Annotated in this window: 49 protein-coding genes and 5 pseudogenes (2 of these 54 cut by a window edge); 27 read left to right on the top strand and 27 right to left on the bottom strand. The window is 72.4% G+C overall.

Annotated features, from left to right (window positions below; genetic code table 11):
- The 5 genes and pseudogenes from ET495_RS07880 to ET495_RS07900 form a co-directional block, all read right to left on the bottom strand.
- A protein-coding gene (locus ET495_RS07880) for a uroporphyrinogen decarboxylase/cobalamine-independent methonine synthase family protein (RefSeq protein WP_129204023.1) crosses the window boundary here: on the bottom strand, window positions 1-569 show its 5' portion. Its footprint begins 463 nt before the window's first position; only the first 569 of its 1,032 coding nucleotides appear in the window; its start codon is at window positions 567-569; its stop codon lies beyond the left edge, outside the window.
- A complete protein-coding gene (gene mnmA / locus ET495_RS07885; RefSeq protein WP_129204025.1) occupies window positions 566-1,765 on the bottom strand; it encodes a tRNA 2-thiouridine(34) synthase MnmA in 1,200 nt (399 codons plus the stop codon). Before mnmA ends, ET495_RS07880 begins: the two co-directional genes overlap by 4 nt.
- Window positions 1,762-2,921: pseudogene (locus tag ET495_RS07890) on the bottom strand (cysteine desulfurase family protein). The gene mnmA and the pseudogene ET495_RS07890 overlap by 4 nt, the downstream one beginning before the upstream one ends.
- A 92-nt stretch (window positions 2,922-3,013) precedes the next feature.
- Window positions 3,014-4,006 (bottom strand): electron transfer flavoprotein subunit alpha/FixB family protein, encoded by a 993-nt coding sequence (locus ET495_RS07895; RefSeq protein WP_129204027.1) that lies wholly within the window; start codon window positions 4,004-4,006, stop codon window positions 3,014-3,016.
- A 14-nt stretch (window positions 4,007-4,020) separates the two neighbouring features.
- Window positions 4,021-4,818 (bottom strand): electron transfer flavoprotein subunit beta/FixA family protein, encoded by a 798-nt coding sequence (locus tag ET495_RS07900; protein WP_129204029.1) that lies wholly within the window; start codon window positions 4,816-4,818, stop codon window positions 4,021-4,023.
- Window positions 4,819-4,987: 169 nt separating this feature from the next.
- Between ET495_RS07900 and ET495_RS19390 the strand changes: the two genes are divergently transcribed.
- The 8 genes from ET495_RS19390 to glgB all read left to right on the top strand — a co-directional run bounded on the left by ET495_RS19390 (window position 4,988) and on the right by glgB (window position 18,630).
- A complete protein-coding gene (locus ET495_RS19390) occupies window positions 4,988-5,506 on the top strand; it encodes a hypothetical protein (protein ID WP_342770163.1) in 519 nt (172 codons plus the stop codon).
- On the top strand, window positions 5,485-7,218 hold the full coding sequence (gene glgX, locus ET495_RS07905) for a glycogen debranching protein GlgX (RefSeq protein WP_342770159.1): 1,734 nt from the start codon (window positions 5,485-5,487) through the stop codon (window positions 7,216-7,218). The genes ET495_RS19390 and glgX overlap by 22 nt, the downstream gene beginning before the upstream one ends.
- A 10-nt stretch (window positions 7,219-7,228) precedes the next feature.
- A complete protein-coding gene (locus tag ET495_RS07910) occupies window positions 7,229-8,938 on the top strand; it encodes an FAD-binding dehydrogenase (protein WP_129204031.1) in 1,710 nt (569 codons plus the stop codon).
- Between the two features lie 375 nt (window positions 8,939-9,313).
- Window positions 9,314-11,395, top strand: a complete 2,082-nt coding sequence (locus tag ET495_RS07915) for an alpha-1,4-glucan--maltose-1-phosphate maltosyltransferase (RefSeq protein WP_129205940.1) — start codon at window positions 9,314-9,316, stop codon at window positions 11,393-11,395.
- On the top strand, window positions 11,392-13,350 hold the full coding sequence (treS, locus tag ET495_RS07920; RefSeq protein ID WP_245993369.1) for a maltose alpha-D-glucosyltransferase: 1,959 nt from the start codon (window positions 11,392-11,394) through the stop codon (window positions 13,348-13,350). The genes ET495_RS07915 and treS overlap by 4 nt, the downstream gene beginning before the upstream one ends.
- Window positions 13,347-14,717, top strand: a complete 1,371-nt coding sequence (locus ET495_RS07925; RefSeq protein WP_129204035.1) for a phosphotransferase — start codon at window positions 13,347-13,349, stop codon at window positions 14,715-14,717. The genes treS and ET495_RS07925 overlap by 4 nt, the downstream gene beginning before the upstream one ends.
- Window positions 14,718-14,923: 206 nt before the next feature.
- On the top strand, window positions 14,924-16,297 hold the full coding sequence (locus ET495_RS07930) for an NCS2 family permease (RefSeq protein ID WP_162616405.1): 1,374 nt from the start codon (window positions 14,924-14,926) through the stop codon (window positions 16,295-16,297).
- Window positions 16,298-16,398: 101 nt separating this feature from the next.
- Window positions 16,399-18,630, top strand: a complete 2,232-nt coding sequence (gene glgB / locus ET495_RS07935) for a 1,4-alpha-glucan branching protein GlgB (protein ID WP_129204039.1) — start codon at window positions 16,399-16,401, stop codon at window positions 18,628-18,630.
- 109 nt (window positions 18,631-18,739) lie between these two features.
- On the opposite strand, the pseudogene ET495_RS07940 reads toward glgB, so the two are convergent.
- The 3 genes and pseudogenes from ET495_RS07940 to ET495_RS18090 all read right to left on the bottom strand — a co-directional run bounded on the left by ET495_RS07940 (window position 18,740) and on the right by ET495_RS18090 (window position 22,247).
- Window positions 18,740-19,686 (bottom strand): annotated as a pseudogene (locus ET495_RS07940) (co-chaperone YbbN).
- A 12-nt stretch (window positions 19,687-19,698) separates the two neighbouring features.
- Entirely contained in the window at window positions 19,699-20,736 is a 1,038-nt protein-coding gene (locus ET495_RS07945; RefSeq protein ID WP_129204041.1) for a DUF8094 domain-containing protein, read from the bottom strand.
- Window positions 20,733-22,247: a hypothetical protein gene (locus ET495_RS18090; protein WP_129204043.1), complete on the bottom strand. Its 1,515-nt coding sequence runs from the start codon at window positions 22,245-22,247 to the stop codon at window positions 20,733-20,735. The genes ET495_RS07945 and ET495_RS18090 overlap by 4 nt, the downstream gene beginning before the upstream one ends.
- 290 nt (window positions 22,248-22,537) lie before the next feature.
- On the opposite strand from ET495_RS18090, the gene ET495_RS07955 reads away from it, so the two are divergent.
- The gene (locus tag ET495_RS07955) at window positions 22,538-23,962 is read left to right on the top strand and encodes a coiled-coil domain-containing protein (RefSeq protein WP_129204045.1); all 1,425 of its coding nucleotides are present in this window, start codon (window positions 22,538-22,540) and stop codon (window positions 23,960-23,962) included.
- Window positions 23,963-23,993: 31 nt separating this feature from the next.
- Here ET495_RS07955 and ET495_RS07960 read toward each other — a convergent pair whose 3' ends face one another.
- Window positions 23,994-24,794: an alpha/beta fold hydrolase gene (locus tag ET495_RS07960; protein ID WP_129204047.1), complete on the bottom strand. Its 801-nt coding sequence runs from the start codon at window positions 24,792-24,794 to the stop codon at window positions 23,994-23,996.
- 60 nt (window positions 24,795-24,854) lie between these two features.
- The gene (locus ET495_RS07965) at window positions 24,855-25,583 is read right to left on the bottom strand and encodes an alpha/beta hydrolase (protein WP_211340936.1); all 729 of its coding nucleotides are present in this window, start codon (window positions 25,581-25,583) and stop codon (window positions 24,855-24,857) included.
- A 418-nt stretch (window positions 25,584-26,001) separates the two neighbouring features.
- Between ET495_RS07965 and ET495_RS19145 the strand changes: the two genes are divergently transcribed.
- From ET495_RS19145 to ET495_RS07990, 4 genes are all read left to right on the top strand, one after another.
- The gene (locus ET495_RS19145; protein WP_129204050.1) at window positions 26,002-26,961 is read left to right on the top strand and encodes an FKBP-type peptidyl-prolyl cis-trans isomerase; all 960 of its coding nucleotides are present in this window, start codon (window positions 26,002-26,004) and stop codon (window positions 26,959-26,961) included.
- 403 nt (window positions 26,962-27,364) lie between these two features.
- Window positions 27,365-27,688 (top strand): histone-like nucleoid-structuring protein Lsr2, encoded by a 324-nt coding sequence (locus ET495_RS07980; RefSeq protein ID WP_129204052.1) that lies wholly within the window; start codon window positions 27,365-27,367, stop codon window positions 27,686-27,688.
- 94 nt (window positions 27,689-27,782) lie between these two features.
- Window positions 27,783-28,901 (top strand): metal ABC transporter solute-binding protein, Zn/Mn family, encoded by a 1,119-nt coding sequence (locus tag ET495_RS07985; RefSeq protein WP_129204054.1) that lies wholly within the window; start codon window positions 27,783-27,785, stop codon window positions 28,899-28,901.
- A 486-nt stretch (window positions 28,902-29,387) separates the two neighbouring features.
- Window positions 29,388-30,458: a hypothetical protein gene (locus ET495_RS07990; protein WP_129204056.1), complete on the top strand. Its 1,071-nt coding sequence runs from the start codon at window positions 29,388-29,390 to the stop codon at window positions 30,456-30,458.
- 31 nt (window positions 30,459-30,489) lie between these two features.
- Here the strand turns inward: ET495_RS07990 and ET495_RS07995 are convergent, their stop codons facing one another.
- From ET495_RS07995 to ET495_RS08015, 5 genes are read right to left on the bottom strand one after another with little or no spacing between them, the layout of a single operon-like run.
- Complete coding sequence (locus tag ET495_RS07995; protein WP_245993370.1) at window positions 30,490-31,179, bottom strand: 4Fe-4S single cluster domain-containing protein; 690 nt, start codon at window positions 31,177-31,179, stop codon at window positions 30,490-30,492.
- Complete coding sequence (locus ET495_RS18590; RefSeq protein WP_129204060.1) at window positions 31,157-32,149, bottom strand: ComEA family DNA-binding protein; 993 nt, start codon at window positions 32,147-32,149, stop codon at window positions 31,157-31,159. Before ET495_RS18590 ends, ET495_RS07995 begins: the two co-directional genes overlap by 23 nt.
- A gap of 27 nt (window positions 32,150-32,176) precedes the next feature.
- On the bottom strand, window positions 32,177-32,404 hold the full coding sequence (locus ET495_RS08005; RefSeq protein WP_129204062.1) for a DUF2997 domain-containing protein: 228 nt from the start codon (window positions 32,402-32,404) through the stop codon (window positions 32,177-32,179).
- Window positions 32,401-32,841 carry a hypothetical protein gene (locus ET495_RS08010; protein WP_245993371.1) on the bottom strand — a complete coding sequence of 147 codons (441 nt, stop codon included), beginning with the start codon at window positions 32,839-32,841 and terminating at the stop codon, window positions 32,401-32,403. The genes ET495_RS08005 and ET495_RS08010 overlap by 4 nt, the downstream gene beginning before the upstream one ends.
- A gap of 11 nt (window positions 32,842-32,852) precedes the next feature.
- Complete coding sequence (locus ET495_RS08015) at window positions 32,853-34,082, bottom strand: AAA family ATPase (protein ID WP_245993372.1); 1,230 nt, start codon at window positions 34,080-34,082, stop codon at window positions 32,853-32,855.
- 258 nt (window positions 34,083-34,340) lie between these two features.
- Between ET495_RS08015 and ET495_RS18100 the strand changes: the two genes are divergently transcribed.
- The 12 genes from ET495_RS18100 (at window position 34,341) to ET495_RS08075 (ending at window position 44,596) form a co-directional block, all read left to right on the top strand.
- Window positions 34,341-34,985 (top strand): hypothetical protein, encoded by a 645-nt coding sequence (locus tag ET495_RS18100; RefSeq protein WP_211340994.1) that lies wholly within the window; start codon window positions 34,341-34,343, stop codon window positions 34,983-34,985.
- Window positions 34,986-35,015: 30 nt separating this feature from the next.
- On the top strand, window positions 35,016-35,684 hold the full coding sequence (locus tag ET495_RS08025) for an SAF domain-containing protein (RefSeq protein ID WP_129204068.1): 669 nt from the start codon (window positions 35,016-35,018) through the stop codon (window positions 35,682-35,684).
- Between the two features lie 64 nt (window positions 35,685-35,748).
- Window positions 35,749-36,459, top strand: a complete 711-nt coding sequence (locus ET495_RS08030) for a CpaE/TadZ family protein (protein ID WP_245993373.1) — start codon at window positions 35,749-35,751, stop codon at window positions 36,457-36,459.
- The gene (locus ET495_RS08035; protein WP_129204072.1) at window positions 36,456-38,135 is read left to right on the top strand and encodes a TadA family conjugal transfer-associated ATPase; all 1,680 of its coding nucleotides are present in this window, start codon (window positions 36,456-36,458) and stop codon (window positions 38,133-38,135) included. The genes ET495_RS08030 and ET495_RS08035 overlap by 4 nt, the downstream gene beginning before the upstream one ends.
- A complete protein-coding gene (locus ET495_RS08040) occupies window positions 38,135-39,004 on the top strand; it encodes a type II secretion system F family protein (protein ID WP_129204074.1) in 870 nt (289 codons plus the stop codon). Before ET495_RS08035 ends, ET495_RS08040 begins: the two co-directional genes overlap by 1 nt.
- Window positions 39,001-39,903 (top strand): type II secretion system F family protein, encoded by a 903-nt coding sequence (locus ET495_RS08045; RefSeq protein WP_129204076.1) that lies wholly within the window; start codon window positions 39,001-39,003, stop codon window positions 39,901-39,903. The genes ET495_RS08040 and ET495_RS08045 overlap by 4 nt, the downstream gene beginning before the upstream one ends.
- Window positions 39,904-39,937: 34 nt before the next feature.
- The gene (locus ET495_RS08050) at window positions 39,938-40,129 is read left to right on the top strand and encodes a hypothetical protein (RefSeq protein ID WP_129204079.1); all 192 of its coding nucleotides are present in this window, start codon (window positions 39,938-39,940) and stop codon (window positions 40,127-40,129) included.
- A 64-nt stretch (window positions 40,130-40,193) separates the two neighbouring features.
- On the top strand, window positions 40,194-40,529 hold the full coding sequence (locus ET495_RS08055) for a TadE family protein (protein ID WP_211340937.1): 336 nt from the start codon (window positions 40,194-40,196) through the stop codon (window positions 40,527-40,529).
- Window positions 40,526-41,008, top strand: coding sequence for a TadE family protein (locus tag ET495_RS08060; protein ID WP_129204083.1), 483 nt, complete (start codon window positions 40,526-40,528; stop codon window positions 41,006-41,008). The genes ET495_RS08055 and ET495_RS08060 overlap by 4 nt, the downstream gene beginning before the upstream one ends.
- A complete protein-coding gene (locus tag ET495_RS08065) occupies window positions 41,005-41,481 on the top strand; it encodes a pilus assembly protein TadG-related protein (protein WP_170220577.1) in 477 nt (158 codons plus the stop codon). The genes ET495_RS08060 and ET495_RS08065 overlap by 4 nt, the downstream gene beginning before the upstream one ends.
- A complete protein-coding gene (locus tag ET495_RS08070; RefSeq protein ID WP_129204085.1) occupies window positions 41,478-42,647 on the top strand; it encodes a LysM peptidoglycan-binding domain-containing protein in 1,170 nt (389 codons plus the stop codon). Before ET495_RS08065 ends, ET495_RS08070 begins: the two co-directional genes overlap by 4 nt.
- 158 nt (window positions 42,648-42,805) lie before the next feature.
- Window positions 42,806-44,596: a bacterial transcriptional activator domain-containing protein gene (locus tag ET495_RS08075; RefSeq protein ID WP_129204087.1), complete on the top strand. Its 1,791-nt coding sequence runs from the start codon at window positions 42,806-42,808 to the stop codon at window positions 44,594-44,596.
- Window positions 44,597-44,783: 187 nt separating this feature from the next.
- On the opposite strand, the gene ET495_RS08080 is transcribed toward ET495_RS08075, so the two are convergent.
- The 4 genes from ET495_RS08080 to ET495_RS08095 all read right to left on the bottom strand — a co-directional run bounded on the left by ET495_RS08080 (window position 44,784) and on the right by ET495_RS08095 (window position 47,975).
- Window positions 44,784-45,446, bottom strand: a complete 663-nt coding sequence (locus tag ET495_RS08080; RefSeq protein ID WP_129204089.1) for a response regulator transcription factor — start codon at window positions 45,444-45,446, stop codon at window positions 44,784-44,786.
- Window positions 45,443-46,381 (bottom strand): sensor histidine kinase, encoded by a 939-nt coding sequence (locus tag ET495_RS08085; RefSeq protein WP_129204091.1) that lies wholly within the window; start codon window positions 46,379-46,381, stop codon window positions 45,443-45,445. The genes ET495_RS08080 and ET495_RS08085 overlap by 4 nt, the downstream gene beginning before the upstream one ends.
- A 266-nt stretch (window positions 46,382-46,647) precedes the next feature.
- Window positions 46,648-47,391 carry a DUF6544 family protein gene (locus tag ET495_RS08090; protein ID WP_162616407.1) on the bottom strand — a complete coding sequence of 248 codons (744 nt, stop codon included), beginning with the start codon at window positions 47,389-47,391 and terminating at the stop codon, window positions 46,648-46,650.
- Between the two features lie 110 nt (window positions 47,392-47,501).
- The gene (locus ET495_RS08095) at window positions 47,502-47,975 is read right to left on the bottom strand and encodes a MarR family winged helix-turn-helix transcriptional regulator (protein WP_129204095.1); all 474 of its coding nucleotides are present in this window, start codon (window positions 47,973-47,975) and stop codon (window positions 47,502-47,504) included.
- 397 nt (window positions 47,976-48,372) lie between these two features.
- On the opposite strand from ET495_RS08095, the gene ET495_RS08100 reads away from it, so the two are divergent.
- The gene (locus ET495_RS08100) at window positions 48,373-51,279 is read left to right on the top strand and encodes an alpha/beta hydrolase (RefSeq protein WP_129204097.1); all 2,907 of its coding nucleotides are present in this window, start codon (window positions 48,373-48,375) and stop codon (window positions 51,277-51,279) included.
- 332 nt (window positions 51,280-51,611) lie between these two features.
- On the opposite strand, the gene ET495_RS08105 is transcribed toward ET495_RS08100, so the two are convergent.
- Entirely contained in the window at window positions 51,612-51,947 is a 336-nt protein-coding gene (locus ET495_RS08105; RefSeq protein WP_129204099.1) for an integrase core domain-containing protein, read from the bottom strand.
- A gap of 44 nt (window positions 51,948-51,991) precedes the next feature.
- Between ET495_RS08105 and ET495_RS08110 the strand changes: the two genes are divergently transcribed.
- On the top strand, window positions 51,992-53,368 hold the full coding sequence (locus ET495_RS08110) for an IS30 family transposase (protein ID WP_211340938.1): 1,377 nt from the start codon (window positions 51,992-51,994) through the stop codon (window positions 53,366-53,368).
- Window positions 53,369-53,375: 7 nt separating this feature from the next.
- Here ET495_RS08110 and ET495_RS08115 read toward each other — a convergent pair.
- The 7 genes and pseudogenes from ET495_RS08115 to ET495_RS08145 all read right to left on the bottom strand — a co-directional run.
- Window positions 53,376-54,153 (bottom strand): annotated as a pseudogene (locus ET495_RS08115) (IS3 family transposase); the annotation flags it as partial.
- A gap of 19 nt (window positions 54,154-54,172) precedes the next feature.
- Window positions 54,173-55,078, bottom strand: a pseudogene (locus ET495_RS08120) (IS110 family RNA-guided transposase); the annotation flags it as partial.
- A 272-nt stretch (window positions 55,079-55,350) separates the two neighbouring features.
- Window positions 55,351-55,659, bottom strand: a pseudogene (locus tag ET495_RS08125) (transposase); the annotation flags it as partial.
- 35 nt (window positions 55,660-55,694) lie between these two features.
- A complete protein-coding gene (locus ET495_RS08130; protein ID WP_129204107.1) occupies window positions 55,695-56,006 on the bottom strand; it encodes a hypothetical protein in 312 nt (103 codons plus the stop codon).
- Entirely contained in the window at window positions 56,006-56,959 is a 954-nt protein-coding gene (locus tag ET495_RS08135; protein ID WP_129204109.1) for an ATP-binding cassette domain-containing protein, read from the bottom strand. Before ET495_RS08135 ends, ET495_RS08130 begins: the two co-directional genes overlap by 1 nt.
- Before the next feature lie 154 nt (window positions 56,960-57,113).
- Window positions 57,114-57,521, bottom strand: coding sequence for a hypothetical protein (locus tag ET495_RS08140; protein WP_129204111.1), 408 nt, complete (start codon window positions 57,519-57,521; stop codon window positions 57,114-57,116).
- A 142-nt stretch (window positions 57,522-57,663) separates the two neighbouring features.
- A protein-coding gene (locus ET495_RS08145; protein ID WP_129204113.1) for a DedA family protein crosses the window boundary here: on the bottom strand, window positions 57,664-57,671 show its final stretch. Its footprint extends 652 nt past the window's final position; the window shows 8 of its 660 coding nt (coding positions 653-660); its start codon lies off the right edge, out of view; the stop codon is at window positions 57,664-57,666.

The following is a 57,671-nucleotide window of genomic DNA, read 5'->3' on the forward strand; positions in this document are numbered from 1 at the left end:
CGCGAGTAGCCCGAGAAGGTGGGCAGCACGCCCGCGTGGACGGCCCCGAGCCGAGGCTCGGCGAGCTGCACGACGACGTCACCCAGCGCCGGGACCTGCGCGCGCACGGCCGCGAGGTGGGCGCGCACGCCCTCGGCGAGCGCGAGCGACAGGTCGCGGCGGGCGCCGACGTCGGCCAGCACGCGGTCGCCGCGTGCCGCCCACAACGTCGCCGCGAGCGTCCACGGGCCCACGACCTCGACCGCGAGCGGACCGCTGTAGCCGTGCGCAGCGATGGCGAGCGCGCCGAGGTCCTCGCGCAGGAACCCCTCGGCCCGGCGCTGGTCGAGACCGGCGTGCGCGGTGAGCCTCCAGCCGTGCGGGCCGAGCTCGACGGGCAGCTCCGCGAGCAGCGCGGCGGTGCGGCCGACGGCGTCCGCGCCCGGTCCGCGACTCGCGAGCTGCGTGAGGAACGGAACCGCGTCGACGCCCGCGGGCAGCTCCGCGAGATCGCCGAGCACCGTCTGCTGGGCCTCGAGCTCGTCGTGCTCGGCACCCGGCCACGGGCCGTGGCCGCTGACGCCCGTCATCCGGGCGTCCCGGCCGGCGCCTCGGCGCGCGCCGCACGCCAGGCCCGGGACACGGTGGCCTGGCCCAGCACGCGCGTGCCGCGGTAGACGACGACCGACTGACCGGCCGCGACGCCGCGCAGCGGCGTGCCCGTGAGCTCGACCACCAGCCCCTCCCCGGCCGCACGCACGCGCGCCGGGACGGGCGCCCCGTGCGCGCGGACCTGGACCTCGACGTCATCCAGCACGACGTCCTCCAGCACGAGGTCCTCCGCAGCAGCGCCCGCGGGCGCTGCACCCCGCGGCTCGACGCCCCGCGGCTCGACGCCCGCCGCGGCGAGCGGTGCCAGCCACGTCGCCCGCACACCCGCGATCCGGTCCACCGACAGCAGCTCGGCCGGGCCCACGACCACGGTGTTGGTGTCGGTGCGCACGTCGAGCACGTAGCGGGCGCGGCCGTCGGGTGCCGGGCGGCCCAGCGCCAGGCCCCGCCGCTGGCCCACGGTGTAGGCGTAGGCGCCGTCGTGCTCGCCGACGACGTGGCCCGCGACGTCGCGCACCTCGCCCGGCCGCGACCCGAGGCGCTCGCGCAGGAACCCTCGCGTGTCGCCGTCGGCGACGAAGCAGATGTCGTAGGAGTCGGGCTTGGCGCTGACCGCCAGGCCGCGCGCGGCGGCCTCGGCGCGCACCTGGGCCTTCGACGTGAACCCGCCGAGCGGGAAGACCGCCCGCGCGAGCCGCTCGGGCCCCATCACGGCCAGCACGTACGACTGGTCCTTCTCGGCGTGGGGCGAGCGGTGCAGCTCGCGCCCGCCTGGGCCGTCCACGATGCGCGCGTAGTGGCCGGTCGCGACGGCGTCGAAGCCGAGCGCGGTGGCCTTGTCGAGCAGCGCCTCGAACTTGACGCGCTCGTTGCAGCGCACGCACGGGTTGGGGGTGCGCCCGGCCTCGTACTCGGCGAGGAAGTCCGCCACGACCGTCTCCTCGAACGTCTCCGACAGGTCCCACACGTAGTACGGGATGCCCAGCACGTCGGCGGCCCGGCGCGCGTCCGAGGCGTCCTCGATCGAGCAGCAGCCGCGCGAGCCCGTGCGGAACTGGTCGCGGTTGCGGCTCAGCGCCATGTGGACGCCGACGACGTCATGACCGGCCTCGACCGCGAGCGCCGCCGCGACCGCCGAGTCGACGCCGCCCGACATCGCCGCCAGCACCCTCATGCGGACCTCCGCGAGACGAGCCCGGCCGCCTGGGCGCGCGACACCACGGCAGGCAGGGCCGCGACGAGCGCCGCGACGTCGTCGGGTGTGGAGGTGGCACCGAGGGTGAACCGCAGCGCGCCGCGCGCCTCGGCCTCGGGCACGCCCATGGCCAGCAGCACGTGCGAGGGCTGGGGCACCCCGCCTGGCACGCGGAGCCCGTGGATGCCTGCACGCCCACGGAGTCGAGCAGGTACAGCAGCGAGTCGCCCTCGGCGCCGGGGAACGTGAAGTGCGCGTTGCCGGGCAGGCGCCCGCCGGGGTCGACGGCGGGGTCGGTGCCGTGCAGCACGGCGTCGGGCGCGGCCTCGCGCACCCCGGCGACGAGGCTGTCGCGCAGCGCGGCGAGCTGCGCGGCCCGCTCGGGGCGCCCGGCCACGGCCTGCTCGACGGCGACGGCGAACGCGCGGATCGCGGGCACGTCGAGCGTGCCCGAGCGCACGCCGCGCTCCTGGCCGCCGCCGTGCTGGACGGCTTCGAGCGGCAGGTCGCGGCGGGCCAGCAGCGCGCCGACCCCCAGCGGCCCGCCGAGCTTGTGCCCGGTGACGGTCAGCGCGTCCACGCCGCTGGCGGCGAAGTCGACCTCGACCTGGCCGACGGCCTGCACGGCGTCGGTGTGCACGGGCACGCCCGCCTGGTGCGCGATGCGTACCACGTCGCGCACCGGCTGGACGGTGCCCACCTCGTTGTTGGCCCACATGACGCTGACCAGCGCCGTCTCCTGTGCGTGCGCGGCGAGGTCGGCGCGCAGGGCGTCGAGGTCGACGCGGCCGTCGCGGTCGACGGGCAGCAGCACGATCTCGGCGCCCGCGTGACCGGCGAGCCAGAACGCGGGGTCGAGCACCGCGTGGTGCTCGACCGCGGAGACCAGGACGCGGTTGCGGCGCACGTCCTGGGCGCGGCGACCCCAGAACATGCCCTTGATCGCGAGGTTGTCGGCCTCCGTGCCGCCGCCGGTGAACACCACCTCGGACGGGCGGGCGCCGAGCGCGCGCCCGATCGACTCGCGCGACTCCTCGACGACGCGCCGGGCGCGGCGTCCGGCGGCGTGCAGGCTGGAGGCGTTGCCCGGTTGCTGGGCCTCGTCGACGAACGCCGCGAGCGCGGCCGCCGACATGGGGGTCGTGGCCGCGTGGTCGAGGTAGGCGCCGGGTGTCACGGCGTCCCAGTCTACGAGCGTGCGGCACCCCGCAGGGCGCCGCCCCGGGGCTACGCCTGCGCCTTGTGCGCGCGGATCGCCGCCGCGGCCTGCGGGAGCACGTGGGCGAGGTCGCCGACGACGGCGAAGTCGCTGATCTCGAAGATCGGCGCCTCGGGGTCGTTGTTGACGGCCACGACGACCTGCGAGGCCTGCATGCCGCCGCGGTGGTGCGGGGCGCCGGAGACGCCCGCGCCGATGTACACGCGAGGGGCGACCGTGACGCCGGTCTGGCCGATGTAGGAGTCGAACCACCCTTCGAACGCCGCGTCGCGCGTGGCGCCCACGGCCGCGCCGAGGGCGTCGGCGAGATCCTCGACCGGCCCGAAGTCGCCGCCCGTCCCGCGCCCGCCGGCGACGACGACGGCCGCCTCCTCGAGCGGCGGGCGCCCAGCCGTGCGCTGCTTGACCTCGCGGGTCACGACGGTCACGGCGGGGGCGGCGACGATCACGGGGAGCGCCTCGACCTCGGGGTGGGTGGGGGCGTCGGCGGGCGTGGCCGCCACGGAGTTGGCCCGCACGCTCACGACGGCGGGGTCGGTCGCGACGGTGCTCACCGTGTCCCAGGTCCCCGCGAACACGCGCTTGGCGACGCGCAGGGGCGCGCCCTCCTCGCTCCACGCGACGCCCGAGGCGTCCGCGACGAAGCCCGCGCCGAGCCGGGCGGCGGCCACGGCCGCGGCCTCCTTGCCGGCGAACGAGGACGGCACGAGCAGCACGTCGGCGTCGGTGCGCCGCACGGCCGCGACCAGCACCGAGGCGAGCACCGCGGTGACGTGGTGCGCCTGCGGGGGCAGCGTCGTCGGCAGCGTGGCCTGGTGGACGGCCTGGGCGCCGTACGCGCCGAGCGTGGCCAGGACCTCGACGCTGGGCGCGCCCAGCGTGACGACGTCGACGCGCCCGAGGCTGCGGGCGATCGTGAGGAGCTCGAGCACGGGTGAGCGGACCTCGGTGACCGCGCTCTCGGGGCTGTCGAGCAGGACGAGGACGGTGGGGCGGGTCATCGGGGCCTCTCTCGTCAGACCAGGTCGTTGCGGATGAGGAAGTCGGCCAGGGCCGTGCCGCCCTCGCCCTTGTCGACGACGAGCTCGGTCTCGGGGCGCGGGGGGCGCGCGGCGGCCTCGACCGTCGCGGTGCGGGCGCCGGCGGCGCCCACGTCGGCCGGGTCGAGCTCAAGATCGGCCGCGTCCCACGTCTCGACGGGCTTGGTGCGCGCGGCCATGATGAGCTTGAAGTTGGGGTAGCGCGGGCTGTTGGCCGCGTCGGACACCGACAGCACCGCCGGCAGCGGCGCGGACAGCGTCTCGACGACGTCGTCGCTCTCGCGGGTGATCGTGAGCGTCGAACCGTCGAGCGCGACCGACGTCGCGAGCGTGAGCTGGGGCCAGCCGAGCTCGTCGGCCAGCAGCGCCGGGACCACCGAGCCGAGCCCGTCGAGCGCAGCCATGCCCGTGACGACGAGGTCGACCGGTTCCTCCTCGCCGAGCCGTCGCACGGCGGCCGCGAGCGCCGCCGTCGTGCCGAAGTAGTCGGAGCCGGCCAGGGCGTCGTCGGACACGCGGATGCCGCGGTGGACACCCATCTGGAAGGCCTTGCGCAGCACGATGTCGGCCGTCTCGGGGGCGACGGTCACGGCCACCACGTGCGAGGTCTCGGCGTCGGGCGCGGCCTCGACGAGCCGCAGCGCGGCCTCGACGGCGTTCTCGTCGAGCTCGTTGAGCGACCCCTCAGCAGGGTCGCGCACGATGCGTCCCTCGGCGAACCGCCGGTCGCTGGAGATGTCCGGGACGTACTTGAGCAGGACGACGATACGCACGAGCACCGAGAGTACCCGGGACCCACGCCACGACGCGCCAGGGGGTGGCCCTGCCCGTCTCGGTAGGCGAGCATGAACGCATGGACGCCCGAGCCGGAGAGAAGCAGGCACCACGCCCCGTGGTGCGCCCGCTGACGCGCCCGACCGCGCGGCGCTCGCACGTTCCCCCCTGGGCGTCACGCCCACCGCTGGCGGGGTCGACGTCGCCGTCGTCGCCTCGCACGCGACGGCCGTGGACTTCTGCCTCATCGACGTCGTCCGCCCCGACCTGCCCGAGCACGACCCGGACCGCTACGCCGAGCGGCGCGTCCCGCTGCTCGGCCCGACGTACGGCGTGTGGCACGCGCACGTCGAGGGCGTGCGGCCCGGCCAGCGCTACGGGTTCCGCGCCGACGGCGTGTGGGACCCGCGCGCGGGCCTGCGCCACAACCCCGCCAAGCTGCTGGTGGACCCGTACGCGCGCGGGCTCGCGGGGTCGCTCGTCTACGGCCGCGAGACGCTCGGCGCGGTCAGCGCCCCGCGCTCCGACGAGAGCGGCACGCCCGACTCGCGCTGGTGGGTGGCCGAGCGGTACGGGGAGGCGGACACCTCCGACTCGCTGCCGTTCGTACCTCACGGCGTCGTCATGGACCCCGCGCCCCGGCGCCGCCCCTCACGCGCCCGCGCGTGCCGTGGGCCGAGACGGTGATCTACGAGGCGCACGTGCGCGGTTTCACCCTGCTGAACGAGGACCTGCCAGCACCCTTGCGCGGCACCTACGCCGGCATGGCGCACCCGGTGACGATCGCCTACCTCAAGGACCTCGGGATCACCACGCTCGAGCTGCTGCCGATCCAGGCCGCGGCCTCCGAGCCACGGCTGGTGGCGCACGGGCTGACCAACTACTGGGGCTACTCGACGCTCGGCTACTTCGCCCCCGAGCCCCGGTACGCGACCCGCGCGGCGCAGGACGCGGGCCCCGCAGCGGTGCTCGACGAGGTGCGCACGATGGTGCGCCAGCTGCACGAGGCGGGCATCGAGGTCATCCTCGACGTCGTCTACAACCACACGTGCGAAGGCGGCGACGACCAGCTCCACGTGTCCTGGCGCGGCCTCGACAACGCCCTGTACTACCTGCACGACGGCAACTCCCCCGCGGCGCTCGCGGACGTCACCGGCACGGGCAACACGCTCGACTTCCGCCGGGTGCGCGTCGTACAGATGGCGCTCGACTCGCTGCGCTACTGGGCGCAGGTCGTGGGCGTCGACGGCTTCCGGTTCGACCTCGCGGTGACGCTCGGGCGCGGCGGGTACGGGTTCACCCCCGACCACCCGTTCCTCGTGAGCCTGCAGACCGACCCGGTGCTCAACAACCTCAAGCTCATCGCCGAGCCCTGGGACGTCGGTCCCGGCGGCTGGCAGACGGGCAGCTTCACCGCGCCGATGGCCGAGTGGAACGACAGGTTCCGCGACGCGATCCGCGGGTTCTGGCTCTCCTCGGCGCGCGACGGCTCGCACGGGCGGCCCATGGACGGGATCCGCGAGCTGACCACGCGCCTGTCGGGATCGGCCGACCTGTTCGGCCGCTCCGACCCGCCGCTCGCGCGTGGCCCCGTCGCGTCGGTCAACTTCGTCACCGCGCACGACGGTTTCACCCTCGCCGACCTCGTCGCCTTCGACCACAAGCACAACTGGGCCAACGGCGAGGACAACCACGACGGCACGTCGAACAACCTGTCGTGGAACCACGGCGTCGAAGGGCATGCCACCGACGGCGACGACGCCACCACCGAGCCGTGGTCGGCCGTCGTCCCGCTGCGGCGGCGTTCGCAGCGCAACCTGCTCGCGATGCTGCTGCTGGCCGCGGGCACGCCGATGATCACGGCGGGCGACGAGTTCGGGCGCAGCCAGGACGGCAACAACAACGCCTACGCGCTCGACACCGAGGTGTCGTGGGTCGACTGGACGCACGACGAGGCCGCGCGCGAGCTGCTGGACACGACCAAGCTGCTGCTGGCGCTGCGCCGCGAGCACCCCGCGCTGCGTGCCGACTCGTTCTTCCTGGGCACCCCGCGGCCCGGGGAGACGTTCGCCGACCTGTTGTGGTTCACCGAGCACGGTGCGCCCATGGACCACGCCGCGTGGAACGAGCCCGAGCGGCGCGTCGTGCAGATGCTGCGTCCCGGCCCCTCGGCTCACGACGCCGACGTGCTCGTGGTGCTCAACGGCCGGCTCGACGACCTCGACGTCACGCTGCCGCCGCTCCTGCCCGGGGCAGGCCCGTGGGAGCGCGCGTGGAGCTCGACGTGGGACAGCCCCGCCCAGTCGTGGGGCGACGAGCCCGACGACGGCACGACCCTCGAGGCGCTCAGCGTGCAGGTGTTCGTGGGCCGACGGGGCGCGGCCGCCGCAAAGGAGTAGCCTGCGCGCCATGCGCGCAGACGCCGACGTCGTCGTCATCGGAGCGGGCCTGTCGGGCCTGGTCACCGCCACCCGGCTCGCCGACGCCGGCCGCCGTGTCGTCGTGCTCGACCAGGAGCATCCCGACTCGCTGGGCGGGCAGGCGTGGTGGTCGTTCGGCGGGCTGTTCCTGGTGGACACCCCCGAGCAGCGGCGCCTGGGGGTGCGCGACTCGGCGGCCCTCGCCTGGGACGACTGGCGCGGCTCGGCCGAGTTCGCGCCGGGTGCGGAGCACGGCGAGGGCCCCGATCGGCACGGGTACGCGTGGGCCCGGCGCTACGTCGAGTTCTCCGCCGGCCCGATGCGTTCGTGGCTGCACGGCCTGGGGGTGCGCTTCTTCCCGCTGGTGCAGTGGGCCGAGCGCGGCGGGTACGCGCTCGGCCCGGACGGCGCGCACGGCAACTCGGTGCCCCGCTTCCACGTCACCTGGGGCACGGGCCCGGCGCTCCTGACGCCGTTCGTCGCGCACGCCCGGCGCCTGCACGACGCCGGGCGGCTGACGATCCGCTTCCGGCACCGCGTCACCTCGCTCGTGGTCACCGGCGGCCGGGTGACCGGGGTGCGCGCCGAGATCCTGGCCGACGACGCCGCCGCGCGCGCCCGGCTGCCGTACCGCGGCCGGTCGGCGCCGTCGTCGCGCGACGTCGTGGGCGAGGTCGAGCTGGCGGCCGGCGCCGTCGTCGTCGCCTCGGGCGGCATCGGCGCGAACCACGACGCCGCACGGGCGCGCTGGGACCCGGCGGCCGGGGCGCTGCCCGAGCGCATGCTCCAGGGCGTGCCGGACTCGACCGACGGGCTGGGGCTGGACGTGGCCGCGGCGGCGGGCGCAGCCCTCGTCCACGAGGACCGCATGTGGCACTACCCCGAGGGCGTCGCCGACCACTCGCCCGTGTGGACCCGCCACGGCATCCGCATCCTGGCCGGGCCCTCGGCGCTGTGGCTCGACGCCGACGGCCACCGGCTGCCCGCGCCGCTGTTCCCCGGTTTCGACGCGCTCGGGGCGCTGACGCACGTCACCCGCAACGGGCACGACCACTCGTGGTTCGTGCTCAACAAGGCGATCCTCGAGTCCGAGTTCGCGCTCTCCGGCTCCGAGCAGAACCCCGACCTCACCGGGCGGGACGTGCGGCTGCTGACCCGCCGCGTGCTGCCCGGCGCGCTGGGCCCCGTCGCGACGTTCGCCGAGCGCTCGCCCGAGTTCCTGTGGGCGCCGACGACGGCGGCGCTGGCCGCCCGGATGAACGCGCTCACCGAGGCCACCCCCGGCTCGGCAGGTCACGTGGACGCCGACGAGCTCGCACGCCTCGTCGCGCTGCGCGACGCCCAGGTGTCCAGCGGGCTGGGCAAAGATCCTCAGGTGACGGCGACGGCCGCCGCGCGGCGGTACCGGGTCGACCGCCACATGCGTGTGGCCACGCCGCGCGCGCTCACAGACCCGAAGGACGGACCCCTGCTCGCGGTGCGCTTGTCGGTGCTGACGCGCAAGACCCTGGGCGGCCTGTGGTGCGACGAGAGCGGCCGGGCGCTGCGCGCCGACGGCTCGGTGCTCGACGGCCTGTGGGCCGTGGGCGAGGCCGCCGGGTTCGGCGGTGGCGGCGCCCACGGCCGCCGCGCGCTCGAGGGCACGTTCCTGGGCGGCTGCCTGCACACGGCCCACGTCACGTCGCGGGCGCTCGGGTGAGCAGCCGATGAACGGCCCGCGATGCCACCGGGGCGACGGCTGGCGCGTCGCGGGGCGGGGCGCGCCTCGTCTCGGTGGCCGCAGGAGGGCTGATTTCCGTCGGGTCTCGGTGTGGCGGCGCGTCCAGCGCGCGCGTGGGCCTATCGCGCTGGTTAGCGTGGTCGCGTGACAGCGACCAGACGAACCACCCCGGCAGCGACGACGCAGGCCACCGCGGCCGAGACGCCGGCCGCGCCGGCGAAGACGGCGAAGGCAGCACCCAAGCGGCGCGCCGCAGCACCCGCGCGCAAACGGGTCGCGGCCGACGCCCAGGCCGGTCCGGGCTCCGCTGCGTCCGTCGCGGACGTCCGCGAACCCACCGCGCACCACGTCCCCGTGACCGTCGGGGCCGCCGTTCCCGAGCCCGCCCCGCACGCCTCGATCGGCCGCATCCCCGTCGTCGAGGTCTCCCCCGTCGTCGAGGGCGGGCGCTGGACCGCCAAGGCGAGCGTCGGCGAGGTCGTGCCCGTGGAGGCGACCGTGTTCCGCGAGGGTCACGACGCCGTCAACGCGACGGCGGTGCTCGTCGCGCCCGACGGCACCGTCCGCCAGACGGCCCCCATGCGCGACATCGCACCGGGCCTCGACCGCTTCCAGGGGTTCCTCCAGCCCGACGCCGAGGGCGACTGGTCGTTCCGTGTCGAGGCGTGGGGCGACCCGTACGCGACGTGGGCGCACGACGCGACGGTCAAGTTCGAGGCCGGCATCGACCAGGAGCTCATGCTCGCCGAGGGCGTGCTGCTGTTCGAGCGCATCACCGCGCCCGAGGAGCAGGCCGCCCGCAGCCCCGAGGACGCTGCGACCCTCGCCGAGGCCGCGCAGATCCTCGGTGACACGAGCCGGCTGCCCGAGGCTCGCCTCGCGATCGCCACCACGCAGGCGGTCCGGGACGCCCTGACGCGCAGCCCGCTGCGCGAGATGGTCTCGCCGAGCGCCACATACCCGCTGCGGGTGCACCGCCGTCGGGCGCTGTACGGCTCGTGGTACGAGATCTTCCCGCGCTCGGAGGGCGCCGTGCGCGGCGAGGACGGCACGTGGACGTCGGGCACGTTCACGACGGCGGCACGACGCCTGCCCGCCATCGCCGGCATGGGCTTCGACGTCGTGTACCTGACGCCGGTCAGCCCCATCGGCACGCAGTTCCGCAAGGGCCGCAACAACTCGCTCGACGCCAAGCCGGGCGACCCCGGCAGCCCCTACGCCATCGGCGCGGCCGAGGGCGGGCACGACGCCATCCACCCCGACCTGGGCACCGAGGACGACTTCCGGGCGTTCGTGCAGGCTGCGGCCGACAACGGTCTCGAGGTCGCCCTCGACCTGGCCCTGCAGTGCTCGCCCGACCACCCGTGGGTCACCGCACATCCGGAGTGGTTCAGGACGCGCGCCGACGGCACCATCGCCTACGCCGAGAACCCGCCCAAGAAGTACCAGGACATCTACCCGCTGTACTTCGACAACGACCCGGTCGGGCTGCGCGAGGAGATCCTGCGCGTCGTCGAGGTGTGGATCGAGCGCGGGGTGACGCTGTTCCGCGTCGACAACCCGCACACCAAGCCGCTCGACTTCTGGGAGTGGCTGCTCGCGCAGGTGCACGCCAGGCACCCGCACGTGCTGTTCCTGTCCGAGGCGTTCACCAAGCCCGCGATGATGGCGACCCTCGCCCGCATCGGGTTCCACCAGTCGTACACGTACTTCACGTGGCGCAACCACAAGGACGAGATCCTCGACTACCTGCAGGAGGTCTCCGGGCCGCAGGGCTCGGTCATGCGCCCGTCGTTCTGGCCGACGACGCACGACATCCTCCCGCCCTACCTCCAGCACGGCGGCGTCGGCGGCTTCGCCGTGCGTGCCGTCCTGGCCGCCACCGGCAGCCCGACCTGGGGCATCTACTCCGGCTACGAGCTCGTGGAGAACGTGCCGCGACCGGGCGTCGAGGAACAGGTCGACAACGAGAAGTACGAGTTCAAGCCGCGCCCCTGGGAGCACGCGGACGGCATCGGCATCTCGCGGCTGCTGACCCGGCTCAACGAGGTGCGCCGCGAGCATCCCGCGCTCCAGCAGCTGCGCAACCTCGCGGTGCACCAGTCCGACAACGGCAACGTCCTGGTGTACTCGCGGCGCGTGCGCGCCGAGCACCTGCCGCTCGCGAGCGGCGACCCCGCCGCGGAGCCCGGGCACAGCGACGACGTCGTGCTGGTCGTGCTCAACCTCGACCCGTGGGGCGCGCAGGAGTCGACGATCCACCTCGACCTCGACGCGCTCGGCCTCACCCCGCCGCCCGGCACCGACGGCAGCGCCGCGTTCTTCGAGGCGCGCGACCTGCTGACCGGCGCGTCCTACCCGTGGGGGGCGCACCCGTTCGTCCGTCTGGACCCCCGCGCGCAGGTGGCCCATGTGCTCCAGGTAGGCCGGGGATGAACGCCGCGGCGAGCGACGTCCCCCGGCCGGTGACCGCACCGCTGCCGATCCAGGCGCTGCCGCCCGGCCGCCAGCCCGAGCCGCCGCCGCTGGGCCGGCCGGGCCTGGACGACGACCCGGACTGGTACCGCAAGGCCGTCTTCTACGAGGTCATCGTGCGGGCGTTCTCCGACGCCGACGGCGACGCCACGGGCGACCTCCGCGGGATCATCCAGCGGCTCGACTACCTGCAGTGGCTCGGCGTCGACTGCCTGTGGCTGCCCCCCTTCTACCCGTCGCCGCTGCGCGACGGCGGCTACGACGTGTCCGACTACACGGCGATCGCCCCCCAGTTCGGCACGACGTCGGACTTCACCGAGCTCATCGAGGAGGCGCACGCGCGCGGCATCCGCGTCGTCGTCGACCTCGTCATGAACCACACGAGCGACCAGCACCCGTGGTTCCAGGCGTCCCGATCGGACCCCGAGGGGCCGTACGGCGACTTCTACGTGTGGAGCGACGACAACACGCGCTACCAGGACGCGCGCATCATCTTCGTGGACACCGAGACCTCGAACTGGACGTTCGACCCGGTGCGCCGGCAGTACTTCTGGCACCGGTTCTTCAGCCACCAGCCGGACCTCAACTTCGAGAACCCGCGTGTGGTGGACGCGATGCTCGACGTCGCCCGGTTCTGGCTGCAGATCGGCGTCGACGGGTTCCGCCTGGACGCCGTGCCGTACCTGTTCGAGGCCGAGGGGACCAACTGCGAGAACCTGCCCGAGACGCACGCGTTCCTGCGCAAGGTGCGCCGGGTCATCGACGCCGAGTTCCCGGGCCGCATCATCCTCGCCGAGGCCAACCAGTGGCCTCAGGACGTCGTCGAGTACTTCGGCACCGAGGACGAGCCCGAGTGCCACATGTGCTTCCACTTCCCGGTCATGCCGCGCATCTACTACGCGCTGCGCGACCAGCGGGCGCGCCAGATCCTCGACATCATGGCCGACACACCCGGCATCCCCGCCAAGGGCGGGCAGTGGTCCACGTTCCTGCGCAACCACGACGAGCTCACGCTCGAGATGGTCTCGACCGAGGAACGCGCGTCGATGTACGGCTGGTACGCCCAGGACCCGCGCATGCGCGCCAACGTCGGCATCCGGCGCCGGCTCGCCCCGCTGCTGGACAACTCGCGCAAGGAGATCGAGCTCGCGCACGCGCTGCTGCTCTCGCTGCCCGGCAGCCCCTGCCTGTACTACGGCGACGAGATCGGCATGGGCGACAACATCTGGCTGCCCGACCGTGACTCGGTGCGCACCCCGATGCAGTGGACGCCCGACCGCAACGCCGGGTTCTCGACGGCCGACCCCGGCAAGCTCTACCTGCCGCTCGTGCAGTCGCTCGTCTTCCACTACGCGCAGCACAACGTCGAGGCCCAGCTCGCGCAGCCGACGTCGCTGCTGCACTGGATCCACGGCATGCTCGCGGTGCGCCGCCTGCACCCGACGTTCGGCACGGGCGACTTCGTGGCCCGCACGGCCGACGACGAGGCGATCCTCGCGTTCACCCGCACCGACGCCGAGGCGGGCGGCGAGACGCTCCTGGTCGCCGCGAACCTGTCGTCGACGGCGCGCTCGGCGGCCATCGCGGTGGACGGGTTCGAGGGCTGGACCCCGGTGGACGTCTTCGGCGGGGCCACGTTCCCGACGATCGGGGCCGACGGCATGCTGCGGCTGACCTGGGGCTCACGCGACTTCTACTGGCTGGCGCTCGCACCGCCGGCGCCCGAGGCGGCACCGGCGACGACCACGGCCGCGGCCGCGGGCACGACGACCGCCGGCACCACGTCCGGCACCGCTTCCGTTACCGCGCACGGCGCGAGCACCGCGACCGCGGCGGGCACGCCGTCGTCCACGGGGGTGGCCTCGGGGGCTGCCCCGACGGCGGGTGCGCCGGCCGGCGCGGCGGGCGAACGGTGAGCCTCGGACCCGATGCCGTGCGCGTCGTCCCGGCCGGGTCGCACCTACCGGCGGACGTCACCGACCTCGTCGCCGCGTGGGCGCCCGGCCGCCGCTGGTTCCCCGGCGGGCTCACGGGCCGCCCGACGCCGTGGCTCGAGGTCACCGTCGACGGCTCGCCCGACGTCGTCCTGGCCCTGCTGCGCATGGCCGACACCGTCCTGCAGGTGCCCCTCGTCGTGACGCCCGCGGGACGCGACGAGCACGCGGCACCGGGATACATCGGCACCGCGGCCGGCGTCGCCGTCCACGACGGCGGCGTCCACCCCGCCGCCTGGGCCGCGCTGCTGCACGCCGCGGGGGTGGCGGCCCCGGACCTCACGGGCGGGCACGCCATCGCGGGCGAGCAGTCGAACACCTCCGTCGTCCTGCCCGCGGTGCGGCCCGACGGCGCCCCGCACGGGGCGATGCTCAAGATCCTGCGCACGGTCGCGGGCGGAGACCACCCCGACGTGACGGTGCCCCAGGCGCTCACCGCGGCAGGGTTCGCCGGCACACCACGCTTCCTGGGCGCGGTCGAGGCCGCGCTGCCGGGGTCGGCGCCGGCGCACCTGGCCGTGCTGGCGGCCCTGGTGCCCGATGCCCGCGACGGCTTCGAGCTCGCGTGCGAGCACGCCCGGCGCGGCGAGCCGATGGACGCGCTCGCCGCCGAGCTCGGCACCGTCGTCGCGCACCTGCACGCCGCCCTGCGGGTCGCGCTGCCCACGACGGCGACGCTCGACCCTACGGCCTTCGTCGCCGGGCTGCGCACGCGGGCGAGCGCCGCCGTCGAGGCCGCGCCCGCGGCGCTGGAGGCGCACGCCGGCGCCGTGGCACGCGTGCTCGACGACCTCGAGGCGCGGCTGGCCGCCGTCCCGCTCCAGCGCATCCACGGCGACCTGCACCTGGGGCAGGCCCTCTACGGCGCCGACGGCTGGCAGGTTCTCGACTTCGAGGGCGAGCCTCAGCGGCCCGTGGCCGAGCGCACCGCGCCCGACCTGCCGTTGCGTGACGTCGCAGGCGTGCTGCGCTCGTTCGGGTACGCCGCCGCCGTCGGCGGCGCGGCCGACCCGTCGTGGGAGGCGCGCGCGCGGCAGGCGTTCCTGGCCGCCTACCGCGCGGTCGACGGCGACGGCGGCGACGGCGGCGGCGGCGACGACGGCGACGGCGACGCGGCACCGAGCGACGCGGCACCGAGCGACGCGGCACTGAGCGACGCCGTGCTGCGCGCCCTCGTGCTCGACAAGGCGCTCTACGAGGTCGTCTACGAGACCCGTCAGCGCCCGCACTGGGTCCACATCCCGCTGCGGGCGATCGAGGAGCTCCTCACCGACCGAACGTCACGATAAGGTCAAGCGCGACCCATCGCGGCGTCCTTCACGCCAGGTGTGCGTCAAGTGCGGCGCGGGCGATGACACTTCTCTTCGTGTCTGCGCCAACCACGTACAAAAACGCAACCCCTGCTCCCACGACGCCCCCGGCGTCCGGCCCCCGCCCCACCCTCGAACGGCTCTTCCGTCTCAGCGAGCACCGGACCAGCGTCCGCGTCGAGGTCATGGCCGGGCTGACGACGTTCTTCGCGTCGGTCTTCACCGTGCTGGCCATCCCCGGCATGATGGCCGGCGGCGCCGCCGCGGCCGTCGGCGCCGCCGCCCCGAACCCCGGCATCGCGAACGCCGTCTTCATCGCCGCCGTGCTCGCCTCGATCCTCGGCTCCCTGCTCATGGCCTTCCTCGCCAACCTGCCGTTCGTGCAGGCCCCCGGCATGGGCCTCGGCTCGTACCTCGCGTTCACCGTCATGCCGGCGATCGGCCTGCTCGCCGCACCGGCCACCCTGACCGACGTGCAGGTCTTCCAGATGGCGCTCGCGCTCGTGCTGCTGTCCGGGTCGCTGTTCGTCGTGCTCTCGGCGACCGGCGTGCGGCAGAAGATCATCGACGGCATCCCGCGCAACATCAAGGTCTCGCTGGGTGCCGGCATCGGCCTGTTCATCACGCTGCTCGGGCTGCGCCAGTCCGGCATCGTCGTGGCCAGCGGCGGCACGCTCGTCACCCTGGTGAACTTCTCCGGCTGGAACCACGCCGACCCCGCGGTGCGCAGCCAGGTTCTCGGCGCCGTCCTCGCCCTCGCCGGGTTCCTCCTGATGACGGTGCTGCACGCGCGCAAGATCAAGGGCGCCGTCCTCATCGGCATCTTCGCCACCACGCTGCTCGCCTTCGCGACCGGTCAGACGGCCCTGCCCGAGAACTTCACCTTCAACCTCGGCGAGCAGTTCGCCGACTTCGGCCGGTACTCGCTCCTCGGGCTCGACTTCGGCAGCTTCCTCGGCCTGGGCAACCTGGGCCACGTGCTCGCCGTCGTGCTCGCCATGGTGCTCGCGCACACCCTGGTCAACGCGCTCGACTCGCTCGGCACGATCTTCGGCGTCGCGTCGGCCGCCGGGATGGTGGACGCGAAAGGCGACGTCGTCGGCCTCGAGAGGGGCCTGCTCGCCGACGCCGTCGGCACCGCCGGGGGCGCGCTCCTCGGATCCTCGTCGACCGCGACCGTCGTCTCCTCGGCGTCGGGCATCAACGAGGGCGGGCGCACCGGCCTGACCTCGCTCGTCACCGCCGGGATGTTCGTCCTGGTGCTCGCCGCGGCACCGTTCGTCCCGCTGATCCCGCTGGTCGCCACCGGCCCCGCGCTCATCTTCGTGGGCTGCCTCATGATGGCGCAGGTCAAGCAGGTCGACTTCTCCGACGTCACCGAGGCGGTCCCTGCGTTCCTCGCGATCGCCGTCATGCCGCTGACGTTCTCGATCGCCAACGGCGTCGCGTTCGCGCTCGTCTCCTACGTCGTCCTCAAGGTCGCCACGGGCCGCCGGCGCGAGATCACCTGGCCGGCCGCGACCATCGGCGCGCTGTTCGTCCTGCAGTTCCTCGCCTGAGCGGATGAAGCTTGCGATCCGGGCTCGCCGCAACGCCCGGATCGCGAGCCGCCTACGCCTTGAGCACGCACACGAAACACCGGCGTGGAAAGGTGGGCACCATGACGAACGGCCCTGTCAGCACGCCACCCACCGCCCCTGCCGTCGACCCCGCGGTCTTCACCGCCGTCGCCCAGGGACACACCCACGACCCGCACTCGGTGCTCGGTCCGCACCTCATGCCGACCAGCGCGGACGGCTCGGCCTGGGCCGTCGTGCGCGCCCTGCGCCCGCTGGCCGACGAGGTCGTCGTGGTGACCGCGGACGGCGAGTTCCCCGCCCGCCACGAGGCGGCCGGGGTGTGGGAGGCCGTGGTGCCGGCACCGGTCGGCGACGACCGCGCCGCGCACGCCCCCGACTACCGCATCCGCACCCGCTACGGCGCCGACGCGCAGACGGCCGACGACCCCTACCGGTTCCTGCCCACGCTCGGGTCCATGGACCTGCACCTCATCGGCGAGGGCCGTCACGAGGAGCTGTGGCGAGCACTGGGCGCCAACCCGCACCGGTACTCCAGCACCCTGGGCGACGTCGAGGGAACGGGCTTCGCGGTGTGGGCCCCCAACGCGCGCGGCGTGCGCCTGGTCGGCGACCACAACCGCTGGACGCCCGTCCACCCGATGCGATCGCTCGGCTCGACGGGCGTGTGGGAGATCTTCGTGCCCGGCGTCGGCGAGGGCACGCGGTACAAGTACGAGATCCTCGGCCCCGACGACGGGTGGCGCGCCAAGGCCGACCCCATGGCCAAGGGCACCGAGGTGCCGCCCGCGACGGCCTCCGTCGTCGTCCACACCCAGCACGAGTGGGACGACCTGGAGTGGATGACGGCACGCGCGCGGCGCGACCCGCACTCGGGCCCCATCAGCGTCTACGAGGTCCACCTGGGCTCGTGGCGGCCCGGGCTCGGCTACCGCGAGCTGGCCGACCAGCTCACCGCGTACGTCGCCGAGCAGGGCTTCACGCACGTCGAGTTCATGCCGGTCGCCGAGCACCCGTTCGGCGGCTCGTGGGGCTACCAGGTCACGTCGTACTACGCGCCCACCTCACGCTTCGGCCACCCCGACGACCTGCGCCACCTCATCGACCGGCTGCACCAGGCGGGCATCGGCGTCGTCGTCGACTGGGTGCCGGCGCACTTCCCCAAGGACGACTTCGCGCTCGCGCGCTTCGACGGCACGCCGCTGTACGAGCACCCGGACCCGCGCCGCGGCGAGCACCCCGACTGGGGCACGTACGTCTTCGACTACGGGCGCACCGAGGTGCGCAACTTCCTCGTCGCCAACGCCACCTACTGGTTCGAAGAGTTCCACGTGGACGCGCTGCGCGTCGACGCGGTGGCCTCGATGCTCTACCTCGACTACTCGCGCAACGACGGCGAGTGGGCGCCCAACCAGTACGGCGGCCGCGAGAACCTGGAGGCGATCTCGTTCCTCCAGGAGGCCAACGCGACGGCGTACCGCCGCTCCCCCGGCGTCATGATGATCGCCGAGGAGTCGACGGCGTTCCCCGGCGTCACCGCCCAGACGGCGCACGGCGGGCTCGGGTTCGGCCTCAAGTGGAACATGGGCTGGATGAACGACTCGCTGCGCTACATCGCGGAGAACCCGATGTACCGCCGCTACCACCACGGCGAGCTGACCTTCTCGCTCATCTACGCGTTCTCCGAGCAGTACGTGCTGCCCATCAGCCACGACGAGGTCGTGCACGGCAAGGGCTCGCTGCTGCGCAAGATGCCGGGCGACCGCTGGCAGCAGCTCGCGGGCGTGCGCGCGTTCCTCGCCTACATGTGGACGCACCCGGGCAAGCAGCTGCTGTTCATGGGGTCGGAGTTCGCGCAGGACGCCGAGTGGAACGAGAGCGTCGGCCTGGACTGGTGGCTGCTCGACAACCCGTCGCACGCGGCCATCGCGCGCCTGGTGCGCGACCTCAACATCTTCTACAAGGCGACGCCGTCGCTGTGGGAGCGAGACTTCACGCCCGACGGCTTCGAGTGGATCGACTCGAACGACGCCGACCACAACACGCTCGCCTACCTGCGCAAGGACAAGGCGGGCAAGCCCGTCGTCGTCGTCGTCAACTTCGCGGGCATCCCGCACGAGGGCTACCGTCTCGCCCTGCCCTTCGGGGGCGTGTGGCGCGAGGCGTTCAACACCGACTCCGAGACGTACGGCGGATCGGGCGTGGTCAACGCCGGCACGGTGCCCGCCGAGCCGGTGCCGTGGCACGGCCGGTCGCACTCGGCCGCGGTGCGCGTGCCTCCGCTGGGCGCGCTGGTGCTCGTACCGGAGGACTGAGCCCCGGAGCCGGTCACTGCGCGAGAAGCCTCGGGCCCGGCCCCCTGACGGGGGCCGGGCCCGAGGCTTCTCCGCGCTCGCGGCGCGGGCGGGTCGTGGTGCGGGTGGTTCAGTACAGGCTGATCGCGAGCCGCTGGCGAGCCTTGGCCACGCGCGGGTCGGCGGGGCCGACGATCTCGAAGTACTCCACGAGCCTCGCGCGCACCTGCTCCTTGGCGTCCGCGTCGGCGCCCGGCAGGAGGTCGAGCAGGCGCTCGAAGGCGTCGGTGACCTTGCCGCCCAGCATGTCGAGGTCGGCGACGGCGAGCTGCGCCTCGACGTCCGCCGGAGCCTGCGCCCCGGCGTCGCGCACGGCCTGGAGGTTCACGTCGTGCGTGCGCGCCAGCAGGCGCACCTGCGCGAGCCCGGCGGTCGCGAGCGCGTCCTTGGGGTCCTGCCGCAGGGCCTTCTCGTATGCGGCGATCGCGGCCTCGTAGTCACCCCGCTCGATGGCGTCGTACGCGTCCTGGTGCAGGGGGGCAGCTCGGGCTCCGGCTCGGGCTGGGCGGCGGCCTGCCCGTCGTCCTCGACGGCGCCCTGCGCGGGGGCCCGCCCGACGATGCCGTTCTGCTCGGCGGCGGCGAGCACCTGGTCGAGCACGGCCCGGACCTGGTCCTCGGGTGCGGCACCGGCGAACAGCGGCAGCGGCTGGCCCTGCAGCACGGCGACGACGGTCGGGACGCCCTCGACGCGGAACGCGGCGGCGACCTGCGGGAGGGCCTGCGCGTCGACGCGCGCGAGCAGGAACCGCCCGGCGTACTCGTCGGCCAGCCGCCCCAGCAGCGTCCCGAGCTCGGCGTTCGCCTGGTCGGTCGGGATCCACAGCAGCACGACGACGGGGTACGTCGCGGAGTCCTGCACGACCTGCGGGAACGACTCCTCGGTCAGGTCCAGCACGTAGCCGCCTGCTGCCGGGGCGCCGCCGGGCTCCCCCGGTGGCGGCGACTGCGGGCGCTGGAGCGCGGACAGGTCGACGGCGCCGCGCACTGAGAATGCCGGCTCAGGAGAAGTGCTCATGGCGCTATCTTGTCAGCCGATCGTGGCCGAGGTCTGCACGTGCGAGTACCCCAGCAGCTTGACCCGCTCGTCGGAGCCGACCGGCGGTACGAACAGCGCCACCATGTCGGAGAACCCGCTGCTGAGCCTGTTGGTCACCGTCTGCCCCTGGAGCAGCGCCTGGCCCGTCTTCGTGGACGGCGCGAGCTTCGCGTTCTCGACCGCCGCCATCTGCTCGGTCGCGTCGAGCGCGGCCAGCACCATCGCGCCGCCGTCGGCCGTGCGCACGGTCTGGATGGCGACGCCGGGCGTCGGCGTCGCCGAGAACGTGTAGGTGCCCTGGATCGCAGGGTTGTCCGGTTCGAGGTTTCTGAGCTGGGCCGCGGCGGCCGACGCGAGCAGCGCCCGGAAGGGGTCTTCCTCGGCGGGCTCGAAAGTGTCCACGAAGGCGGACTGGTCGCCTGTGGTGATCAGGTCGGCATATTGAGCGACGACGTCCCTCGGGCTCACCTTCAGCGACGCGTCGTCCTCCGCGAGCAGCTCGCTGCCCAGCTTGGGGTCGGCGAACCGGGGCATGGTCACGCCGGGCCGAAGCTGCACCCAGCCCCACAGCTTGTACGGGTCTCGCGGCGAGTCCTGGGTCAGCGCGATCAGCCGCGGCGGCTGGAGCTCGTCGGTCGCCTTCGTGATGGCGAACGACGTACGCGGCCAGCCGTCCGTCGCCGGCAGGATGATCTGGAGGTACTCCGACGGCAGGTCGGTCACCAGGTCGGCACTCCCGCGAATCTGGGCGACCTGGAGCTGGCTGGTGCGGACCGTCAGCGCGGGGCCGGTCACGCGCCCCGCGAGCATCTCGGGGTCCGTCGCCTCCGACGCCGCCGCGAGCGCGGCGTTGACGGCCTCGAGCACGCGTGCGTTCTGGTCGATCGAGAGCACCGGACTGACGGCGGCGGCGTCGGGCGCCGGCGCCGGCGGCGTCGCCGCACAGCCGCCCAGGGCGAAGCCGGCGGCGAGCAGACCGCAGAGCGCGGCCCCCCGCGCGCCGTGCCGGCGGGGGGTCATGGACGTCATCGGGCACCTCCCTCGTCGTGTCGTTCCTCGGTCGCCTCAGGGTCGAACCCCCACGCCTGACGCCAGGCCCGCGAGCGGCTCGCCCGGGTGGGCGCCGTCGCCGCGTCCGTGGCCGGCGGCGCCGGCGGCGACTGGCGGACCACCGGGATGGCTCCGGTCAGCGCACGCAGCTTGCCGGTGATCCCGGTCTGCTCGGCCGCTCTGCGCGCCTCCTCCTGCTCGCGCAGCTCGCGGCGCGTGATGAGGGGCATCGAGCCCGTGACCGTGCGGGCATCGCCTGCGGCGTCCGTCGGCTCCGCGCCCGCGGGCCCGTCCGTCCCGGCGCGCTCAGCGGAGCCCTGCGTGTCGGCCTGCGCGGGCGGGGCCTCCGGTGCGGCGCGCTCGGCCTCGGCATCCGGTGCGGCCAGGGCGCGCCGACGCGCGCGCCGGCTCAGCAGCGCGGGACGCTCGGGCTTCTCGGCCTGGGCATCGGGGCCCGCGTCCTGCCTCGCGGACCACGCCGCGGGCGCGCTCGCGGACTCGTCGGGCCCGCCCTCCGCAGCACCCGGGGCCGGCGCGTCGCCGCGCGACTCCTCGGCCCCCTCGCCGGTGTCCTTGGCGCGGTGCCTGCGCCCGCGCATCCGCCTGCCGGTCGCCACCGGAGGGTCCGCCTCGTCCGCAGCCGACGCCGTCGGCACGTCCCAAGGTCCGGTGTCGCCGACGCCGTCGGCGACGTCGTCGCCGGTGGAGCCGGCGTCGCCGGTGGCACCCGTGTCACCTGTGGCACCTGTGGCACCCGTGGCACCCGTGGCACCCGTGGCACCGGGCATGCTGCCGGCGGTGCCTTCCGCTGCGCTCCCGGTGCCGTCGCCCGCGGGCCCGGGAACCGCCGGGGCAGGGCTCTTGCGGCGCAGCAGCAGCAGCGCGACCCCGCCGAGCACGAGCACGATGCCGGCGCCCACGCCCCGCCACAGCCACGGGGTGCCGGCGGTCCGCGGCCAGGTCAGCTCGACGGTCGGGGCGACGGCGTCGTCGCCGACTCCCGCTGCCAGGAGCGACCACCGCCCCGGGCGGTCGTCCCACCGCAGCGTGGCCGAGCCCTCCCCTGTCGCCTCGACGACCCACATGTCGTTGCCTGCCGGATCTGCTCCCGGTGTCGGCACGGGCGCTTCCTCGCCCTCGGCGGGCGCGGGGATCTCGGGCACGACGCTCGCCGCGGCGAGCGTCGTCCAGTCGCTCAGGCCGCGGACTCGCGTGTAGTGGTCGATGCCCACCCAGCCGTCGACGTCGACGTCGCGGCCGATCGCGAGCGTGACCCTCCCGTCGCCGGGCACCCGCGCGGCCACCGTGACGTCGGCGCCGACGAGCTCGAGCACGCCCGGGTCGGTCACGACGAGCGTGCCGTCACCCTGGGGGGTCGCCGTGGCGACGACGGAGTCGGGCTCACGCCAGACCGTCGCCGACGCGACCCCGAGGCCGGCCGCCACCAAGCCCAGGACGATCAGGGCGGTCCCGAGCAATCTCCGCAGCACCGAGGACTTCCTTCCGGTTGGCTCGCACGAACGACATCCCAGGATACGGAGTCAGGGCGGGTCCCAGTCCAGGCGGAGGCCGCCGGACGACGCCGTTGCGGCGCAAGAGCGGAATCTGCACCACTCCTTCACGCGCAAGAGCCACGTGTCCCACCCTGCCAGTGTGACCCATCAGCCGCGACGGACCCTGGTTTCGTCCGTTATGCACGCCACTGCCCATGACGTCGGCCCTGCCTGCCACTATCCTGACGCGAGCGTCTCCCCACCCCCATCCTTTCGGAGGTCCCGCCGTGTCCGACGAGCGCACGCTCTTCCCGATCACCATGCGCGGCTACGACCGCGCTCAGGTCGAGAACCAGCTCGCACGCCTCGACCAAGCACTCGACGAGGCCCGCCGCCTGGTCGAGGCCTCGGACGGGCGTGCGATGCACCTCCAGTCCGAGCTCGCCGAGGCGCAGCGCCAGCTGCGCGAGCAGGACCGTCCGTCGTACTCGGGGCTCGGCTCGCGCATCGAGCAGCTCCTGCGCTCGGCCGAGGAGCAGTCTGCCGACGTGCTGACGCAGGCCAACCAGCAGTCGTCCGACGTCATGGCGCGCGCCAAGCTCGCAGCCGGGCAGGTGCGCGCACGCGCCGAGTCCGAGGTGTCGGAGCTGCTCGCCTCCGCACGCCGCGAGGCCGAGGAGATCCGCTCGACGACGGGCGCCGAGGCCGAGGGCACGCTGCTGGCCGCCCAGCGTCGCGCCGAGGAGCTGGTCGGATCGGCCGAGCGCGAGGCCGCGCTCATCGCGAGCACGATCCAGACCGAGGAGTCGGAGCGCCGAGCGAGCATCGAGCGCGAGCTCGGCGTGCTGCGCTCGACGACGGAGCGCGAGGTCACCGAGCTGCGTCTCGCCGCGGAGCGTGACGCCGCCCAGCTGCGCGCGCAGGCCGCCGCCGACGCCGCGGCCTTGCGCCAGGAGTCCGAGCGCGAGGCCAACGACCTCCTGGAGTCCACGCGCCGCGAGGCCGCGCGGATCATCGCCGAGGCCAAGCACCAGGCCACCGAGGCGGCGCACACCGCCGCGACGGAGATCGAGGAGCTGCGCGAGGCCGCACGCAGCGCCCTCGCGGACGCCGAGCTCGAGATCACCCAGCGCCGCGAGCAGGTCGAGCGCGAGGCCGCCGATCGCCACGAGGTCGCCAAGGCGGAGACCGACCGGCTCGTCCGGACCGCCGAGGAGCACGCCGCCGAGGCCGAGAAGCGCGTCGCCGTCGCCCTGCAGCAGGCCGAGAAGGTGCGCACCGAGTCGGACCAGTACGTCAAGGACCTGGTGGGCGAGTCACGCCGCACCGCCGACCGCATCGTCTCCGAGGCGCGGGCGTTCGCCGAGCAGACGGTCAACGATGCGCGCGCCGAGGCCGAGGCTCACCGCGGAGCGGCGCAGCGCCAGTTCGAGGACCTCTCGCGCAAGCAGGAGTCGATCAACACCTACCTCGACGAGCTGCGCGGGCTGCTCGGGACGGAGAAGGACGAGTCGGCCCCGTCGGTTCCCGTCGCGACGGTCGCCGCGCCCTCGTCGCGCCGGTCGGCCGGCCGCACCCCCGCCGAGCCCTCTCGCGCGACGACGCCGGCCGAGTCGACCCCGACCGGTCAGGACGCGACGACGGTCGCGCCGGACGCACCGGGATCGGAGCCCACGGCACAGGACGCAGCCGAGGAGGCGTCGCCGGCCTGACCGGGACGGTCCGGCCGCGCCGGCGATCCCGTCAGCGGCGCCCGCGCACCACGCGGCGGTGCAGCAGCGCCAGCGCCGCCGCGACCGTGCGCGGGTCCTCCAGCGGGCTCAGGTGCCCCGCACCGGGGACGACGGTCAGCGCTGCATCCTTTGCCGCCTGGACCATGTGCTCGGCGTCCGTCAGGGGCGTCACCGCATCCTCCGCACCGACGACGACCGCGACGGGCCCGGCGAACCGTTCGAGCACCGCAGTGCGGTCGGGGCGGTTCGCCATGGTGCGCAATGCCCAGGCGAGGCCACGCGGCGCCTGCGAGTGCACCCACGCGTCGAGGGTCGGCAGAAGCTGGCGCCGCACGCGCAGGCTCGTCTCGCCCAAGAGCTGCGACGGGAGCGCGAGCACCGGCTGGAGCGACTGCCCCATCTCCATCTCGCGCGCGATGCGCAACCGGTTGGACCGCGCCTGCGGCGCGTCGGCCGTGGACTTGGTGTCGACGAGCCCGAGGCCCGAGACGAACCCGGGGTGCCGGTCGGTCAGGGCGAGCGCCGCATATCCGCCCATGGACAGGCCGACGACGACGGCGTTGGCGATGCCCGCGTTCTGGAGCGTGTGGTAGACGGCGTCGGCCACCAGATCCATGCTGGCTGCGATGCCGCCGGACTCGCTGTACCCCTGCCCGGGGAGGTCGACCGCGACGGCGCGCAGGTTCGCCGGGAGTGCCTCCGCCGCGGGAATCCACACGCGGTGGTCCAGCGGGAACGCGTGGATCAGCACGATCGGCACGCCGCCGCCGTCGTGAAGCTCGTGCAGTGCCAGGGTTGGCAGCGAGGTCATCATCGCCCTCCGTCGGGTCGTGTCCGGTCTGTAGTCATTTGAGGCATCGGCGGCGGTCTGTCAAGTGCTGGTCTCACCGTCCCACGTCACGGGCAAAGTCGCCTGGCCAGGAGTCACGTGCGACACGATCTCATCCAGCACACGTCGCACCGCGGGCTCGCCCACCCAGAGGTGCTTCGCGCCGTCGACGCCGATCACCTCGGCCTGCGGTACGCGCGCGAACCGCTCGCGTGCCTCTGCGGGCCGCAGGTAGTCGTCGTGCTCGGGCACGAGCACGACGAGCGGGCGACCGAAGTCCGCCCACCGGTCGAGATCGGCGTCGGTCGCGCGCCGCAGCGGGGGCGACAGCAGGATCGCGCCCTCGATGCTCGGATCGGCGCCATGCTGGAGGATCAGCTCGGTGCCGAAGGACCAGCCCACGGCCCAGCGCCGCGGCAGGCCGTGAAACTGCGCGTACTCGTACGCGGCCGCGACGTCGAACCGCTCGGCGGCGCCGCCGTCGAACGTTCCCTCGGAGGTGCCCCGCGGCGAGGCGGTGCCACGCGTGTTGAAGCGGAGCACCGCGAGGTCGGCCAGCGCGGGCAGCCGCCACGCGGCCTTGCGGAAGACGTGCGAGTCCATGAAGCCGCCGTGCGTGGGCAGCGGGTGGAAGGTGACCAGGGTCGCCGCCGGGTCGACGTCGACGGGCCGCGCCAGCTCGCCGACGAGAGTCAGGCCGTCGGCCGTGTGCAGCTCGATCTCCTCGCGCAGGGCGGGGAGGACGGTGAGCGAGCGGATCTGATGCACCACGCGTCAGAGCCTAGTCGGCCGAACAGGAGCGATCAGCGCAAACGCGAGCGGCGGTCCCAACAGCTGCGGTGCCAGTGGCGACGGGCGTCGAGGCCCGCCGCCTCTCCTCCGATGGCGTCGCGCGACCACGCCACGACGTGCGCCGTGCCGGGCGCGATCTCCTGCTGGCAGCCCGGGCACCGGTAGGTCTTGTCTGCTCCCCGGACCGGGCGGACCGTCCACTCGCCGTCGTCGGCCGACACGTGCCTGACGCCACCGAGCGCGCGGTCCAGGTCGACCGGGACGTGCTCGGCACCGTACGGGCGTCGCGAGGATCGGCGAGAAGACGGCATACCCCTATTCTTCCCTGACTTCTCACGGGTCGTCCGGTTGCGGCCGTTAGCATGGCTCGCGACTCCTCACTGCTAAGGACCTTCCCGTGAACCTCCGCATCACCGCGGGCGCCGCCGCGCTCGCTCTCTCAGCCGCCCTTGCCCTGACGGGCTGCGCATCCGGCGACAACGACGGGTCGACAGACGCCACGGCGTCGTCGTCGACGCCTGCGGCCGACGACCCCACTCCCACCGCGCAGGACGTCGCCGCCCTCGCCGCGGTTCGCGTCAAGGGAGACGCCGGCGCCGAGCCCACGCTCGAGTTCGACGCGCCGCTGTCGGTCTCCGTTCCGACGACCCGCCTGGTCGACAAGGGCGACGGCGAGGCGCTGCGCGAGGGGGCGAAGCTCGAGCTGCACTACGTGATCTTCAACGCCGACGGCTCGCGGGCAGGCTCGACGTGGAAGGAGGGCACCAACACGCCCGAGGCCGTCACGCTGGGCGACCCGAACCTTGGCGCCATCAACGACACGCTCAAGGGGGCCAACGTCGGCGCACGCGCCCTGGTGGCCAACCCGTCCGCACAGCAGGACGGCTCGACGACGACGATGCTCATGCTCCTCGAGGTCGCAACCCAGGGCGAGTGGCGCGCCGAGGGCGAACCGGTGACGCCGCCTGAGGGGCTCCCGACCGTCACGCTCGGCGAGCACGGCAAGCCGTCCATCGACATCCCGGAGGGCTTCGAGCCGTCAGGCGACCTCGTCGCCCAGACCCTCATCAAGGGGGCCGGTCCGGAGGTGACGTCCGCTCAGACCCTCACGGTGCACTACACGGGCTGGCTGACCGACGGTACTCAGTTCGACTCGTCGTGGGACAAGCAGGTGCCGGCGACCTTCTCGCTGCAGCAGGTCATCCCGGGCTGGACCGAGGGGCTGGCCGGGCAGACCGTCGGCAGCCAGGTGCTTCTCGTCGTGCCCGCCGACAAGGGATACGGCGCCGAAGGCAAGGGTTCGATCCCCGGCGGGGCGACGCTCATCTTCGTCGTCGACATCCTCGCCGCGCAGTGAGGCACTGACCGCAGAGCGACGCGAGGCCGCCCCCCCGACCGGGGGCGGCCTCGCGCATGTGGAGCCCGCGGCGCAAATCGGCAGACACCGGGATGCCTCGCATCGTGAGCACCGGATGAAGCGTGTTCACGGTGCGGCCCAGGATTTGGCTCCGGTATTCGTAGTTCTTCGGACGAACGACACCATGCGCCAGTGACCGGCGCGATCTGGTGGCTCTTCACCGCGACCTCCCCCACCCGCCATTTCTATCGCAGGTCGCGCCCGCTTCGGCGCCAATCTCCCGGTCAGCGTCCTGCCCAGAAGGTCATCGACGGGCAATTGTGCGCGTTCCGCAGGGGAATCTCATCGACGACGGCCCCGCAACGCTTGCATCTTCTCAAAGCGCGCGATTAGTCTCATTGGCATGGCACAGAGAACTATCGTCGAAACCTACTCGGACATCTCCGGAGCACCGGAGGCGGTCACAGTCAGCTTCGCTTTCGAGAACGCCGCCTACAGCATTGACCTGACCCACACGGAACGCGAGGACTTCGTGCGGGCCATCGCCGCATACACGGCCGCCGCACGCAAGACGGCGGGTGCCCGATCGGCGCGCGGCGCCGGAACGCGCCCGGCGTCCCGCGCCGACCTCGACGCGATTCGGGAGTGGGCACGGGCCAACGGTCACACGGTCGCCGACCGGGGCCGGATCCCGGGCGCGGTGCTCGCCGCGTACGAGGCTCGCTGACCCGAACCGCGACGCGCCGCCCGGCGCGCCAGGTCAGGAGGCACGGAGCGCCTCCTGCTAAGAATGATTCTCATTGCAGGTGAGGATCATTCTCATGATCAAACGTCGTCACCTCCTCGTCGCCGCAGCCGCACTGCCCGTCGCGCTCGTCACGACGGCCCTGACCCTCGGCACCACCGACCCGGCACCCTCCCCCGAAGGCACGGCGCGCCCCCGGGTCGTCACGTCGTTCTACCCCTTGCAGTTCGTGGCGGAGCGGGTCGCCGGTGACCTCGCCGACGTCGACAACCTGACCCCGCCCGCAGCGGACCCCCACCACCTCGAGCTCTCCATGGCGCGCGTGCGCGACGTGGGGGCCGCAGACGTCGTCGTGACCCTCAGCGGGTTCATGCACGCCGTCGACGCCGCCGTCGAGACCCAGCAGCCGGGCCGCGTCGTCGACGCCGCAACGATCGTCGACCTGCTGCCCGCCTCCGTGACCGGCGGACACACTCACGACGACGGCGTCTGCCCCCACGACCACTCGCACGACGGGCACTCGCACGACCACGGGCACGCCACGCACGAACACGGGCACTCGCACGACGGGCACTCGCACGAACACGGGCACGGGCACGGGCACGACCACTCGCACGACGGGCACTCGCACGACCACCACGGGCAGGACCACGCGCACGAGATGGGGGGCGACGACCCGCACTTCTGGCTCGACCCGACGCGCCTGGCGCAGCTCGCGCAGCCCGTCGCGGCGGCGCTCGCCGACGTCGACCCCGAGAACGCCGCGACCTTCCACGCCAACGCGGCAGCGCTCGAGCAGGATCTCGCCGCGCTCGACGTCGAGTTCGCCGAGGCGCTCGCCCCGTTCGCCGGTGCGACGCTCGTGACCAACCACACCGCGTTCGGCTACCTCGCCCAGCGATTCGGCCTGCACCAGGTCGGCATCACCGGGCTCGACCACGGCATCGAGCCGTCGCCCGCACGCCTGCGCGAGATCAGCGACATCGTGCGCGCTCACGACGTCGGAACCCTCTTCTACGAGACGCTGTCCAGCCCCCGCGTCGTGCGCACTCTCGCCGACGACCTGGGCATCGAGGCTCGCCTGATCGACACGCTCGAAGGCCTGACGACGCAGAACGCCGCGGCGGGCGAGGACTTCCTCTCGATCATGCGCAGCAACCTCGCGGCGCTCACCGAGGGGCTCGTCGCACCGTGACGCCGGCAGGAGTCTGAGGGAAGGCCAGGCACCGCGGCCGATCACGTCCCGCGAGTCGTCTCTCGCGTCGTGGTCCGCCGTGCTGCCTGGGTTGCCAGCCGAGGAAGTCGGCGAGGTTCTTTTCGAGGTGGCGGCCGGTCGCCATGATGCGGCCGCCCGCCCGCGTCGTCGGCCGTCACTCCGGCGACGCGCACTGGCCGATCTGCACCACCTTTCCGGACTCCACTGCATGGGTTCGGTCCGAGGTTCGCCCGTGCGTCCTCACCCTGCAGATCGGGCATAACCAGAAAAGCGGGCCTTGGCACAGCGCAGTCCCCGCGACAACGGTGATCCCCAGTGCGACAACACCAAGGACGGAGTGACCGTGCGTGGCATTCTCGCCACACACTCACCGCTACCGAACCCCCAGCCAGTTCGTTGTCGCTGCAGACACCTTGCCTCACGTACGGCGGCAGTCCCCCGACCACCGCTCGTCTCCTGAACCGGGTGCCTGCCACCCACCATCATCAGGAACGATCCACCATGAAAAACACCACCAAGATCCTCGTGGCAGCCGCCGCAGCCGTCACCCTCACGGGTGGTGGCCTCGTGGCCGCGGTCTGGATCGATCACACGGCCACCCACCGGGCGATCGCCGAGGCGGCCACGCTCGGTGACCAGGTCGCCGCCGCCCAGCGAGACCTGTGCGCCCAGATCGACACGGCGCAGACGCTGGTGTCCGACACCGTCGACAAGGTCCGCGACCCGCAGGTGCACACCCACCTCAAGGACGAAGTCCTGGACGCACAGGCCGCCTGCGCCCTGCGCATCAACCAGCCCGACGACGACGCCGACCGCTCGAGCGCCGAACGGCAGCGCGACGCCATCGCCCGCGCCCTGCGCGACGTGCGCGCTCACAAAGCCCCGCTCCAGGCGGCATCCGATGCCGTGAGCGAGCAGCACGCGCTGTGGCTCCTCGACCAGGCCAAGATCGCAGCCCAGCAGGCCAGCGACGACCTGGCGGCCACGATCGCCGCCGTCAACACCGCTCCAGCCGAAGAGCAGCTGACCGCCACCGACGGCAGAGTCCTGGACAACGCGCCTCGCCAGGTGCTGCGCGACTCCATCGACTCCCTCAACGCCGCGGTCGCCACCGCTACGAACCTCCCGGCCATCGACGAGTCCACCGTCGAGGGCTGCAACGCCGCCGCCAAGGCTCGCGCTGACGCGAAGGCTGCCATCGAGGCAGCCTCCACCGCTGTCGCCGAAGCCCAGGGCGGGGTCACGCAGGCCAAGGCCGCCTGGGACGCCGAGCAGGCGCGCATCGCCGCCGAGCAGGCGCGACACGCTGCCGCGAGCTCGTCCTCAGGCACCAAGAAGCCCTCGCCCTCAACGTCAGGGTCGTCCGGTTCCACCAAGCCGTCCGGCACCACCAAGCCGTCCGGCACCGGGTCTTCCGGCAAGGCGCCGTCGGGCATGGTGCCGATCCCAGACCGCTGGAAAGACAGAGAGGCGCCCGGCGTTGCGCCCAGCACTGACTGCACCCTTCGCCCCGGAACCTGCGAGTTCGAGAAGTAGCCCGCCTCGGACGCGGTTGCCGGGCTGCTTGCTACCGGATGTGACCGCGGCCCACGGTGGGTGTCGTGCCAGTCAGTAGTTGGTCCAGGTGGTCGACGTCTGTCCACCCGTTGACCGCTACCGCACCGTTGGCGGCGACACGAACCTCGACACGGTCGGGTAGGAGCCCCAGGGTGTCCTTCAAGTGCACGTACCGGTCAGTCAGGTGGTGGAACTCCTGGTTGTCCGACCCGACCCACGGCCGTGTCATGTCCCGACGGTCCGCGAGATATGGGCCGTCGATGAGCAGGTCGGTCACCGCGAGCAGCTCAGCCGCGCCCGCGGGCGCCTCCGGTCCGGTCAGTGTTCCGAGCGTGTGGCCGGTGAAGACCACCGTCGAGAGGCCCGCCGCCTGGACCTGCGCGCACAGGCGGGCGAACCCGGAAGCCTGGTCGAAGGGTTCCCCGCCCAGCAGCGTGACACCCTCGATAATGCCGTCTGCCGCTGTCACAAGGATCTCATCCATGAGCTCGTCAACCGTGACGGCGTAGCCGCCGACAGTTCCCCACAGGTGCGGGTTGAAGCAGCCCTCGCAGCGGATCGTGCAGCCCTGCGCCCAGATCGCAAACCGCGATCCTGGCCCTTCAGCATCCGTGCGAGCCACGACGTGCCCGATCCGCACCGTCACCGTCCCCGGTGCGGGTGCCTGACGGTCGGGCTCAGTAGTCCAGGACGCGGCCACCACCGCTCCCCTCGAAAGGCTCGTGCACAGGCGCGCCCATGCCGGGCGCGTCGAGCTCGGCCTGGGACCCCGTGGGCGTGCGGGGCTCGAAGACGACAACGTCACGCACCCGGACGAACTCGTGCGGTGCCAGCCGTGCTGCGGACACCATGTCGTCCAGGCTCGCGAACCCGCCGTGCGCGTCGCGAGCGGCCACGATCCGAGACGCCAGCGCTCCATCCCCACCCAGAGCAGCAGCCAACTGGTCGGGTACCGCATTGTTGACGTCGACACGCCCGCCCGCAGCGCGCACCACGCCAGGCTGGGAGCCCTGCGGGGGTGGTTGCACCTCCGCCGCCGGTGTGGCGGGTGCGTAGTACTGCGACCCATCGATACCGAAGGGCGGAGACGTCGACGGCCCGTAGCCGGGCGCACCGGATCCGGGCGCCGTGTAGCCGGGGACCAGATGCCCGGGTGCTGGGTAGGCAGGTGGGAACCCCTGCGGAGGTACGTGCGCCGGCGGTACACCCCCCGGGGAGGCGAAGAACGGCTGGGGCCCGAGCTGTCCGGGACCACGATGCGCAGGACCGTCGTCGAGCGGGCCGGCAGGCACGGGAATGCCCGGGACACCGGGGCGGGCGTCGGCCCTGCCGTCGCGGGCTGCGCGTACCAGTCCCGCATCTTGGCCGGGCGAGACCGCCACTGCAGATACGCCCGGTTGTGCAAGATGGCGAAGATGATCATGCCGAGCCAGATACCGAACAGCGCGTAGTCCTGCCAGACAAGTGGCGCGTCCTCCACGTTCGCGTCGTCGGTGGGCGTCGTCGCAAACGCGTAGAAACAGAACACCGACGCCGCACACGCCGCCCCTGCAATGACCCAGAAGCGCGCAGTCCCGACACGGATCGCTGTGTACAAGAACCCGACGAAGGAGAACATCCCCATCCCGAGAACCACTGCGAGCAGCCACGCACTGTGACGCACCCGCCATCCTCGCCGGGCAAGCAGTTGCGCCGGGTCAGTACTGGCGGACGTCATCATCGACCTCGACCACCGTGTCGGCAGTCACGGACGACTGCGTGTACTCACGGGTGAACTCGCTCGAGACGGTCGCCGCGTCGAGCAGATCCTCCAAGACACCGATGCTGTCCACGCATGCCGAACCCTTGATCCCGACGGTGTGTGCAGTGACCGTGCCGTCGGTAGCGACGGACACCACGACCTGCTGCGGCTCGATGGCGTTCATCCGGCTGGCCGATCAAGGGTCAGGACGAGCGTGACCGAGTCGTCCGCCTCGACCCTCTCGGATGTCACCGTCATGCCCGCAACCGGGGCCTGCGCCCGCACCCGCGCCAAGACGCTCTGCTGCACCTGACGGCCGTACGCCACATCCACAGCCGTCACGATCGCGGTCGCACGCTCCGCGTCGACCTTTCCGGTGAACTGCGCCGCCCAGATCCCTTGCCCGTCTCGGGAGAACTCGGCGCGCACATCACGCCACGCCGCCACGATCACCTCACCGGCAGCAGTGACCTGCGCTTCGGTGTCCGCCAACGCAGCCCGCAACAGCGCCGCGTCCCGCATGCGTGTGCGGACATGCTGCACGAGCACGCCGTCCGCGGACAGTTCTGGGACGGCGGCGCCCAGCGCGGAGGCCGCAGCCAACGCGAGCGGGATCAGCACGACTCCGATACTCAATTCAACTCACCCTTCTGCCACCCCGATTTGGGGAAGCCGTCCACGTTCCCGTCCGTACCCAAAGGCCCACCAGGTCCAGCCCCCGGCAGACCGCCGAGCGGCGCCACCCGGTCTTGTGGCGCGGTGGCCGGGACCGCGTGCGTCGACGCCCAGGAGCGCACCTGGGCAACCTCGTCAGCCTGCGTCACACTCACCGGCACCATCGCATCGACCGCGCGGAACAGGTCTGCCTCCAACAACTGGCGACGATCAGCGAACGCTTCCACCAAAGCCGTCGCCACGCTCTGCTCGATCTCCGCTCCGGAGAACCCCTCCGATGCGGCCGCCAGGCGCGTACACAACCCCTGATCGACTTGCACCGCGCCACCGGCCCGAGAGCCCTCCAGGCGGGCGCGCAGTCGCACCGCCCAGATTTCCTCCCGCTCCACAGCGGTGGGCAGGTCGACGAAGAAGACTTCGTCGAAGCGGCCCTTACGCACCAGCTCCGGCGGCAGCCGGTCGGCACGATTCGCCGTCGCGATCACGAACACCGGCGCCGTCTTCTCCGCCATCCACGTCAGGAACGACCCGAACACACGCGCAGTCGTACCCGAGTCACCACCACTGGCCAGCCCAGCGAAGCCCTTGTCGATCTCGTCAACCCACACGATGCATGGTGCGACTGCCTCCGCCGTCCGCAGCACCGCACGCATGTTCGCCTCGCTCGAACCCATCAGCCCGCCAAACACCCGCCCCACGTCCAGGCGCAGCAACGGCAGCCCCCACACCCCCGCCACGGCCTTCGCCGTCAACGACTTCCCACACCCCGGCACCCCGGTGATCAGCACGCCTTTCGGTGGTGGCACCCCGAACGCGCGTGCCTCCTGAAGCCATAACCCGTCCCGCTTTTCGAACCAGCATTTCAGGTCCGACATCCCGCCAACATCCATCAACCCCGCGTCCGCATCGACGAACTCCAACAGGCCGGCCTTACGCACCACCGAACGCTTCTCAGCCAGTACGACCTCTGCGTCCTCGGTGGTCAGGCGGCCGTCGGCGACCATCGCCTTCGCGAACGCGTTCGACGCCTCATTGACCGTCAGCCCGAGAGCGGCCACCACCAGACCCTCACGACCCGCGGCATCCAGGTCGACCACGATCCGACCCGACCGGTTCGCCTCAACGATCCCGTCCAGGACTCGGCCAATCTCCACCGCGCCCGGCAACGGGAAGTCGACCAGAGTCACGTCCCGCTCGCGCACGCTGCCGGCCCGGAGTGCCGCACGATCGACTCCTGGACCGGCCTGTGCGTCATCGCAGTCTTGCCCCCGACGACAGAGCCCGTCGTCGACCCGGTCGACGACGGTCCTCAGGACTCTGGCGCAGGCTCTCCGTGCTTCTTCGACCCGTCGCGCTTCGGTTACGCGGACGTTCCGGCTGGCCCGGTGCCGTGCACGAGCGACTTGGGCTACTGGTCGTCGTCGTTGCAGTGCTATGTGCGGGTGATGGATCCGCAGCCGGATGCGGGTGATCCCTCCTGGGCGGGCCGCTCGCCGGAGGATGGCGGTGCGGTCTACGGCTGCTATCAGCCGCTGCCGGTCGACGTCGACGTCTACGTGTGGTTGCTGAATCCGCCGACCCCGGCGTCGGCGGGTCCGTCTCCGCGGGCGGTGGCGCAGATGGCGGTCGACGAGATGGGTCTGTCGGCGATCGAGATCGGGATCGTTCCCGAGCCGCGGCCGGGGTCCATCGGGATCGTGGGCATGCCGGTGTGGATGTGGGCACGCAACCCGGGTCCGTCGACTGTCGGGCCGATCACCGCTTCGGCGTCTGCTGGTGGGATCACGGTGACGGCGACGGCGCGGATCCACAAGTACACCTGGTCGATGGGCGACGGCGGGACCGTCGTCTGCTCGGGGCCTGGCACACCTTTCACCGACGACCGTGGCGGCGAGCCCTCGCCGGACTGTGGGTACACGTACTCGTCCTCGAGCGCCGGGCTTCCGGGTGACTCGTTCACGGTGACCGCGTCTTCTGACTGGGTCATCGACTGGGCTGGTGCAGGCCAGACCGGCACGATCCGCATGGACGACCTGGAGCGTTCGGTGCAGATCGTGGTCGGTGAGGCGCAGGTGCTCGTGACCAACTGAGGTTGCGAGGAGGAGGGAAGGACGGGCCCCGTGTCCGAGACCACCACTCGTCAGCGTTCGTCGAGCGGCGCCCCAGCGCCCGCACCAGTGAAGGCCGTGCCCCCGCCGGGGATGCGACGGCGCCCGGCGGTGCTGATCGCCGGGCTCACGCTTGTCGCGGTGGGTGTCGTGTCGGGGTGGATGGTGTGGTCGCGCGACGACACGACGATCGAGGTCCTCGCCGCCCGGGACGGGATCGAGCGGGGGCAGGTGATCGCGTCCGACGACGTCGCGGTCGCCCGCATCCCGTCGGATCTCGGCTGGGCGGTCGTCCCCGCATCGAGGCTCGACGACGTCGTCGGCAAGCGCGCCGCGGTCGACGTCGCGGCGGGTACGTCGATCTCGGCCGACGCCGTGACCGACATCCAGGTCCCGGCGGACGGGTACTCGATCGTCGGAGTCGAGCTGTCCTCGAAGCAGGCGCCCGGCATGGGGTTGCGGGTCGGTGACCGGGTGACCGTCGTCGTAACGCCGTCGGCTGCGACCGAGGCGAGTGACGTCCCGGCGTCGACGCCCGCGGAGGTGGCAGGGGTCTCAATGTCGGTGGAGACGGGGAACACGGTCCTGGACCTGCTGGTGCCGCAGGCGCAGTCGGCGCTGCTCGCGGCCCGGGTCGCGACCGGTGACTTCGCGGTCGTGCTCGAGTCGAGGGACCGGTGAGCGCACGGTGGCCGTGATCGCGTTGTGCTCGGCGTCCGGGTCGCCTGGGGTGACGACCACGGCGGTGGCTCTGGCGTGGAACTGGCACCGGCCGGTGTGGCTGGTGGATGCCGACCCGGTGGGCGGGTCGGCGATCCTGGCGGGGATCTTCCGCGGGATGCGGGAGTACGAGGCGGGCCTCGTCGAGCTCGCCCTGTCTCCTCTCGACACCGCGGACGCCTTGCTGGACGTCGGCCAGCCGGTCGAGGGCACCTCGGTCACGTTCGTTCCCGGTCCCCGCTCCCGCGCGCAGGTCCCCAGCCTGGAGCCGATGTGGGGTCGTCTCGGCGATGCGCTGGACGATCTCGACAAGGGCGGGCAGGACGTCATCGTCGACGCCGGACGGCTCGGGATGCGCGGGTCGCCCGAGCCGCTTCTCGCACTGGCTGACCTCACGCTGGTCGTCACGCGCGCGAACCTTGTCGCGTTGTCCGCGGTGCGGTCGTGGGCGTCGCCGCTGGCCGAACGGAGCCCGGCCTGGCGTGATCCTGGGCTGCTGGTCGTCGGGGCCGGGCGCCCGTACCCGTCGAAGGAGGTCGCCGAGTTCCTGGGGTTGCCGGTGGTGGCGTCGGTGCACGACGACGCCCGCGCTGCCGGGGTGTATCACAGCGGGCTCGCACCAGAGCGGAAGTGGGCGACGGGCACCTACGCCCGGTCGGTGCGGGGCGCGGCGGACGCCATCACGAGCCGGATCGCCCGGGGCCGGGCCGAGCTGCTGGAAGGGGTCACGTCATGACCGACGTCGAAGCCACCCACCACGACCAGGCGCCCGCGGAGGCTGCGGCGTCGCCGCCGTCGTCGCTGGCGAGGATCCCGCTGTTCGGCTCCCGCCTGCGGGTGAACCCCGCCGCTCCGGCGTCGAGGACTTCGAGGGGCGTGCCCCGCGCGGGTTCCCCTGGTGCACCGTCTGGTCGCGTCCCGCGCCCTGCGCGCGAGCCGGGTGCTTCGAGCCGGGCGGCGGCCGCGCCGCCGCCGAGCAGCGACGCGGCCGCTGGGCTGCCCGGCGGCGACGCGCTGCTGTCCGAGCCGGCTCTGCCGCCCTTCCCGCAGCACCTGTCGGGCGGGGCGGACGAGGTGGACTGGAAGGTGGTCGAGCTTCTGCGACGGCAGGCGTCCGAGCAGATCGCCGCCGCGATCCGCGCCGACGACGCCCCCGCGGACCGGGCGGACGACAGGCAGCGTGGTCTGGCGATCGTGCTGGACCTGGTCGCCGCAGTGAACGCCGACCGCGCCGACACCGGCTCCACCGCCTGGACCTCCGATCAGCAGCACGCCCTCGTGCGCGCCGTGATGGACCAGCTCTTCGGACTGGGACGCCTGCAGCCGTTGGTGGACCGCGAGGACCTGGAGAACATTGAGATCGACGGACACGCGAACGTCCGCCTGCAACGCTCCGACGGGACGTACGAGAAGGGGGCGCCTGTCGCCGGTTCCGACGAGGAGCTGATCGCGTTGCTGCAGCAGATCGCGTCCAAGGGTGACGCGAACGCCCGCGCGTTCTCCCCCGCCCAGCCGAACCTCGACCTGCGGCTCGAGGGCGGGCACCGATTGTCGGCGGCGGCGTGGGTCTCGACCCGTCCGCAGATCAACATCCGCCGCCACCGCCTCGTGGACGTCTCGCTCGCGGACATGGTCGAGACCGGGGAGCTCTCCGAGGTCATGGCCTCGTTCCTGGCCGCGGCGGTGCGGGCTCGCAGATCGATCGTCGTCTCGGGCGCGCAGGGCGCGGGGAAGACGACCCTGACGCGGGCGCTGTGCGCGGCGATCGCGTACGAGGAGGCGATCGGGACGTTCGAGACCGAGTACGAGCTCATGCTCCACGAGATGCCGGACCGGCACGCGATGGTGCGCCACTACGAGGCCCGGCCCGGAACCGGTGAGATCGGCCCGGACGGCCGTCCGGCCGGCGAGTACCCGCTGCACCGGTTGCTGTACAACTCGATGCGGCAGAACCTGTCGCGCCTCATCGTCGGGGAGGTTCGCGGACCCGAGGTCTGGACGATGCTCACGGCGATGGAGTCGGGCACCGGGTCGATCTCGACGACGCACGCCTCGCACGCCGACGCCGCCCTGCGCAAGCTCGTCACCTGCGCGATGGAGGCCGGCGTCTCCGCCGAGCTCGCGACGGCGAAGCTCGCGCAGACCATCGACCTGATCGTCCACATCGACCTCGACACCGCTACGACCCGCCCCGTTGACACGCCGCGGCCACGGCGGCGGGTCACCGAGATCATCGCGGTCACCCCTGGGGAGGACGCGAAGGGGTACGCGACCGAGCACGTCTTTCGAGCCGAGCCCGACGACCCCGGCCCTGGGCGCCCGCACGTGCTCCCCCACGAGTACCGGAGCCTGGCACGCCACGGGTTCGACATGGACGCCTACACCCGAGCGCAGAACGGCAGGGCCGCCTGATGGACCCCCGCCTCCTGGCGGCCATGGTCGGCGGCGGACTCATCGCCCTCGGCCTGCTCCTGGCCCTGCTGGCCGTCTTCGACACCCGCGACCTCGACCCCGTCGCCACACCAGCCCGGCCGAACGTCCGGGGTGCGCGGCTGGGGAAGGTGACCCGCCGGTCCTGGACCCTGCTCGGGGTCGGCGTCCTCGCCGGGATCGTGCTGTGGCAGGTCACCGGGCTGGCGATCACCGTCGTCGCCGTACCCCTGGCCGCCGTCGGGCTGCCGTGGCTGATGTCCGCCCAGGGCGCCAAGGTCCGCATCGACCGGCTCGACGCAATGGCCGAGTGGACCCGGTCCCTGTCCGGGATCCTGACCGTCGGCGTCGGGCTCGAGGAGGCCCTCGCGTCCTCCATCCGTTCCACCCCGGCCACGATCCACCCCGAGGTGGCCCGCCTCGTGGCCCGGCTGCGCGCCCGCTGGACCCCGGAGGACGCACTGCGCGCCTTCGCCGACGACCTCGACGACGCCACCGGAGATCTCATCGCCGGCGCCCTGATCCTCGCCTCCCCAAGACGCGGCCGCGGCCTGTCCGACGTGCTCAAAGCGCTGGCCAGCACCGTGGGCGACGAGATCCGCAACCGGCGCCAGATCGAGGCCGACCGCGCCAAACCGCGGGCGACCGCCCGCTGGGTCACCCTGATCTCCGTCGCCGTCCTCGCCGTGCTGTCCCTGACCGGGGACTACGTCGAGCCGTACCGCACCCCGCTCGGGCAGGTCGTCCTCACGGTCCTCCTGGCCGCCTACGTCGCCTGCCTGCTGTGGCTCAAACGGATCGCGACCGGCGCCCCCGCCGCCCGCTGGCTGAACAAGCAGGTGAGCCGATGAGCACCTCACTCGCCCTGTCGATCGCCGCCGGGGGAAGCATCGGCCTCGGGGTCGCCCTGCTGATCGGGTGGCTGACCCCCGCCCGGGTCGACCTCGGCGACGCCCTGACCCGCCTGACCCCCACGCACCGCGCCCCCACGCTCGAGGATGCCCGGGCAGCGGACCCGACAGAACGGCTGGGAAGGTGGGCGATGACGCACCTGCCCGCCCGGGTGTGGGCCCGCACCCCGCGCGCCGAGCTCACCCTGCTCAACCGGCCGCTGGGCAGGTTCTACGGGGACAAGCTCACGTTCGCCGCCGTCGGCCTGCTCGCCCCACCGTTCCTGACCACCCTGTACGGCGCGATCGGGTTGCAGGTGCCGTTCGTGATCCCCGCGACCGCGTCCCTGCTGTGCGCGGCCGGCCTGTTCTACCTGCCGAACCACAACGTCGTCTCCGACGCCGCGAAAGCGCGCGTCGAGTTCCGGCGCACCCTGTCCGGGTTCATCGAGCTCGTCGCCCTCGAACGCACCAACGGGTCAGGGGTGCGCCAGTCCCTGGAAGCCGCCGCCGACATCGGCAACACATGGGTCTTCGACCGCATCGACGAGGAGCTCAACCGTGCCAACCTGTCCGGCGTCGCACCCTGGACCGCGCTGCGCGAGGTCGGCGACGAGCTCGGCCTGCCCGAGCTGCACGACTTCGCCGACATCATGCGCCTGTCCGGGGAACAGGGCGCCGCGATCTACACCAACCTGCGCGCCCGCGCCGACACCATGCGCGCCGCCCTGCTCGGCGAAGAGCTTGCCGCGGCGAACGCCGAGTCCGAACGCATGACGATCCCCGGATCGCTGCTCGGCGTGGTGTTCATGGGCCTGCTCATCGCACCCCCGCTCCTGCGGATGCTCCTGCACACCTGACCCGAAGGAACCCCACCCACCAAGGAGAGTCACCATGTTGCGCCTTTACGTCACCCTGCTGGCCGTCAGGTCCGCGCTGCTCTCCCGCTTCGAGGACGACGACCCCGAGCGGGGGAACTTCACCATCGAGAACGTCCTGTGGGCCGTCGCCGTCATCGCCATCGTCGGGATCGTCGTGGTGGCGATCAAGAGCTATGTCACCGACCAGGCCGAGCTCATCCAGTAACCCCCGCCACGCACGCCACCCCCGGCAGACGTGGCGCTCGGAGCGAGGGTCGAGCACGATCGAGATGGCGATCGTGTTTCCCGCCGTGCTCGCCCTGATGTTCCTCGGCATCCAGTCCGCACTGTACTTTCACGCCCGAACCGTCGCCCTGACCGCCGCCACCGAGGGCGTCAAGGCCGCCGCCGCCGAACACGGGCAGGCCGCGGACGGAACGGCCACAGCCCTCGCGTTCGTCGCCGACGCCGGCGGCGACGACGTCCTGCCCGACGCCGCCGCCACCGCGACCACGTCCGCGACGACCGCCACCGTCCAGGTCACCGGGCACTCGATGTCCGTCATCCCCGGCTGGACACCCGACATCACCGCCACCGCCACCGCACCACGAGAGGCGCTGCGATGACACGGCTGCGCGCCCCGCACCACACACCGCCCACCGGCCGGCGCGACCACGGCAAGCGCGAGGACGGGCAGCGCGGGTCGGCGGCCATCGAGGCGGCCATCGTCGTGCCAGCGTTCGGGCTGCTCGTCGCGCTCGTCGTGCTCGGCGGGCGTGTCACCCTCGCCCACCAGATCGTCCAGTCCGCCGCCGCCGACGCCGCCCGGTCCGCCTCCCTCGAACGCGCCCCCGCGGCCGCCGCCGACGCCGCCACCGCTGCGGCCCGGCTGACCCTCGACGGGCAGCACCCCGAGTGCACCGCCGCCACCGTGAACGTCACCCCCACCAGCCTCGACGGCCCACCCGGGACGGACGCGACCGTGACCGTCACCGTGACCTGCGACGTCACCCTGAGCGACCTGACGTTCATCCCCGGCGTGCCCGGCACCCGCACCGTCTCAGCGACCATGACCAGCCCCGTCGACAGGTGGACCGCACGATGAGCCCACGACACGCCGCCCCCACCCGCCACGACCCACGCGACCGACACGACCGACGTCGCACGGGCGGTGAACGAGGGTCGATCTCGGCGTGGGCGGCGCTCAGCGCCGCCGTGATCATCATCTGCGTAGGCCTGGCCGTCGACCTCGGCGGACAGGTCCACGCCCTGCAACGCGCGCACGACCTCGCCGCGCAGGCCGCCCGCGCCGGCGGTCAAGCCCTCTCCGAAGCGACCGCGATGCGCGGGGGCGTCCTGGCCGTCGACGTCGCCCAGGCCAAGGCCGAAGCCCAGCGCTACCTCGACGCGGCGGGAGCCACCGGGACCGTCACCGTCACCGGCGGGACCCGCGTCACCGTCACCGTCACCGACTCCTACGACACGGTCTTCCTCGGGGCGATCGGCATCAACCGGCTCGACGTCACCTCCGATGCGACCGCACGCACCATCCGCACCGTGGGAGGCGACGAACGATGAGACCCGCCACCGCGCGCCTCCACGGAGTCGCCGGCATCCTCGCGATCGTCGCGTTCCTCGTCGCCGTCCCAGCCCTCCTCACCACCGCCCGCATCACCCCCTGGGACATCGACTGGGCCATGGTCGGGCAGCGCCTGTCCCTGCCCGACAACGGGACCCTGCTCGTCATCCTCATCGGGCTGGCCGCCTGGGCCGGTTGGGCATACTTCGCCCTGGCGATCCTCACCGAGCTCACCGCCCGCGCCCGCGGAACCCGCACCCCGCACCTGCACGGCTTCGCCCTGCCCCAGGGCGTCGCACGCAGGATCATCGACGTCGCCGCCCTCGCCTTCACCGCGCTGCCCACCCTGGCCGCGACCGCCCCGCCCGCACACGGCGAGCCCATCACCGTCGTCGCACCCCGCGACCCGACGCCGACCGCCCTCACGGCGGGTGCGACCAGCCCGCCCAGCACCGCCACCGCCACCGTGACCGCCGATGCGCCGGCGACCGTGGAGTACACGGTGCGCCGCGGTGACTCCCTGTGGCGCATCGCCGACCAACGGCTCGGCGACGGACACCGGTGGACCGAGATCCACGACCTCAACAGGGCCTCCCTCGGGGACACGCCCGACCTCATCACACCCGGCACCCGCCTGCTGCTGCCCGCCGAGACAACCGCCCCTGCACCGAGCGGCGACTACATCGTCCAGCCCGGCGACACCCTCTCCCAGATCGCCATGAACGAGCTCGGCGACCCGAACGCCTACCCCCGCATCGCCGACGCCTCCCGGGACATCGTCCAGCCCGGCGGGCAGCACCTCACCGACCCCGACCACATCGAACCCGGCTGGACCCTCGACCTCACCCCCGACGGCCCGCCCCCGGCTCCCATCGCGTCCACGACACCGGCCCCTACTTCGCCGCGCGAGACGCCTGCGGCGACGCCCGATCCCGCGCCAGACTCCTCGCCCGCCACCCCGATCCCGTCACCCACGACGCCTGCCCCGTCGACCGCGCCCGGGCAAGCCGAGGCACACCCACCGGCTGCAGCCGCGGCGACGGCGCCGGACCCCGCCGCGGACGAGGCCCCGCGGACGAGGCCGACACGGACCGTGGCGCACCTGCCTGGCTGCTCTCGGGCCTGTCCGGCTCCTCGGCGCTGCTCGGCGCCGGGATCTTCCTGACGATCCGCGCCCGACGCCGCTCCCAGCAACGATTCCGGGACCCCGGCCACATCATCGCCCCGCCCCCCGCCGACCTCACTCCCGTTGCCCACACCGCCCAGTCGGCCGGAGAGCCGCTGGCCCACCACCTCGTCCAGCTCGACCTCGCACTGCGGGCGATGACCGCCCCGTTCCTCGACCCCGCACACCACCCCCGCGTCCAGACCGTCGCGCTCAGCCGCGACCGCATCACCCTCCACCTCGACCAACCCGCCGACCTCGTCTCCCCCTGGGCCGGCGAGGGCACCACCTGGAGCACCCCGGTCGACGCCGACTTCCCCGACGTCGAAACCACCGCGCCCTACCCGATGCTCGTCTCGATCGGCGCCGCCACCGACGGGACCGTCTGGCTCCTCAACCTCGAACAGACCCGCACCCTGCACGTCACCGGCACCCCCAGCGAAGTCGAAGCGTTCGCCCGGCACGTCGCCGTCGAGCTCGCCACCGCCCCGTGGGCGGCCCTCGTCGATGTCCACACCATCGCCGTCGGCGCGGACCTCGACGACCTCAACGGCACCCGCCTGACCCACCACCGCGACCCGTCCGACGCTCTCCTGACCGCCACGGCCGAACAGGTCGAGTCGACCGCCCACAGCGGTGACTGGGATCCCGAAGACCGCACGGTCCTGGTCCTCGGCGCCACCGTCGACCCCGCAACGACCAGGCGCCTGGCGACCGGACTCGCCGCCCACGAGACGCGCCCTGCCGTCGCGGTCCTCGCCCTGGGAGAGGCCAACAGTGACGACACCCTTGAGGTGCGGATCCTCGACGGCCGGTTGCACATCGACGCGCTCGCCATCGACGTCCAGGCCGCGCTCCTGCCCGCGGACGACGCCGCAGGCATCAAACGCCTCCTCACAGTCCTCGACACCCACGAGAACACACCCATGCCCGTCGACGAGATCACCGTCGACGGCATCGGCGCCCTCGTCGACCGCGCCGGCGCCATCCGCCCCACACTCACCGAACCGCGCACCCCAGCGACGCTCGCGACCGGGCGCACCGTCCTACCCGAGCCGGAACTGGAGTACGCCGACGCCGCCGCCCTGACCGTCGAGGACGTCCACACCCTCGCCCCGGCCGTCAGCGACCACGTCGCAGAACAGGTCATCGCCGCCGACCCCGACCTGGACCGCGACCTCGCCTGGTGGCACCAAGGCAACGACTGCCCCGTGCCGCGCGTCGAGCTTCTCGGATCCGTCACGATCCACGGCCACGGCAGACCAGGCGAGGTCATCAACCGCCGCGAGCACTACGCCGAGATCGCCACCTTCATCACCATCACCCCCGGCGAGCCCAGCGCCCGCGACATCGCCGAGGCCTTCCACATCTCCGAAGAACGCGCGCGCGTCAGCGTCTCGAACCTGCGTGCCTACCTCGGCGAACACCACCTACCCAAGTCCGTCCACAGCACAGCAGGGCCGCACGGCTGGACCGGGTACCACCTCGACGGCGTCCTGTTCGACGTTGAACTCTTCACCCGGCTGCGCGCCCGCGCCCAAGCCCTGGGAACCCTCAACGACGGCGAGGGCATCGCCTACCTCGTCGAAGCCCTCCGACTCGTACGCGGCGAACCCTTCACCGACCGCCGCGCCGGATCCTGGGCCTGGCTCAACGACCGACCCGACAGACCCGACATGATCGCCGCCGCAGCCGCCGTCGACGTCGCACTCATCCTCCACGGCCACGACCTGCACCCGGCCACCACCAACCTGCCCCGCGCCCGCTGGGCCGCCGAGACCGCACTCAAAGCAGCGCCCTACGACGACAGTGCATGGCTCGCCCTCGCCCAGGTCGCCGACGCCGAAGGCAACCACGCCGAAGCCCACGCGATCCGCGTCGCCGTCGACCAACGCACCGACGACGAGCGACCTCCACTCGACCCGCCTGCCCGCACCCGGCGGGGATAGCCGCACCGCGCGAGGCCTGGCGACTCTGCCGGATGGGTTTCGATCAACCGCGCCAACGGCGCCGTCGTCACGCCCGCTCCGCCGACCCGATGACACTCATCCTTCCGGTGACCACTATCAATCGGTCAGCCCTGACGGCAACGCGAGCAAGACCTCGCGTGTCGCAGTGCCCGACCTGCAACGGTGGCTATGGGTGGGCGAGGCCGGTCTGATAGGCGAGGACGACGAGCTGGGCGCGGTCTCGCAGGCCGAGCTTGAGGATGGCGCGGTTGACGTGGGTCTTGACGGTCAGCGGTGAGATGTACAGGCGGTCGGCGATCTCCTGGTTGCTCAGCCCCTCGGCAACCAGTGCGGAGACCTGGCGTTCGCGTTCGGTCAGGTCTCGCAGCCGGTCCTCACCGCCCGCCGCGGGGGCGGTCGGCGCGGCGAGGAAGGTGCCGATCAGCGCGCGTGTCGCGGCGGGTGACAGGAGCGCCTCGCCGGCGGCGACGAGGCGGACGGCGTCGAGGAGGTCGTCGGGCTCGACGGCCTTGCTCAGGAAGCCGCTGGCTCCGGCGCGCAGCGCCTCGAAGACGTACTCGTCCTGTTCGAACGTGGTCACGATGAGGACCTTGATGCCGGCCAGGGAGTCGTCCGAGCTGATCTGCTGGGTCGCAGCGAGCCCGTCGACGTCGGGCATGCGAATGTCCATGAGCACGACGTCGGCGCGCTCGGCGCGCGCGACCCGGACGGCCTGGGCGCCGTCGGGCGCTTCGCCGACGACCTGCATGTCGGGTGCGGAGTCGATGATGACGCGAAAGCCGAGGCGCACGAGCGCCTGGTCGTCCGCGATGACGACCTTGATGGTCACGCCGGTCTCTCCTTGGTGGACGTGGGCAGGTGGGCGACGACGGCGAAGCCGCCGTCCGGGGTGGGTCTGGCGTCGAGGGTCCCGCCGGCACCGGTGACGCGTTCGCGCATGCCGACAAGGCCGAGGCCGCTGCCGGGCACCGCGTCGGCCGTCGACCGCGGGGCGGTCTCGGCCCGGGGGTTGGTGACGGTGATCTCGAGGTCGTCGCGGCAGGTGATGGTCACCGTGACCGGGGTGCCCGGGGCATGCTTGCGGGCGTTGGTCAGCGCCTCCTGCACGACGCGGAACGCGGCCAGGTCGACGTCGGGGAGCAGCGTGGTCGGGACGGGCCCGAGGTGCAGGTGCACGGACGTCCCGTCCTCGCGGACCGCCTCGACGAGGGCCGCGACGTCGTCGAGCCCGCGCACCGGTGCCGTCACCGCGTCGACGGCGGTGCCGTCGCGGCGCAGCACGGCCAGCACGGAGTGAAGCTCGCCGAGGACGGTCTTGGCCGAGGTGCGGATGTTGCGCACGGCGTCGGCGACGACCTGCTCGTCACGGCCGAGCATGTGCTCGGCCATCCCCGCCTGGACGCTGATCGCCGAAACGTGGTGGGCCATGACGTCGTGCAGCTCGCGCGCGATCCGCAGCCGTTCCTCGGCAACCCGGCGCCGCGCGGCCTCCTCACGCCCCTGCTCGGCGCGCACGGCCCGGTCCGTGAGCGCCGCGACCGTGTCGCGGCGGCTACGGATCGCGATGGCGATCGCCGTCAGGGTCCACAACCACAGCACCACGTCCTCACGGCGCAGCAGGCCGTCGCTCGCGAACGCGGTCGCGAGGGCGAGCCCCTCGAAGATGACCGTGGCCGCCCCGGCGGCGATGATCGCCCTGCGCGGCGGCCGGGCGAGCGCGTAACCGAAGACGGCGACGCATGAGCCACGGCCCGCGGACGCCACGTGGGCGCTTTGCCACGTGAGCCTCCGAGCCTGTCCATCCCGGTCGTCTAGCCGACGCCGTCATTGGCCCAGCGTCGGTGTCTGGGTAGCGGTGGCCAGCCTGTCGTCGACCGTCGTGGCCGCCTCGCCGTCGTCGGCGTCTGCTCCCCCACCGCCACCTCAGCAGCCCGCACGACGAGTCCACCCTCCGCGGCCGGCCGCAGGGCGCGTCGGACGGGCGGGCGGCGGACCTGGCCGCAGATGCCGGATTGCGCTGCGCCCGCCGGTCACGGATCGGTGTCGAGGTCGGTGACTTCGAGCTCCGCGTAGGTGAAGGCGCCCTCGGGGGCGTGCCACACAGCGGACGCGGCTGTCGCGGTCCGCCGTCCACGCAGTTCTCGGTGGCCGCTGATGGGGGTGGACCAGCGCATGGGGGTAAACTCGCGACCGCGTGCGTCGGCCTGCAACCGGTCGTCCGAGACGAAGTCGACCAGGTCGCCATCCGGGCTGAACTCCAGGATCGCGGTCACGGTCTGGCCCGCCGCGGTGAAGATCCCGCGGACGTGATGCTCGTCGAGCGTCTCCCAGGTAACGGGTGCGAAGGGCAGCGCGCCGGGTGCCAGGATGCACAGGTCGTTGAAGACGGTGACGGTCTCGCCCTGGTTCATCGCTGGGCCCGAGCCGTCCACGACCCGGACGAGCGATAGCAGGTCGACGTGCATCACGGCGTGGCCACCGGCCATGACGTGCAGTACGTCGACGGGCAGTCCGCGCATGGTCGCGTCGAGCAGGAACAGTCGTGTCGGGTGGGGCCCGTAGGTGTTGACCTGCTCGCCGAGGAACGCCATCCATGGTCCGTCGGCGCTGGAGCGGATGCGACCACGCAGCGTGGCACGGAAGCGCGTCACGCGCGGCAGCCCGACGGCGCCGGAACGGCGCACGTAGCGGGCGACGGCGTCGGGCAGGTGGTCTAGGTCGCGTTCGGTGAGTGCCTCGGTTGCCCCGGCAGGGCCGGCGAGGGCGGTTGCCACGTGTCGGCGGTACTGCGCGCGCAGGCCGCGGCGTCGCGACGCGAAATACCGGTACGGCGCGCCCAGCGCCTGCATCACGGCGCGGCGCAACCTGCTGGAACCCGGCCGGTTCACGCGGGCACCTCCCCCGTGGCGTCGGTGCGCTGGAGCGTGTCGATGCACCGCGACACCAGCCCGAACAAGGTGGCGACCTCGCAGTCGGTCAGGTCGGCGAAGACGGCGCCGAGGAACGCGCGCTGCTGGGCTACGGCCTCGGTGGTGTCGAAGACGGCGCTGACCTTGTCGGTGACCGCCAGGCGCACCGTGCGACCGTCAGACGGATCAGGAAGGAGCTCCACCAGGCCGCGCGCCGCGACCTGTCCGGCGATCTTCTTGACGTTCTGCCGCGACGTGCCGAACACCGCGGCGGTCTGGCTGAGCGTGGGCCGCTGGCCCGGGAAGGCCCTGGTCAGTACCGCCAGGAGCAGCCACTGCCTGCTGGTGACCCCAAACGGCACGAGCGCCGCTTCGGTGTGCCGTGTCAGGTGCTGGCCGAGCACGAACAGGGATCCGAAGATCTCGGCTTCAGTTTCAGATCGATCCATCTGCGTAACCTATTACGCATCTGATGACCGCGCATTCTTCGCCGGAGGGCTACCGCCGGCGGTCGGCTTGATCGCGGCGCCGGACGCTCATTGCCCTTCCCTGCGGTCGTTGGCCGGCGGCCCCTGTCGTGGTGTCTCCCGCGCCGTCGCGCTTGTCTCTGCGGTCACTGGAGCCACCGCGAGGTGAGCCTCGGCCGTGGGCGGGCTGCATTTCTCCTGGGACGGTGTTGTCGCTTCCCGACCTGGCGCGCCCGCGGCTGTCAACGAAATCGCTGAGAAATCGATCACGATCGGGCCTGAAACACATCGTTCCTACAGTCGGCCCGCCGGCACGCACCACAGTCCGCAACCCTCGCCACGCTCGGCGTGCCACGGCGCGCACGAAGGAGCCGCATACATGTCACACCACGTCTCGATTCGGTGGAGGGCGGCATCAGCGGCCACCTTTGCCGCCCTGGTCGCCGGCCTGCTTGCGGCGGTCGCGCCGTCCGCGGCAGCCGACGACAAAGCTGTCGGTCCCGGGTGGAACGCCATCGCAACTGCCGGTGGCGCGGAGGTCACGTACACCCTCCCCGACACGCTGCCGATCATCGACGACGCACCGACACTCGTCGTCAACGGCACGCCTGTCCCCGCCACGGAGTCGGCGGACGGCACGACCCTCTCCGCGACCGTGCCCCTCGCTGTCAGCGACGTCGACTCGGTCTCGTTCGCGTGGACCTCGGGCGAGACCGTCATCGACAAGACCTCGCCGGAAGCGGTCGCCGAGCGCAGCGCCAAGGCGGCCCCTGCCGCCTCGACGGCCGCCGCGCCGAGCACCGCGGTGCTCGAGGCCGCCGCTGCCGACGGCGCCGAGGTCGGCCCGTACTCCTACACCGTCGACGACTACGACTTCGGCGACCAGGCGATCGACCTCGCAGCGATCGGCGGCATCCGCGGAGAGCTCACTGGCCGCATCTACCTCCCGACGGCCGGTGGCGCCCGCCCCGTCGTCATCCTCCTTCACGGCCGCCACACCTCGTGCTCCACCCTCGTCAGCGGCACGCAGAACCCGAACCGCTGGCCGTGCGTCGGCGGGCAGACCGAGGTCCCGAGCTACAAGGGCTACGACGGCACCGGCGAGACGCTCGCGAGCCAGGGCTACGCGGTCGTGTCGATCTCGGCGAACGCGATCAACGCGAACGACAACCAGCTCGCCGCCGACAACGGCGCCGAGGCCCGCGGCCAGCTCGTGCTCGACACGCTGTCCTTCCTGCAGAAGGCCACCGAGGGCAAGGTCGTGTCATTCCATGACGACGCTCTCGACCGCGACATGACGCTCGATGACGCGCTCGATGCCCCGCAGGCCGACCTCGGCTCCACGGACCCGAACACGCTCGACGCGTCCGGCCTCATCGGCCGTCTCGACTTCTCGAGCATCGGCCTCATGGGTCACTCGCGCGGCGGTGAGGGCGTCGTCTCGGCCGTCGAGCTCAACCAGGCGCTCGACAAGCCGTTCTCCATCAAGTCCGTCCTGCCGCTCGCGCCCGTCGACTTCGGTCGCATGACCGTCGCGAACACGCCGATGCTCCTGATCCTCCCCTACTGCGACGGCGATGTCTCCAACCAGCAGGGCCAGCATTTCGTCGACGACTCGCGGTACGCGTTCGACCAGTCCGTCCTGATCTCGACGGTGTGGGTCATGGGCGCCAACCACAACTTCTTCAACTCCGTGTGGACGCCGGGCAAGTACGGCTACTCGACGTCGGACGACTGGGGCGCCACCTCGACCGACTCCTACTGCGGCCCGCGCTCTTCCACCAACCAGCGCCTAACGGCGGACGAGCAGTACGACGTCGGTACGTCCCTGATGAGCGCCTGGTTCCGTCTCACCCTGGGCGGCGACGACGACCTCATGTCCGCCTTCGACGGTTCGACGCCGCAGACGCCGATCCCCTCCGTCCCGACGGCCGATGTTCGCACCGTGGGCTTCGCCCCGACCGCGTCCCGCGTCGACCTCGAACCGTTCACGACTGCGAGTGCCACGACGACGGCCTCGGGTTCGGCGTCGTACGTGACGTGCGCGAGCGCGGGTGGCCGCACCCTGCCGCAGGACCTGCCGGCCTGTGCGACGGCGATCAGCGGCGTGCGCAGCACGAGCGGTATGCCGCACTGGACGCCGGCGTCGTTCGCACCGAACGTCCCCGCCTCGCCCATGGGTGAGTTCACGTGGACCTCGACGTCAGACGCGGGCCTCACCGTCACCCTGCCAGGGCAGCAGAAGAACGCCAGCAAGTACGACTATCTGACATTCAAGACGGCCCCGGAGGAGAACGTCGTCTCCGGCACCGACCTGGTCGTCACGGTGAAGGACACGTCCGGGAAGTCGTGGAGCGCGCCGGTCTCCGAGCTCAACCCGCTCGCCGTCCAGCGCATGCCGAAGAGCACCTCGACGACGCTCAACAAGATCGTGCTCCAGCAGGTCTCGATCCCCATCACCTCCCTGACCGGCGTCGACACGAAGAAGCTGGCCTCGGTTACCTTCTCCGGTGGGGTCGGTGCCGACGGCACCGAGTCGGGCGGCGTCTACCTCTCCGACCTCGCGTACTCGAGCTACTCGGTCGGCGACACCCTCGCCACGGGCACTCCGTGGACGATGAAGAAGGAGCCGACCATCAACGTCGACGCCACCTTCCTCGAGGAGGGCTCGGGCCCGTCGACCAAGCAGGTCGCGGTGTACCTCTCCAAGCCGTCGAACCACGAGACGAGCGCGTGGTTCTCCCTCGTCGGCTCGACCGCGTCGAGCGCCAAGGCGGGCCTCGCCCTCCAGAAGGTCACCTTCGCCAAGGGCGAGACCTGCAAGGCGATCGACATCCCGACGAACGGAGACACCACGGCGAGCAGCTCGACGCTGACGACCTACAAGATGTCGGTGTCGCAGAACGAGGGCGTCATCGCGGGCAAGAGCGCCGTGACGTTCCTGACCGTCCGCGAGGACGACGGTATGACAGGTTCGGCCACGCCTGCTCCGGCGGTCGGCGTCCAGGGTGACGCGTGCGCCGAGGCACTCGCCAAGTCGCAGACGTTCCCGCTGTCGGTGACCACGTCGAAGCCGGCGCTCGGATCAACCGTCACGGTGAAGGCGACGGGCTACCGCGCCGGCGAGGCCGTCACCTTCACCGTCGACGACGTGGCTTCCACCGTCGCCGCCGACGGGTCGGGAGCGGCAACCTCTCCCGTCGTCGTCTCGACCTCAAGGGTCGCCGTGACGGCGGTCGGCGCCGGCTCCAGCCGCACCTCGACGGCGACCATCACGGCGAAGTAGCCCTTCGTCAGAGCACCGCACGGTGAGCACGGTGGCCGCCCCGACTCGTCGGGGCGGCCACCTCCTGTTTCACGGAGTGACTCCCCGCAGGGCTCCTGTTCCACGATGCAGGTCGACCGGGTGACGGTGATCTCCCAGGCGTTGACCTGGGAGCAGCCAGCGGAGCGTGGGAGATCCTCGCGCCCGAAGCGACGTCACCGGCTCGCGGGTCAGAGCTCCTCGCGGCGGAGCACGATGGCGGCTGTGGCGAGGAGTGCTGCGGCGAGGGCGAGCCCGGTGCCGAGGGGCCACCACGGGCCTTGACCCCGTTTCTCGGACACGGGGTTTGCAGGCTATGCAGCCTTGGTGATCGTAGCGGTGATGGTTGTCGTGCTCGGGGTCAGGGCGCGTTCGTAGGCGTCGGGTGAGACGTTGCCGATCGCGGTGTGACGGCGGCGTGTGTTGTACCTGTTGACCCACCGGAACGTCTCTCGGCGTGCGGTGTGGACATCGGCGAACGCGGGGGCGCCGGCGAGGGTCTCGCGCTTGTAGGACGCGTTGAACGCCTCGGCCAGCGCGTTGTCCGCAGACGACCCGATGGCGCCCATCGACTGGATGACGCCGTAGCGGGTGCACAGGTCGGCGTAGGCCTTGGCTGTGTAGACGCTGGGTTCAACCGATGGTCGCAACACTCCAGGTCAGGAGGAGTGTCGTGGGTCGACCGTCGGATTGGATGCGTGAGGTCACGGGGCGCGCGCCGCTGAAGTCGCCAGGGGCGCCGAGTCGTCCCCGCGCGGTGGAGCGCCGGTTCTGGGACGAGATCGCCACGGGGAAGCTGCCGCGTGAGGCCGCGGAGGCGGTAGGCGTGGCGCAGGCCGTGGGGCAGCGGTGGTTCCGTCACGCTGGCGGGATGACACCGTACTCCTGGCCTGCGCCGTCGGGCCGGTATCTTTCGTTCGCGGAGCGTGAGGAGATCGCGATCGGCAACGCGCTCGGCAAGGGCGTTCGCGAGATCGCTGGCGCGCTCGGGCGGAGCCCGTCGACGATCTCGCGCGAGCTGCGCCGCAACGCCGCCACTCGCGGCGGCAAGCTCGACTACCGGGCGTCGGTGGCGCAGTGGAAGGCGGAGATGTACGCCCGCCGACCCAAGCTTGCAAAGCTCGCCACGAACGCGCGGTTGCGTGAGTACGTCGAGGACCGCCTGGCGGGCCAGATCCGGATGCCGAACGGCGCGGTCGTCGCCGGCCCCGTCGAGCGGGACTGGAAGGGCCTGAACAAGCCCCACCGCCAGGACCGGCGCTGGGTCAAGGCATGGAGCCCCGAGCAGATCTCCAACCGGCTGAAGATCGACTTCCCCGATGATGAGGCCATGAGGATCAGCCACGAGGCGATCTACCAGGCCCTGTTCATCGAGGCCCGCGGTGCGCTCAAGCGTGAGCTCATCCTCTGCCTGCGCACCGGGCGGGCCCTGCGAATGCCTCGGGCTCGTTCGAAGCGTGTGCCCTGGGCGCACGTGACCGAGGATGTGCTGATCAGCGAGCGGCCCGCCGAGGCCGAGGACCGCGCGATCCCTGGCCACCACGAGGGCGACCTGATCATCGGCATCAACCGGTCAGCGATCGGCACCGTCGTCGAACGCACAACGGGCTACACCACCCTGGTCCACCTGCCCCGCGAGGCGGGCTGGCGTGAGCAGCCGCTCGTGAAGAACGGTCCCGCGCTCTCCGGCTATGGCGCCATCTCGATGAACAAGGCCCTCGCCCGAGCGCTGGCGTCGATGCCTGACGATCTCAAGCGCTCCCTGACCTGGGACCGCGGCAAAGAGATGTCGGCCCACGCACAGTTCACCATCGACACCGGTCTCAAGGTCTACTTCGCCGATCCGCGCAGCCCGTGGCAGCGCGGCACGAACGAGAACACCAACGGGCTGCTCCGGCAGTACTTCCCCAAGGGCACCGACCTCTCGAGGTGGGATGCCGCAGACCTGGCCGCGGTTGCTCACGCCCTCAACACACGGCCGCGGAAGAGGCTCGGCTGGCGAACCCCGGCCGAAGCGTGGGACGAGCACCTACGATCTACCGAACAGCAACGTGTTGCGACGACCAGTTGATTCCGCCGACCGATCCGTGATCGCTGTGGAAGATCGCCCCGGCCAGGGAGCCGCGCACGCCGGCGGCCATCGTCAGGGCGTCGGCGACGAGGTCGGTGCGCATGTGGTCGGCCAGCGCCCACCCGGCGAGCTTGCGTGAGTGCAGGTCGATCACCGTGGCCAGGTACCAGTTCGAGCCGTCCGCGATGGGGACGTACGTGATATCGCCGACGTAGCGGCAGTTGACCGCCTCGGCGGTGAAGTCCCGCCCGAGCAGGTCGGGGAACTTGCGACCCGACTGATCCGGGACCGTGGTCCGCACGCGGCGGCGCAGCCGGATCCCGGCCAGCCCGTGGTCGCGCATGACCCGGGCGACGCGCTTGTGGTTCACCCGCTCACGGTCGGGCGCCCCGTCGTTGAGCTCGCCGGTGACCCTGGGGGCACCGTAGGCACGGTCCCCACCCCGGGCGGGGTCCTGAGCTGCCCGGATGCGGGCGGCCAGCGCCTCGTCCGCGGCCGCCCTCGCGTGACGTCTCGGGGCGGCCTTGACCCAGTCGTAGTACGACGAGCGGGCCACCTGAACGACCTGGCACAACCGCTTCACCTCGAAGGCGTGCTGGTGGTCGGCGACGAACTGGAAGCGGTTCACCAGCGCGTCTCCCCGGCGACGCTTCTATGTCTCGTGTCAAGCCGACAGGGCCCACATCTGCCGATAGAGCTGGCGGGCGATGTACCGCTTGAGGCAGCGGCGGATCTCTCGGGGGTGCGTCCTTCTGCGGTGCGCCGGGCGACGTACGCGCGGGTCTCCTCGTCGTGCACCATGCGGACCTTCGCGACGATGTCGAGTGCCATGTTGAGATGCCGGTCGCCGCTGCGAGACAGTCGGTGGCGTGTCGTCTTCCCCGAGGACGCCGGCAGCGGGGCGGTGCCGGCGAGGGCGGCGAAGGCGGCCTCGGAGCGGACGCGTCCTCGGTGCGACCAGACGGTCAGGAGCGTCGCGGCGACGACCGGGCCGACTCCCGGGATCTCGAGCAGGCCGGGCATGAGCTCGCCGACATGCGTGGCCAGCGCAGCCCGGTTGTCCTTGAGCGACTCGGTTGCTGACTCGACGGACTTGGCGAGGCGGCGTGCCTCGCTGCGGATCGTCGAGGTCGCGAGATCGTCACTGGCGCGGGTGCGCCATGCGGCGATCGTGCGGACCTGGGCGTCGCTCAGCGCCTTGCGTGCGTCCACGTTGAGACCGTGCGTCCGCACCAGGGCGTTGAGGGCGTTGCGGTCAGCGGTGCGCCGCGCGTCCATCGCCCGGCGGGCCACGAGCAGGACACGCAGCGCCGACCGCCGACCCTCGGCCCGCGGGGTGATCAGCTCGGCCTCGTCGCTGGCCAGCGCTGTGCGCGCCGCAGCACGAGCGTCGATCGGGTCCGACTTGCCGTGCACGGCCCGCTGCGCACGCTTGGGCGGCTTGACCTCGCACACCCGCTCCTCGCGGCGCGCGAGCTCGCGCGCCAGCCCAGCCCCGTAGGAGCCGGTGCACTCGATCGCGACGAGCCGGCGGCCCGGGGCGCGACGGGCGATCCAGTCCGCAGCCCGCGCCAGCCCGGCCGGGTGCGTCGGGAACTGCGCCTGGTCGACGACGGCGCCGGTCGCGGCTGCCAGGACCGCGTAGTCGTGGGTGGCGGCGTGGGTGTCCACGCCGATGACGTACTCGAACAGCTCGGCAACTTGGGCCACGAAGACTCCTGTGTGTTCTCCAGCATGGGCAGCGCCGAACCTGGAGGAGGTCTCGCGGCAGTTCTCTAACGAGTCACACGCGCAAGGCGCGGACGAGCTTCTATCAAGCCAGCAGGACCGGACAGGCCCGGCCCCGACCTCGCCCGGCGGACAAGTCGCAGGAAGAGCAGACGACCACAGGAAGTGACGCGCCGCCAGAAATACTTCGGGTCACGCCGAGCGAGGCCGGGCCAAGTCTGTCAGCCGACCCCAGGCCAGCTGGGATCATTAGAGAAATCCTTCGCCGCCGACCGCAGGATGTCCCGCTCGGTCACGAGCTTCTTGACCTCGGCGCGTTGTGCCGCCAGCTCGGCCTCGAGCCGCGCGATCCGCGCCGTGTCCGACTCGGGTGCCGCTCCCGCATCCGGCCCGGTGGCCGACGGCGTCTTGGCCCCGGTCCCGAACGTCTTGACCCAGACCCGCAGCGTCTCGCGTGAGACCCCCAGATCCGCCCCGATCCCCTGGATCGTCGCGCCCGGCGTCGACTCGTACAAGTCCACCGCCCGCCGCTTGAACTCCTCGTCGTAGAACTTCCCAGCCATCCTCAGATTCTCGCTTCCCCCGCCCCACGGCGGATTCAGCGTGTCCGAGAAACGGGGTCAGGGCCCATGGACCCGAGGACACCGGCGATCATGACGGCCAGGTCCGAACCGCCCAGCACGGTCGCCAGAGGATCGGACGCCTGACCGGGAGCTGCCGTGATCAGGATCCCGGCCAGCGCCGCGACCCCCACCATGACCAGCGCCAGCAGCCCGCAGGTCAACCACGTCCCGCGCAGCGAGCGCGCCTTGATCCACTCCGAGCGCACCACACGCGCGAACGTCTGCCGGTAGGCGGTGCCGGGCTCGCTGGTGCCGACCGGCGTCCTGTCCATCACTGCCACGGTCATCACGCCGCCTCCTTCGTCTCGATGCTGTCCTGCACGGCGCTGACCTGCGCGGACCCGGAGCCGTACTCCACGCTCCCGCGCGTCAACGCCCAGTACGCCGACTCCAGGCTGGCGCCCACCGGCGCCAGGTGATGCAGCCGCACCCCGGCCTGGGCGGCGATGTCACCGATCAGCCCCGCGTCCAGGCCACGGACCTGCACCAGCGCGTCGCCGCCCACCGCGACCGACCCGCCCGCCCGCGCCAGCAACGGCACGAGCACCGCCGCGTCAGGCGAACCCACCGACACCGCGCCCCCGGTCGAACGGGCGATGAACTCCTCGATCGGGCTGTCCGCCAAGATCCGGCCCTGCCCGATCACCAGCAGATGGTCCGCCACCAGCTCCATCTCGCTCATCAGGTGCGAGGACAGCAAGATCGTGCAGCCCTCCCCAGCGAGCTGCGTGAGCAGGTTCCGGATCCACTGGATCCCGTCGACGTCCAGACCGTTGACCGGCTCGTCCAGGATCAGCACCTGCGGCTCGGCCAGCAGCGCCGCAGCGATGCCCAGCCGCTGGCTCATGCCCAAAGAGAACAGCCCCACCCGGCGGTGCGCCACCTCCGACAGGCCGACGACCTCCAGCACCGCCTCCACCCGCCGCGGCCCCGCACCCACCGTCGCACCCAGCGCGAGCAGATGGTTGCGCGCCGACCGCGCGCCGTCGGCAGCCTTCGCGTCCAACAGCGCGCCCACCTCGGACAACGGCGCACTCGTCCGCTCGAACGGGCGGCCGTTGACCAACGCCCGCCCCGACGTCGGACGATCCAGCCCGAGAATCGCGCGCATCGTCGTCGACTTGCCCGCACCATTCGGCCCCAGGAACCCAGTCACCCTCCCCGGCTGGACGACAGCACTCACATGGTCCACGGCAACCTTCGAGCCGTACACCTTGGTCAACTCCTGCAACTCGATCATGAGGAATCCTTCGTTCGGTTCCCCCAAGGCTCCCCGGGTCGCCCCGGCTTGTCGTCGTCCCGACGAAGCGTCTTCAGTACTCCATCCAGAGCACATCCGACTCACCCGACCGACGATCCACGGCGACGGGCCGCCCAGACGTGCGCGCGTTCGCTCAACTGCCGGAGTAGCCCGACCCGGGCTCGACGTCTGCCATCAGCGCCAGCCGGTCGAGCCCCGCGCTCTTCATGCTGCGACTGGCACGACCGAACAGGTCAAATCGACCGCCCCAGGCGGCGACGCGCATCCCGAAGACCGCACGGTCTCGGTCCTCGGCGCCGCCACCGACCCCGCAACGACCAGGCGCCGGGCTACCGGCATCGCCGCCCACGAGACGCGCCCCGCCGTCGCGGTCCTCGCCCTCGGCGGGACCCCCAGCACCGGCACCATCGACGCCTGGATCGACGCGTCCATGTGATCGACGGCGGAACTCCAGCCACACCAGGCAGTGGCGCGGCTGCGCGACCCGCCACGACACGCTCGCCATCACCGACCGCGCCGCGACCGTCCTGCGGGCATGCATCCGCTTCTGAAGCGACTGGGAGACATGGCGGGCGCCGGGCTAGAGGCCACCGTGCGCTGGGCGTGGCTGCCTGCGCCGGCGGAAAGGAGCCGCGACAAGTGACGTGCCGAAGTGGCCAGTCTCTGGTCGCCTGCCTGGCGGTTCAGCCTC

The organism is Xylanimonas allomyrinae, from assembly GCF_004135345.1.
GTDB classification, from domain to species: domain Bacteria; phylum Actinomycetota; class Actinomycetes; order Actinomycetales; family Cellulomonadaceae; genus Xylanimonas; species Xylanimonas allomyrinae.

Coding starts and splice junctions, on each gene's coding strand:
- mnmA (WP_129204025.1), bottom strand. CDS start 1,765: ATGAGGGTGCTGGCGGCGATGTCGGGCGGCGTCGACTCGGCGGTCGCG.
- ET495_RS07895 (WP_129204027.1), bottom strand. CDS start 4,006: ATGACCCGCCCCACCGTCCTCGTCCTGCTCGACAGCCCCGAGAGCGCG.
- ET495_RS07910 (WP_129204031.1), top strand. CDS start 7,229: ATGCGCGCAGACGCCGACGTCGTCGTCATCGGAGCGGGCCTGTCGGGC.
- treS (WP_245993369.1), top strand. CDS start 11,392: ATGAACGCCGCGGCGAGCGACGTCCCCCGGCCGGTGACCGCACCGCTG.
- ET495_RS07930 (WP_162616405.1), top strand. CDS start 14,924: ATGGCCGGGCTGACGACGTTCTTCGCGTCGGTCTTCACCGTGCTGGCC.
- glgB (WP_129204039.1), top strand. CDS start 16,399: ATGACGAACGGCCCTGTCAGCACGCCACCCACCGCCCCTGCCGTCGAC.
- ET495_RS07945 (WP_129204041.1), bottom strand. CDS start 20,736: ATGACGTCCATGACCCCCCGCCGGCACGGCGCGCGGGGGGCCGCGCTC.
- ET495_RS07960 (WP_129204047.1), bottom strand. CDS start 24,794: ATGACCTCGCTGCCAACCCTGGCACTGCACGAGCTTCACGACGGCGGC.
- ET495_RS07980 (WP_129204052.1), top strand. CDS start 27,365: ATGGCACAGAGAACTATCGTCGAAACCTACTCGGACATCTCCGGAGCA.
- ET495_RS07985 (WP_129204054.1), top strand. CDS start 27,783: ATGATCAAACGTCGTCACCTCCTCGTCGCCGCAGCCGCACTGCCCGTC.
- ET495_RS18590 (WP_129204060.1), bottom strand. CDS start 32,149: ATGGCGGGTGCGTCACAGTGCGTGGCTGCTCGCAGTGGTTCTCGGGAT.
- ET495_RS08005 (WP_129204062.1), bottom strand. CDS start 32,404: ATGAACGCCATCGAGCCGCAGCAGGTCGTGGTGTCCGTCGCTACCGAC.
- ET495_RS18100 (WP_211340994.1), top strand. CDS start 34,341: ATGGATCCGCAGCCGGATGCGGGTGATCCCTCCTGGGCGGGCCGCTCG.
- ET495_RS08035 (WP_129204072.1), top strand. CDS start 36,456: ATGACCGACGTCGAAGCCACCCACCACGACCAGGCGCCCGCGGAGGCT.
- ET495_RS08040 (WP_129204074.1), top strand. CDS start 38,135: ATGGACCCCCGCCTCCTGGCGGCCATGGTCGGCGGCGGACTCATCGCC.
- ET495_RS08045 (WP_129204076.1), top strand. CDS start 39,001: ATGAGCACCTCACTCGCCCTGTCGATCGCCGCCGGGGGAAGCATCGGC.
- ET495_RS08050 (WP_129204079.1), top strand. CDS start 39,938: ATGTTGCGCCTTTACGTCACCCTGCTGGCCGTCAGGTCCGCGCTGCTC.
- ET495_RS08055 (WP_211340937.1), top strand. CDS start 40,194: ATGGCGATCGTGTTTCCCGCCGTGCTCGCCCTGATGTTCCTCGGCATC.
- ET495_RS08060 (WP_129204083.1), top strand. CDS start 40,526: ATGACACGGCTGCGCGCCCCGCACCACACACCGCCCACCGGCCGGCGC.
- ET495_RS08065 (WP_170220577.1), top strand. CDS start 41,005: ATGAGCCCACGACACGCCGCCCCCACCCGCCACGACCCACGCGACCGA.
- ET495_RS08070 (WP_129204085.1), top strand. CDS start 41,478: ATGAGACCCGCCACCGCGCGCCTCCACGGAGTCGCCGGCATCCTCGCG.
- ET495_RS08075 (WP_129204087.1), top strand. CDS start 42,806: ATGACCGCCCCGTTCCTCGACCCCGCACACCACCCCCGCGTCCAGACC.
- ET495_RS08095 (WP_129204095.1), bottom strand. CDS start 47,975: ATGGATCGATCTGAAACTGAAGCCGAGATCTTCGGATCCCTGTTCGTG.
- ET495_RS08100 (WP_129204097.1), top strand. CDS start 48,373: ATGTCACACCACGTCTCGATTCGGTGGAGGGCGGCATCAGCGGCCACC.
- ET495_RS08110 (WP_211340938.1), top strand. CDS start 51,992: ATGCGTGAGGTCACGGGGCGCGCGCCGCTGAAGTCGCCAGGGGCGCCG.
- ET495_RS08130 (WP_129204107.1), bottom strand. CDS start 56,006: ATGACCGTGGCAGTGATGGACAGGACGCCGGTCGGCACCAGCGAGCCC.
- ET495_RS08135 (WP_129204109.1), bottom strand. CDS start 56,959: ATGATCGAGTTGCAGGAGTTGACCAAGGTGTACGGCTCGAAGGTTGCC.
- ET495_RS08140 (WP_129204111.1), bottom strand. CDS start 57,521: ATGCATGCCCGCAGGACGGTCGCGGCGCGGTCGGTGATGGCGAGCGTG.